The 57,671-nt window shown below is 53.3% G+C and carries 51 protein-coding genes and 2 pseudogenes (2 of these 53 only partly in view); 21 read left to right on the top strand and 32 right to left on the bottom strand.

Translation table 11 applies throughout. The features are described from left to right. The 4 genes and pseudogenes from CIK87_RS13540 to ruvB form a co-directional block, all read right to left on the bottom strand. Window positions 1-985, bottom strand: the 5' portion of a protein-coding gene (locus tag CIK87_RS13540; protein WP_173823506.1) for an alpha-amylase family glycosyl hydrolase. 752 nt of this gene lie to the left of the window's left edge; 985 of the gene's 1,737 nt are visible here — the first part of the coding sequence; the start codon lies at window positions 983-985; its stop codon lies off the left edge, out of view. A 51-nt stretch (window positions 986-1,036) separates the two neighbouring features. Beyond that, window positions 1,037-1,456, bottom strand: a pseudogene (gene ybeY, locus CIK87_RS14520) (rRNA maturation RNase YbeY); the annotation flags it as partial. Next, a complete protein-coding gene (gene coaD / locus CIK87_RS13535; RefSeq protein ID WP_022311210.1) occupies window positions 1,453-1,899 on the bottom strand; it encodes a pantetheine-phosphate adenylyltransferase in 447 nt (148 codons plus the stop codon). The gene coaD and the pseudogene ybeY, both read right to left, overlap by 4 nt. Beyond that, complete coding sequence (gene ruvB / locus CIK87_RS13530) at window positions 1,896-2,933, bottom strand: Holliday junction branch migration DNA helicase RuvB (RefSeq protein WP_022311211.1); 1,038 nt, start codon at window positions 2,931-2,933, stop codon at window positions 1,896-1,898. Before ruvB ends, coaD begins: the two co-directional genes overlap by 4 nt. Before the next feature lie 275 nt (window positions 2,934-3,208). On the opposite strand from ruvB, the gene CIK87_RS13525 reads away from it, so the two are divergent. Further along, on the top strand, window positions 3,209-3,469 hold the full coding sequence (locus tag CIK87_RS13525; protein ID WP_094387601.1) for a hypothetical protein: 261 nt from the start codon (window positions 3,209-3,211) through the stop codon (window positions 3,467-3,469). Window positions 3,470-3,663: 194 nt separating this feature from the next. Here the strand turns inward: CIK87_RS13525 and CIK87_RS13520 are convergent, their stop codons facing one another. The 17 genes and pseudogenes from CIK87_RS13520 to CIK87_RS13430 form a co-directional block, all read right to left on the bottom strand. Further along, window positions 3,664-4,116: a SprT-like domain-containing protein gene (locus CIK87_RS13520; RefSeq protein WP_094387600.1), complete on the bottom strand. Its 453-nt coding sequence runs from the start codon at window positions 4,114-4,116 to the stop codon at window positions 3,664-3,666. A 171-nt stretch (window positions 4,117-4,287) separates the two neighbouring features. Beyond that, on the bottom strand, window positions 4,288-4,821 hold the full coding sequence (locus CIK87_RS13515) for a hypothetical protein (protein ID WP_144008237.1): 534 nt from the start codon (window positions 4,819-4,821) through the stop codon (window positions 4,288-4,290). A gap of 13 nt (window positions 4,822-4,834) precedes the next feature. Continuing rightward, entirely contained in the window at window positions 4,835-5,272 is a 438-nt protein-coding gene (locus CIK87_RS13510) for a SprT-like domain-containing protein (RefSeq protein WP_094387598.1), read from the bottom strand. 94 nt (window positions 5,273-5,366) lie between these two features. Beyond that, entirely contained in the window at window positions 5,367-5,810 is a 444-nt protein-coding gene (locus tag CIK87_RS13505) for a DUF4160 domain-containing protein (protein ID WP_094387597.1), read from the bottom strand. Between the two features lie 187 nt (window positions 5,811-5,997). Continuing rightward, window positions 5,998-7,077: a hypothetical protein gene (locus tag CIK87_RS13500; RefSeq protein WP_094387596.1), complete on the bottom strand. Its 1,080-nt coding sequence runs from the start codon at window positions 7,075-7,077 to the stop codon at window positions 5,998-6,000. Window positions 7,078-7,365: 288 nt separating this feature from the next. Continuing rightward, window positions 7,366-7,626: pseudogene (locus CIK87_RS13495) on the bottom strand (hypothetical protein); the annotation flags it as partial. Between the two features lie 1,919 nt (window positions 7,627-9,545). Next, entirely contained in the window at window positions 9,546-10,499 is a 954-nt protein-coding gene (locus CIK87_RS13480) for an N-acetyltransferase (RefSeq protein ID WP_254046405.1), read from the bottom strand. 62 nt (window positions 10,500-10,561) lie between these two features. After that, window positions 10,562-11,797: an SAM-dependent methyltransferase gene (locus CIK87_RS13475; RefSeq protein WP_371327127.1), complete on the bottom strand. Its 1,236-nt coding sequence runs from the start codon at window positions 11,795-11,797 to the stop codon at window positions 10,562-10,564. A 234-nt stretch (window positions 11,798-12,031) separates the two neighbouring features. After that, window positions 12,032-12,529 (bottom strand): DUF3990 domain-containing protein, encoded by a 498-nt coding sequence (locus CIK87_RS13470; protein WP_256388311.1) that lies wholly within the window; start codon window positions 12,527-12,529, stop codon window positions 12,032-12,034. Next, window positions 12,523-12,741 carry a DUF3791 domain-containing protein gene (locus CIK87_RS13465; RefSeq protein WP_094387593.1) on the bottom strand — a complete coding sequence of 73 codons (219 nt, stop codon included), beginning with the start codon at window positions 12,739-12,741 and terminating at the stop codon, window positions 12,523-12,525. The genes CIK87_RS13470 and CIK87_RS13465 overlap by 7 nt, the downstream gene beginning before the upstream one ends. Before the next feature lie 4 nt (window positions 12,742-12,745). Then, window positions 12,746-12,985: a hypothetical protein gene (locus tag CIK87_RS13460; RefSeq protein WP_254046566.1), complete on the bottom strand. Its 240-nt coding sequence runs from the start codon at window positions 12,983-12,985 to the stop codon at window positions 12,746-12,748. Window positions 12,986-13,441: 456 nt separating this feature from the next. Beyond that, window positions 13,442-13,642 carry a hypothetical protein gene (locus tag CIK87_RS13455; protein WP_094387592.1) on the bottom strand — a complete coding sequence of 67 codons (201 nt, stop codon included), beginning with the start codon at window positions 13,640-13,642 and terminating at the stop codon, window positions 13,442-13,444. Between the two features lie 24 nt (window positions 13,643-13,666). Next, window positions 13,667-15,640, bottom strand: coding sequence for an Ig-like domain-containing protein (locus CIK87_RS13450; protein WP_144008235.1), 1,974 nt, complete (start codon window positions 15,638-15,640; stop codon window positions 13,667-13,669). Window positions 15,641-15,714: 74 nt separating this feature from the next. Beyond that, complete coding sequence (locus CIK87_RS14440) at window positions 15,715-15,852, bottom strand: hypothetical protein (protein ID WP_158216260.1); 138 nt, start codon at window positions 15,850-15,852, stop codon at window positions 15,715-15,717. Window positions 15,853-16,770: 918 nt separating this feature from the next. Next, on the bottom strand, window positions 16,771-17,529 hold the full coding sequence (locus tag CIK87_RS13440; protein ID WP_094387589.1) for a succinate dehydrogenase/fumarate reductase iron-sulfur subunit: 759 nt from the start codon (window positions 17,527-17,529) through the stop codon (window positions 16,771-16,773). Between the two features lie 5 nt (window positions 17,530-17,534). Next, window positions 17,535-19,517 (bottom strand): fumarate reductase/succinate dehydrogenase flavoprotein subunit, encoded by a 1,983-nt coding sequence (locus CIK87_RS13435; RefSeq protein WP_094387588.1) that lies wholly within the window; start codon window positions 19,515-19,517, stop codon window positions 17,535-17,537. A gap of 49 nt (window positions 19,518-19,566) precedes the next feature. Then, window positions 19,567-20,244, bottom strand: a complete 678-nt coding sequence (locus tag CIK87_RS13430; RefSeq protein WP_094387587.1) for a succinate dehydrogenase/fumarate reductase cytochrome b subunit — start codon at window positions 20,242-20,244, stop codon at window positions 19,567-19,569. Window positions 20,245-20,465: 221 nt separating this feature from the next. Here CIK87_RS13430 and mnmG point away from each other — a divergent pair, with 221 nt between their 5' ends. The 8 genes from mnmG to deoC all read left to right on the top strand — a co-directional run bounded on the left by mnmG (window position 20,466) and on the right by deoC (window position 27,692). Beyond that, window positions 20,466-22,337 (top strand): tRNA uridine-5-carboxymethylaminomethyl(34) synthesis enzyme MnmG, encoded by a 1,872-nt coding sequence (mnmG, locus tag CIK87_RS13425; RefSeq protein WP_094387586.1) that lies wholly within the window; start codon window positions 20,466-20,468, stop codon window positions 22,335-22,337. Between the two features lie 43 nt (window positions 22,338-22,380). Next, the gene (locus CIK87_RS13420; RefSeq protein WP_094387585.1) at window positions 22,381-22,911 is read left to right on the top strand and encodes an adenine phosphoribosyltransferase; all 531 of its coding nucleotides are present in this window, start codon (window positions 22,381-22,383) and stop codon (window positions 22,909-22,911) included. 179 nt (window positions 22,912-23,090) lie between these two features. Beyond that, window positions 23,091-24,926, top strand: coding sequence for an excinuclease ABC subunit UvrC (gene uvrC, locus CIK87_RS13415; protein WP_094387584.1), 1,836 nt, complete (start codon window positions 23,091-23,093; stop codon window positions 24,924-24,926). A gap of 486 nt (window positions 24,927-25,412) precedes the next feature. Beyond that, window positions 25,413-25,865, top strand: coding sequence for a D-aminoacyl-tRNA deacylase (dtd, locus tag CIK87_RS13410; protein WP_094387583.1), 453 nt, complete (start codon window positions 25,413-25,415; stop codon window positions 25,863-25,865). A gap of 9 nt (window positions 25,866-25,874) precedes the next feature. Continuing rightward, window positions 25,875-26,168: a hypothetical protein gene (locus CIK87_RS13405; RefSeq protein WP_094387582.1), complete on the top strand. Its 294-nt coding sequence runs from the start codon at window positions 25,875-25,877 to the stop codon at window positions 26,166-26,168. Window positions 26,169-26,198: 30 nt separating this feature from the next. After that, window positions 26,199-26,441, top strand: coding sequence for a hypothetical protein (locus CIK87_RS13400; RefSeq protein WP_094387581.1), 243 nt, complete (start codon window positions 26,199-26,201; stop codon window positions 26,439-26,441). A gap of 2 nt (window positions 26,442-26,443) precedes the next feature. Continuing rightward, the gene (locus CIK87_RS13395; RefSeq protein ID WP_094387580.1) at window positions 26,444-26,764 is read left to right on the top strand and encodes a nucleotide pyrophosphohydrolase; all 321 of its coding nucleotides are present in this window, start codon (window positions 26,444-26,446) and stop codon (window positions 26,762-26,764) included. Between the two features lie 31 nt (window positions 26,765-26,795). Continuing rightward, a complete protein-coding gene (deoC, locus tag CIK87_RS13390) occupies window positions 26,796-27,692 on the top strand; it encodes a deoxyribose-phosphate aldolase (protein ID WP_094387579.1) in 897 nt (298 codons plus the stop codon). A 345-nt stretch (window positions 27,693-28,037) separates the two neighbouring features. On the opposite strand, the gene CIK87_RS13385 is transcribed toward deoC, so the two are convergent. After that, a complete protein-coding gene (locus CIK87_RS13385) occupies window positions 28,038-29,015 on the bottom strand; it encodes a polyprenyl synthetase family protein (protein ID WP_094387578.1) in 978 nt (325 codons plus the stop codon). Window positions 29,016-29,106: 91 nt separating this feature from the next. Between CIK87_RS13385 and polA the strand changes: the two genes are divergently transcribed. Beyond that, entirely contained in the window at window positions 29,107-31,869 is a 2,763-nt protein-coding gene (gene polA / locus CIK87_RS13380; RefSeq protein WP_094387577.1) for a DNA polymerase I, read from the top strand. 56 nt (window positions 31,870-31,925) lie between these two features. Further along, window positions 31,926-33,164, top strand: a complete 1,239-nt coding sequence (locus tag CIK87_RS13375; protein ID WP_144008234.1) for a sel1 repeat family protein — start codon at window positions 31,926-31,928, stop codon at window positions 33,162-33,164. Window positions 33,165-33,312: 148 nt separating this feature from the next. On the opposite strand, the gene CIK87_RS14435 is transcribed toward CIK87_RS13375, so the two are convergent. Further along, on the bottom strand, window positions 33,313-33,468 hold the full coding sequence (locus CIK87_RS14435; RefSeq protein ID WP_158214793.1) for a hypothetical protein: 156 nt from the start codon (window positions 33,466-33,468) through the stop codon (window positions 33,313-33,315). 148 nt (window positions 33,469-33,616) lie between these two features. Here CIK87_RS14435 and CIK87_RS13370 point away from each other — a divergent pair, with 148 nt between their 5' ends. From CIK87_RS13370 to CIK87_RS13350, 5 genes are all read left to right on the top strand, one after another. Further along, on the top strand, window positions 33,617-34,348 hold the full coding sequence (locus CIK87_RS13370) for a hypothetical protein (RefSeq protein WP_144008233.1): 732 nt from the start codon (window positions 33,617-33,619) through the stop codon (window positions 34,346-34,348). An 85-nt stretch (window positions 34,349-34,433) separates the two neighbouring features. After that, window positions 34,434-35,531 carry a hypothetical protein gene (locus CIK87_RS13365; protein ID WP_094387574.1) on the top strand — a complete coding sequence of 366 codons (1,098 nt, stop codon included), beginning with the start codon at window positions 34,434-34,436 and terminating at the stop codon, window positions 35,529-35,531. Between the two features lie 301 nt (window positions 35,532-35,832). Next, on the top strand, window positions 35,833-36,939 hold the full coding sequence (gene ychF / locus CIK87_RS13360) for a redox-regulated ATPase YchF (protein ID WP_022311234.1): 1,107 nt from the start codon (window positions 35,833-35,835) through the stop codon (window positions 36,937-36,939). An 11-nt stretch (window positions 36,940-36,950) separates the two neighbouring features. Beyond that, the gene (lgt, locus tag CIK87_RS13355; RefSeq protein WP_094387573.1) at window positions 36,951-37,832 is read left to right on the top strand and encodes a prolipoprotein diacylglyceryl transferase; all 882 of its coding nucleotides are present in this window, start codon (window positions 36,951-36,953) and stop codon (window positions 37,830-37,832) included. Window positions 37,833-38,083: 251 nt separating this feature from the next. Beyond that, window positions 38,084-39,796: a formylglycine-generating enzyme family protein gene (locus CIK87_RS13350; RefSeq protein ID WP_094387572.1), complete on the top strand. Its 1,713-nt coding sequence runs from the start codon at window positions 38,084-38,086 to the stop codon at window positions 39,794-39,796. Window positions 39,797-39,977: 181 nt separating this feature from the next. Here CIK87_RS13350 and CIK87_RS13345 read toward each other — a convergent pair whose 3' ends face one another. The 5 genes from CIK87_RS13345 to CIK87_RS13325 form a co-directional block, all read right to left on the bottom strand. After that, complete coding sequence (locus CIK87_RS13345) at window positions 39,978-40,697, bottom strand: hypothetical protein (RefSeq protein WP_022310961.1); 720 nt, start codon at window positions 40,695-40,697, stop codon at window positions 39,978-39,980. Window positions 40,698-41,279: 582 nt separating this feature from the next. After that, window positions 41,280-43,943, bottom strand: a complete 2,664-nt coding sequence (mutS, locus tag CIK87_RS13340) for a DNA mismatch repair protein MutS (protein ID WP_094387570.1) — start codon at window positions 43,941-43,943, stop codon at window positions 41,280-41,282. Window positions 43,944-43,948: 5 nt separating this feature from the next. Continuing rightward, window positions 43,949-44,758: a DUF3108 domain-containing protein gene (locus CIK87_RS13335; RefSeq protein WP_094387569.1), complete on the bottom strand. Its 810-nt coding sequence runs from the start codon at window positions 44,756-44,758 to the stop codon at window positions 43,949-43,951. 7 nt (window positions 44,759-44,765) lie between these two features. After that, window positions 44,766-46,730, bottom strand: a complete 1,965-nt coding sequence (locus CIK87_RS13330; RefSeq protein WP_094387568.1) for an Ig-like domain-containing protein — start codon at window positions 46,728-46,730, stop codon at window positions 44,766-44,768. Next, window positions 46,720-48,255 (bottom strand): GH3 auxin-responsive promoter family protein, encoded by a 1,536-nt coding sequence (locus CIK87_RS13325; protein WP_094387567.1) that lies wholly within the window; start codon window positions 48,253-48,255, stop codon window positions 46,720-46,722. Before CIK87_RS13325 ends, CIK87_RS13330 begins: the two co-directional genes overlap by 11 nt. A gap of 305 nt (window positions 48,256-48,560) precedes the next feature. Between CIK87_RS13325 and CIK87_RS13320 the strand changes: the two genes are divergently transcribed. Beyond that, entirely contained in the window at window positions 48,561-48,782 is a 222-nt protein-coding gene (locus tag CIK87_RS13320) for a hypothetical protein (RefSeq protein WP_094387566.1), read from the top strand. Window positions 48,783-48,875: 93 nt separating this feature from the next. Here CIK87_RS13320 and rnc read toward each other — a convergent pair whose 3' ends face one another. From rnc to CIK87_RS13305, 3 genes are read right to left on the bottom strand one after another with little or no spacing between them, the layout of a single operon-like run. Further along, window positions 48,876-49,901, bottom strand: coding sequence for a ribonuclease III (gene rnc, locus CIK87_RS13315; protein WP_094387565.1), 1,026 nt, complete (start codon window positions 49,899-49,901; stop codon window positions 48,876-48,878). Next, window positions 49,891-51,153 carry a beta-ketoacyl-ACP synthase II gene (gene fabF, locus CIK87_RS13310; RefSeq protein WP_094387564.1) on the bottom strand — a complete coding sequence of 421 codons (1,263 nt, stop codon included), beginning with the start codon at window positions 51,151-51,153 and terminating at the stop codon, window positions 49,891-49,893. Before fabF ends, rnc begins: the two co-directional genes overlap by 11 nt. Further along, window positions 51,154-51,390 carry an acyl carrier protein gene (locus CIK87_RS13305; protein WP_022310954.1) on the bottom strand — a complete coding sequence of 79 codons (237 nt, stop codon included), beginning with the start codon at window positions 51,388-51,390 and terminating at the stop codon, window positions 51,154-51,156. It lies immediately after the preceding gene. A 192-nt stretch (window positions 51,391-51,582) separates the two neighbouring features. On the opposite strand from CIK87_RS13305, the gene CIK87_RS13300 reads away from it, so the two are divergent. From CIK87_RS13300 to CIK87_RS13285, 4 genes are all read left to right on the top strand, one after another. Further along, window positions 51,583-51,924 (top strand): hypothetical protein, encoded by a 342-nt coding sequence (locus CIK87_RS13300; RefSeq protein WP_094387563.1) that lies wholly within the window; start codon window positions 51,583-51,585, stop codon window positions 51,922-51,924. 267 nt (window positions 51,925-52,191) lie between these two features. After that, entirely contained in the window at window positions 52,192-52,800 is a 609-nt protein-coding gene (locus CIK87_RS13295; protein WP_094387562.1) for a DUF4254 domain-containing protein, read from the top strand. Then, window positions 52,797-53,846, top strand: coding sequence for a glycosyltransferase family 9 protein (locus tag CIK87_RS13290; protein ID WP_094387561.1), 1,050 nt, complete (start codon window positions 52,797-52,799; stop codon window positions 53,844-53,846). The genes CIK87_RS13295 and CIK87_RS13290 overlap by 4 nt, the downstream gene beginning before the upstream one ends. Window positions 53,847-54,799: 953 nt before the next feature. Further along, window positions 54,800-57,457 (top strand): ATP-binding protein, encoded by a 2,658-nt coding sequence (locus CIK87_RS13285; RefSeq protein WP_158216259.1) that lies wholly within the window; start codon window positions 54,800-54,802, stop codon window positions 57,455-57,457. A 79-nt stretch (window positions 57,458-57,536) separates the two neighbouring features. Here the strand turns inward: CIK87_RS13285 and CIK87_RS13280 are convergent, their stop codons facing one another. After that, window positions 57,537-57,671 carry the 3' end of a histidine-type phosphatase gene (locus CIK87_RS13280; protein ID WP_094387559.1) on the bottom strand. 1,161 nt of this gene lie beyond the right edge of the window, so the window shows 135 of its 1,296 coding nt (coding positions 1,162-1,296); its start codon lies off the right edge, out of view; the stop codon is at window positions 57,537-57,539.

The raw sequence follows: 57,671 nt of genomic DNA, 5'->3' as shown, positions 1-57,671 counted from the left end.
GGCTGCCGGCAGGGGTGTCGCGGTCGAAGAAGAGAGAGGGGTAACCGGGGCGGTTGAAGTGCATGAAGAAGTCGACATCGAAGCCAGCGGGGATGGACATGGCGGGGTTGGCCCACTCGGCGATGAGGGCGCAATGGGGGTAGTGGCTGTCGCGCCACTGCCGCATCTCCTGCCACAACTGGCGGATGGCAGAGCGGTCGGGGTCGTTCTTGACGAGCGACGACGCCATGTCGACACGGAACCCGTCGATTCCCTTGTCAAACCAGAACGCCATGATGTTGCGCAGCTCGCGGCGCACAGCCTGCGGACCGGGCGCGGTGACGGCCTGCTCCCAGGGTCGGGAGGGGTCGGGATGGGCGTAGCCATAGTTGAGGGCGGGCTGGCACTCAAAGTAATTCTTCATATAGTAGCGGGCACGGGGATAGGGGCTCTCGACATAGTGGCCACGGGTGTCGCTGGCGGGATGGGCAGAAGCATGGCGGAGGCGTATCTGCTCGCGCTCGGCGGCAGAGATGGAGTCGGGCCAGATGTAGTAATCGCTGTAGCGGCTGTTGGGGTCGGCGGTGGCCGACTCGACAAACCACCGGCAGCGGTCGGAGGTGTGGCCGGCTACCAGGTCAAGGCACACGCGCAGGCCGCGCTTGTGGGCTTCGTCGATGAGACGCACCATGTCGCTGTTGGTACCGAATCGGGGGTCTATACGGTAAAAGTCGATGATGTCGTAGCCACCATCAAACCACCCGGACTCATAGACAGGATTGAGCCAAAGGGCATTGACGCCAAGAGACTGGATGTAATCGAGGCGGGAGATGATGCCGGGCAGGTCGCCGATGCCGTTGCCGTCGCTATCCTGGAAGGAAGAAGGGTATATCTGATAGAAAATGGCGCGTGAAAGCCATTCGGGGCCCTTGGCGGATGGCTGGGCCTGGACGCCGGAGGCTGCAAGAAATGCCGCCAGCAGGATGGGGAGAAACTGTCGTTTCATGGAAGAAGGATAAAGCAAGCCAGAGCGGGGCTGGGAGCCTCTGCCCTGACGCTGCATGTCGCTGAGCAGGGCGAGGGCACGGTTTTCGGCGGCTTCCATCAGCTCGCGCTCACCGGGACCCTTGTCATTGATGCCACAGAGGTGCAGAATGCCGTGGATGATGACGCGGTGGAGTTCGTCGTCGTAGGTCTTTCCGAAGAGTTCGGCATTGGAGCGCACGGTATCGAGGCTGATGACAATGTCGCCATTGATGACGTCGTCTTCATCGTAGTCGAAAGTGATGACATCGGTATAATAGTTGTGACCGAGGTACTCGTTGTTGACCTCGAGTATCTTCTCGTCGTCAACAAACATATATCCTACCTCGCCCACACGACGTCCGTGGCTGGCAGCTACGGCCCTGATCCAGGCATTGGTGGCGCGCTTCTTTATGGCGGGCATGCGCACGCCCTCTACATTGTATGTAATCATTGCTTATGGGGAATAAAAGAGTCTGTGGGATAACCGAAATGCTCGAGTTCGCGCACGGCGCTCGACGAGATGCTGTCCATACCGGGCTCGGCATAGAGCAGGAGGGTCTCGATGTGGCCGATGCGGCGGTTGAGGTCGGCCTGCTGGCGCTCATACTCGAAGTCGGCGACAGAGCGCACGCCGCGGAGGATGCACGAGGCGCCCACGCTATGGGCGAGCTCGACGGTGAGACCGGTGTAGGTGACTACCTCGACACGGGGGTCGTCGGCATAGAGGCGCTCGATGGCCTCGCGACGCTCCTGGGCGCTGAGCCGGGTCTGCTTGCGCTCATTGACGCCCACACCGATGACGATGCGGTCGAAGAGGGGCAGGGCGCGCGTCACCACTGAGTGATGGCCGATGGTGAAGGGGTCGAAAGTGCCTGTGAATAGTGCTGTCTTCATTGTCCGAACAAGTCTTGCATGAGGGGTTCGCCACCCAGAGGGTTGCGGCCCAGATGCTGGTAAGCTAATGGAGTGGCTACGCGGCCACGAGGGGTACGCTTGATGAATCCCTCCATGATGAGGAAGGGCTCGTAGACCTCCTCGACGGTGCCCATGTCTTCGCCGATGGCGGTGGCAATGGTGGAGAGTCCCACGGGTCCGCCGCGGAACTTGTCGATGATGGTGAGGAGTATCTTGTTGTCAATCTCGTCGAGACCATACTGGTCGATATTGAGCGCACTGAGGGCAAAGCGGGTAATCTCGGTGGTGATGCGTCCGTTGCCCTTGACCTGGGCGAAGTCGCGCACACGCCGCAGCAGGGCGTTGGCGATACGGGGCGTTCCGCGCGAGCGTCGGCTGATCTCCAGGGCGGCATCGTCATCGATGGGCACACGCAGGATGCCTGCCGAGCGGCTGATGATGCGCTTCAGGGTCTCGGGGTCGTAATACTCCAGGTGGGCGTTGATGCCAAAGCGGGCTCGCAGCGGGGCGGTGAGCATGCCGCTGCGGGTGGTGGCTCCCACGAGGGTGAAGGGATTGAGGTCTATCTGTATGGAGCGGGCTGAGGGGCCCTTGTCTATCATGATGTCGATGCGGTAGTCTTCCATCGCCGAGTACAGATACTCCTCGACCACGGGCGAAAGGCGGTGAATCTCGTCGATAAAGAGCACATCGTTGGGTTCGAGAGAGGTGAGTATGCCGGCAAGGTCGCCTGGCTTGTCGAGCACGGGGCCGCTGGTAATCTTGAATCCCACTCCCAACTCGTTGGCGATGATGTTGCTCAGCGTGGTCTTACCCAGTCCGGGCGGGCCGTGCAAGAGGGTGTGGTCGAGGGGCTCGCCGCGGTACTTGGCTGCCTCGACAAAAACTTCAAGGTTCTCGACTACCTTCTTCTGGCCAGAGAAATCGCCGAAGCGAAGTGGTCGGAGCGCGTTCTCGAACTCCTTCTCAGAAGAAGACATCGACTCCTCCCGTATATCAAAATCGTCTCTCAATGTATAGTCTTATTTTAATAATTAATAATGTATGGTGCAAAGTTAGTGCAAGTCGAGCGAAATACAAAATAAACTCGTTTATTTTTATTGCCGAGACGCAGCCTAACTTCACGGCGACAGCCGTAAAGTGCGCAAGTCGAGCGAAATACAAAATAAACTCGTTTATTTTAGGCAATGATATATCTGTTGGCACAAATAATCTATAGAATGCAGTCAGAAGTGGCTGCATTTTTCTGTTATTGTTGATATTTATATAGAAAAATACAAGTAAACATATGAACAAGAAACTTATAAGATTAACTGAATCTGAGTTACACAGGATAATAGAAGAGTCAGCAACTAACATCCTTACGGAAAATGAAATGGAAGAAGGATGGCTTGGCGATAAATGGAATCAGACCAAAAGTGCGGTAGGTACTGCATTTAACCCAAATCGGTCATTAGAAAAACAGATTTGCATATGCTTGATCCATAAATATTTACTAACTTTACCACGAAAAAAGCAAGAAAGAATTGGAATACTCAAGGTGATTTAAACGGAATAACCAATTTACAACAGCAATTGACCCAAATGCTTGATGCTCACCAAACAAACCCACAAACTACTGTGGCACAACTTGTTGGCGGCAAGTATAACAATAATAGATTCGGAACTATGACAGGTATGGCAGCTAATCGCAGAGGGCAAATCAAAAAGCGTGGTGGTTCTGCCTATTAACCTACCAATCTATTAACCATGTAAGGACTCTATCCCATAACTTGGGGTAGAGTTTTTTTTATTTATGTAACCAAAATCACCATGAATCCGAATATTTAATCCATGTTCTTTTCTAAGGCGTTTGCGATGCGCTCTAAAACGCCTACCGTGACCAAGAACGCCATCAAACATTTTACCCTCAATTGTTGTTATGTACATATGAATCATTTCGTGGACCAACAACTCTCTAAGGTTATCTTCTGTCCATATTGTATTTCGTGCAACGCCAATACTACTTATTATACCTTTTGGCGATGGTTGGCCTATATATTTACCATAGTTGTTTTGATTGGGTGACATCCAATAAAACTTACATTTGCCCAACTTTCCGTCAAAATACATAACATTGTATTTGTCAAACCTTTCTTTTAAGTCTGCTTTTGTAAGTTCAACACCATCTAAATTCAATGTATATTTTTTACCCATTTATCTGCTATTTAGTTCTTCAATATCTATCCAATTTTATGCGAACATACATAAAAATTCTATTAATAACAAGTTCTACGTGATATTTTTATTGCCGAGACGCAGCCTAACTTCACGGTGACAGCCGTAAAGTGGGCAAGTCGAGCGAAATACAAAATAAACTCGTTTATTTTATAATTTAGTTATATAGGCGTTTATAGTATTCAAATCACCTTGAGCCATAATATAAACCATGTTGGGTACTTCATTTATTAGATTAGTAATTACTTGCCCATAAACTTCATTGTTAGTTGAGATTCGCTCTTCAACGAACTTGAAATATATTGTCATATTTACGGTTTCAGGGTCTTTACCTATTTCAGATTCATCAACCCAAACTTCGTTCAACGCCTTAATTCTTGCTTCTAATGAGTCGTTCTTTTTCAACTTCATCTTTGCTACATGGGTAATATGAGCACTCAACTCATTTTTCCAACGCCAAACAAGTTCTTGTTTATCTCCTGATAGTTTAGCATAATTTACCAAACACCAGTTTATTGTAATTTGTGATGTTAAATCATCCGCTTTCCGTTTGAATTCTTGTCTTGGATAAACCATCTCGGCGGTTAACTTGGCAATATATTCTCTACTCTCAAGACAAGTCATATGTTGCTCTATTCTTGTATTAAGGGATAGAATCTTTGCTTTTTTTTCTTGATAATCCATAATCATACACTAACTATAAACCTATAAACCTACGGAACCTTGTAAAAAGACTTGGAACCGTAGGTTTCTTGTTTCCCACATGGCATACCTTCGGACCATATAGGTCTATTGTTATACCAAATTCCCTTTTGAGTCTTCTGCACTGTCTCTTGAACCTCCAGCCATGCTTGAAAATAATGCTTTCATGCTTCTCTATCGTAGTTATATAGTGATGTATCATCTCGTGAATCACTGTTTCAGTGAATGCTTCTTCAGTCCATTTGACGTTTGAGGCAATCCAGATGTTACCGACATACTTTCCCTTGTACATTAGACGGCCATACATGCCAAACGTCCTTGGCATCCTAAAGGTGTGGAACTTGCATGGCTCAAGTATTCCATTGAAATACTTCCTATTGCATTCATCAAATTTTGAGGCAATCAATTCTTTTGTTATCTTCAAATAACCCATATTCTATAATTTATTAAAAGCATTCTTATTCTAATTAGGCAATGATATATCTGTTGGCACAAAAACATCTGTTATACACATAGGAGTAGTTCACTTATTCATCGTGAAGCTGTTCCCATTGAAGCATTGCATTTTCTTGATTTGTAAGTTTTGGTTGTACGAAGCATTTTGTAGCCAACCATTCCTTTACATGTTGTTCCATATAATCAAAGATTGAGCCATTTTTACCTATTCCTTCTATTTGAAGCATATTACCATCTTCTATTTTATAGCTAACGTTCCACCCATCACATATAATGTGAAAATGAGGTGGAGTATGGTCATCACTCCAAATTTTTAGTTCCCAAGTATTATAAGGAAATAAACATCTACCTGTTTCTTTCTTATTAATTCTTGCCATCTCGTTAATCATAGAATCAGTGGCATTCAATGTAGACGGCTTTTCTAAAGTAGCAGTCAATGTTTCTTCTTTTATAAAGTCATTAATTGCAATAGTTACACTTTCTTTTATAATGTTCTCCAAATTAATCTTCTTCATAATAAACCATTTAAAATAAATACCGAAAAAACAAATTCTACGTGATATTTACTATAGGTAATAATATATATTATTTGTGCCAACAACTATATCATTGCTTATTTTTATTGCAGAGACGCAGCCTAACTTCACGGCGATAGCCGTAAAGTGCGCAAGCCGAGCGAAATACAAAATAAACTCGTTTATTTTATTTCAACATTGCTGCCACTTCATCATTGCTGATACCTGTCGTCTTGGCAATTTGCAGAGTGTCCATTCCTTTAGAATAGAGCAACTTCACTACATTCTTTAGCTGTTCGCTCTTCTGCTGCAACTGTTCGCTCTTCTGCTGCAGCTGTTCGCTCTTCTGTTGCAGCTGTTCACTCTTCTGTTGCAGCTGTTCGCTCTTCTGTTGCAGCTGTTCGCTCTTCTGTTGCAGCTGTTCGCTCTTCTGTTGCAGCTGTTCACTCTTCTGCTGCAGCTGTTCGTCTTTCTGCTTCAGTTCTTTTTCGCGTTTCATTATTGCCGTGTCACGGTCTTCTATCGCCTTGTAATATTCGTCCTCCACGTTCATGTCCTGACGCATTTCGGAGTCGGCGGCAGCGGCAGTAAGACGATGGAGCATATACATCATGTCGGCATCATCCTCATATTTGTTCTCGTCGATGTTGAGAACCTGTTTGTCCTCCGCATCTTTCCTCGACTGGTCGAATACGCTGAGCACTTTTTCAAGGCGGTTGTTCACGCGCCCCTTCAGTCTCGGTATCTGCACTATTATACTGTTGTGTGTAAGGCTCTCCACAAACGGCTCCTCCTTTCCGTCCTTGACCACCTTTCCGTTGTAGTCGTATACATCGTGGTTGACGTATACCACAGGCTCCTTGATGTCGCCCACACGATGTCCGAGCAGATAGACCGCCACCATGGGGTAGGCGAAACCTTTGGGCGAGTCGCTGCGTATGTTCAGTTTGTTGCTGTACTGCGCACCAAGATACTGGCGGAAACGCAGTGTCTCCGTGTCGAGCCATGTCTTCTGCAGTTCTATTAGTATGACGCGGTCTTTATATTCGTTGCTCTCGGTGTCCTTCTCTCTTACGGTGGCAGCAAAGTCAATGCGAAACATTGAGAGTGTGTCGCGTGTGGTGTTGACATACTCGTGCGGTCGCATCTCCACCTTCACCACTTCCTTCTTCAGCAATGCCGATAGGATGGTTTTTGATATGCGTTCGTCCGACATTATATATTTGAACACGGAGTCGTAGATCGGGTTGGCAACATGTAGTATCATAAGCGTTGAGCATTTTCTGTTAAATACATCTGCAAACTTACACATTTTATGTGAATTACAACACTTCTCGTCCGTTTTTTTTTGATATTTCCTTTGTCTCCTTGTCTTCTGCGGATCATATAGCTTGGACATCAGTACTATTGGTCTATATAGATATTATCACTCGAAATGTCGGATGAGCCGTTTATTCTTATTGCCGAGACGTAGCCCAACTTCACGGCAAAAGCCGTGGGGACAACAGGCATAGCGTCTACGAGTAACTTCATAACTCTACGCTCTTACATAGTCACCACAGAAGTAGATACTCATGAGAGAACGGACGATTTCGCTGTACTGATAACCGAACGTTTTCGTTAAGCCAGATGAGCAGAGCTAAGTTTACTTAAGCTCTGCCATGGCGAGAAAACGTGCCATGAAATGGAACAATCTACACCTTAGACCGAGGCTTGAGTCGATTACAGATGACAATGTGGAGTCAAAATTGCTCCATGATGAAAACATTCCTCCAAAAAGAATGAGTTTCTCAGATTTAATTTGTATTTTTACCATGTCTATCGTCAGATTCTCTTGTTTATTTTTGCAACACTAAAATAAGTGAAGTCTTTGACATGGCAAAATCCTGGGGCGCTCGGCTCTGCCGCTTGGCTTGTCTGAGAACTTTTTGTTGCTCAGGTACTTAAAGAGTTTAATTTGTAATAGTGTTGCGGAATTAAGGATAAGTTTGCATATGCGACCAGTATCCATCAAAAACTAACAGTAACCAAACACCATAAATAACAATTCAACATAACACAATCAAATTAATCACAATATGAAACAGCTGTTTTTGACATTTGCAGCGGCTCTGCTTCTGCTGCCCGCCACGCTGTGGGCCGACACCGCCAAAAAGAAAATAAAATCGGTGGAGATAACGATAGACGCCCCTACTCCAGGAATGGACTTAGAGAAAGCCGAAAAACTCGCCCTGAAAGCGGTGAACACCGCCTACGGCGACCTGTTCAAGAGCGGTGTCATCACAATGCGCGACATCTCATGGGATGGCGAGTTCGGCGAGAACAAGGAGGGCATCCCCACACTGAAGGCTGGATACCCCTACATAGCCACAATTGAGATAGTGATAGACCCAGACGGAGATTACCAGACCGAATGGGTAAAGAGAGACGGTTCCAACGTTCTGTCGACCGAAAACTTCAAGGCCACGGTGAACGGGATACCGGCACGCGTGCTCACAAGCGCCCCTTACTTCCCCATTATGGAGGTGAAATTCACCATACCTGGCGGCAAGGCCGGACCGCAGGAGAAAGATGACCATTCCTCCGACTACGACGTGCTGAAGAAGGAATACCGCTCCACCCTGCCCTACATATCGCGCAAAGAGGCCGACGAAGTATATCCACACTACCACCCGCTGGATGTGCTCGTAGTCGACAAGATCGATCAGCTCTACGAATTCATGCATGAGAAATACATCTCGTCGAGCGGACATGCATACAAAAATCACAACACCCTGCTGATGACCAAGTTGATAATCGACGTAAGCAACGGGGCGGAAAACTACAACATCTCAGAATTCGCAAATACACTCGGTGCCCCATTCTCCACCACATTCAATCTGAAAGAGGTGTGGCTTAGCCCCAAGGTGGATGCCGTGAAATACGTAAAAGACCTCAACGAGGCCACCGTCGAGCGGCTGTCAAAATGGGGACGCAATTATATGGAACAGAGCACAAAGCTCTACACCGCCAAGGGCACATTGTTCATCCCCGAGAACGCAGGCAAGGCTGTGCTCGACTGTCTGGCTCTCGACGCCACCGAGCCGACATACACCATACGCACATACCGCGGCGATGTGTTTGAGGCACAGAAGGCTGGCGTGGCAGCCACCAAACTTCTCACCTGCACCAAGCATGTGTTCACAGCCAAGATAGAGGCTGCCGACCGCGTGTGCCAGTACAACACATGCAAGCAACCGTTCAAATGGTACTACTCATGCAAGGTTTGCGGCAAGTGCGAACGAAACAAAGCGCACACCTTCAGCGCCAGACCGGCAGCCGAAGTACTGGAATGGCACGACATGAACGAGAACATAGCCAACGACCAGGCATACATCGGCGTAAACGCAGCCGGTGAGCACCTCTACTGGAAGAGCTGCATCTATTGCGGCATCTCACACAGCTATCACATGAGACACCTCACACCCAGAGACCAGAAAATGATGGGTATGGAAGGCTCTTTCGAAGATTTCAAAGTCTCAACGCTCGAAAGTATGAAGAGCGAGGAAGATATATGCCTGCTGGAGACGGAGCTGCCGAGCGACCAGATGTTCATACTGCCACGCAAGTCGGAAGCCAAGATGAGCGTGTGGGCGCAGGACGGCGTAAACCGCGCCCTGTGCGACAACCTCATCGACGACGCCGTGCTCGGCAACGACTACACCAAACCCGTGACCCGCAAACAGCTTCGCTCCATCATGACACTGCTCGTGAAGGAGATGTCTGGAAAGGACGCATCAGCCAGTGCCATCGGACTCGACGACGCCTCACTGCCACAGAGCGGCCGCGGTGGCACTTCTGCAGGGCGCGCGAGAGCGAAGGGATGGTGATGCCCATGCCTGCCAGGCGGTTGTCGGCATTGCCATCCTCGATGACGGTGATAAGACTGAGGTCGGCCAGAGGGAAGTACATGTTGACGTACTGGTCTATCTGCCTGTCGGTGAGCTCGGAGAAACCGTAGAGGTCCTTATAGGTGGCGTTGACCAGGTCAAAGAGCTTACGGCCATAGCCTCCCTCGAACACGTCTTTCTTAGTAAGTTTGCGCACGTGCAGATTGTAGCGCTGCTCTATCATCCGGGCTATCTTGGTGTACTTCTCGGGTATGGTTTCGGGCACTTCCAGGTAGTACTCCACGTAGTCGTTGTCCTTACTCCAGCCTCCCAGGCGCTCCATGTGCTCGGGGTAGTAGGGGTAGTTATAGATGGTGGGCATGGTGCCCAACTTGTCAAAGCCGAAGGTAAGCATGCCCTCGGGATCCATGTCGGTAAAGCCTAAGGGGCCCACCACGCTGTACATGCCCTTGGCCCGCCCGTAGTCCTCTACGGCCTGGAGCAGCGCCCTGGACACCTCGATGTCGTCTACGAAGTCTATCCAGCCGAAGCGTACATCGCGGCGGTTCCACTTCTCATTGGCGCGGTGATTGATAATGGCGGCCACGCGACCGGCCAACTTACCGTCGCGGTAGGCCAGATAGTATTCGGCCTCGCAGAAGTCAAAGGCAGCATTGCGCTCAGGGCTCAACGTGTTCAGTTCGTCGCTATAAAGATTGGGCACATCGTATGCGTTGCCTTCATATAAATCGTAATGGAACTCAATAAAGGCTTTGAGGTCTTTCTTGGTTTCCACACGCTTGATACGTATGTCTGACATATTAACAAAAAAACTCTTTAAGAGTGCAAAAATAGCAAATAAAACGGAGACAACGGCAGAAATCAGCGGATTTTTTCACAGATAAGCACTACGTGACCTCCGTCCGAAAGGGTTGTGCCAAAGATATATACGGGGCCACCATCGCGCAGGCCGAGGCGACGGCGGAGCTGGTCGGCCGACAGGGGAAAATTGCGCACGGAGACGTTGGCACGTTCTATGCCGCCAAGGGCGCGGCGCTGCTGCTTGCGGTTGAGGGTGCTGACGGCCACGACGCGGAAACAGCGGCCCGAGCGGAAATCGCCGGGGGCGTCGCCCACGAACAGGTGCGAGTTGGGGGCCACCATCCGCAGGCCATAGCGGCGGCAGAGGGGGCCAAAGCATCCGCCCTTCATCACCGAAGCAGAGGGTTCGTAGAGGTAGGCACCAGGGGCGACGGCACCGGTCAGGATAGCGGGGGACTCAGTGGCCTCAGCGGCGCTGAAAGTTTCGACCAGGGGCTCCGCGCTCCGCGTCGTGAAGTCTACACATCGCACCAAGGGGGCCGCCTGGCCTGGGGGCATCGGTTGGGCCTCAGCCTCAGCACTCGACTGGCCCGACAGCAGGAGCAACAGCTCCTTGCACTCATTGTCGACCGACACGATGTGTACCTCGCGCACGCCACGGAGCTGGCGCACGGCCTCGTGCCAGTCGAGCATGGGCGACAGCTTGACGAGCACCCTGTCGGCCTTGGCCAACAACTCATCGCACAGCGCCGTCACGTCGGGACTGCAATCGGCTATGGCATAGGTGCGCGCACCACTCTGGCTGCGCCGGGCTGGGTCTATGTATATCAGTGACACGTGGCCCATGGTGTGCAGATAGTTGGTGGCATCGGCACACACCACGTTAGCGCTGCGGTGCAGCACGCCCAGGTTGTGGCGCACGGTGTCGCACAGCTCGCTGTTGGCCTCTACGTAGGTGGCATAGGCATAACCCTTAGAGATGGCCATGAAGTCTATGCCAAAGCCGCCCGTGAGGTCTGCCATGGACTCATGGGCGCCCGTGGCACACACCGCAGCTTTCCACGCGGCCGTCTGCTCGCTCGAGCACTGCTCCATAGACAGGTGGGGAGGATACACTATACCCTCCGTCATGGCCAGCGTGGGCAGTTTCTTCATCGCCGTCTGCCGGCCACGTATCTGGTTAAGTGCCCAGGGCATGTCTACCGTGCCCAGACGGTCGCCCATAAGCGCTAAGGCCCGCACATCGTCCGAGGCGTGCTCGCGTACAAACCGTATTGTATCTTCGTTCTTCATCATAGTCATTCACTGCCTTATCCTCGCCCGCTTCCGCATCACCGGAAGACACCTCACGCCCATAGAAACCATCTTTAGCGAGCCCGGAGCCATCATTAGAGGGCTAAAGGTCGGTCTTTAGAAACGTAAAGATTAGCCATAGCAAAAGATGAGACAGACCAAAGCAGATAGCGGGATGATTTTGACGGATAGCAGAGCCACAAGGAGCGTAAAGATTACATCCTGGCACATCGCGATTTATGGGGTCTGCACCACTCCGAAATGCTGCAAGCAAGCTATTGACCGCTCGGTGCCAAAATAGTACTGCTTATTGAGCTTGCGATACGTCAACTGCCTAACAAGTTCGTTCATTGTGATGATGCCTTCAAGGTATCTATCCAGTTGGAACGCTACTCCATCATCGGCCACAGGTCCTATAACCACATCATAGCTATGATGAATATCTGGCTGACGAATATCACGGTTCAGCAAAATAAACTCGGCCCAAGCAGCAGTAGGTTTATCAAATTTCAACACATTGAGAGTCCCATCATTGAGTACCTGCTCTTCTATACCAAACGACGTAACAATGGCACGACCCTTTCCTACGATGCTAACTCTTCTTCGGGCCATATTAGCTGCCTGCTCGTAAATGTCCGTAAGATAAAATCCCTGCCCAAAGTCCTTATGGGGTTTGCAACAGGCAAGTTCTATCTTGTCAATGGCCATATTTGACCCATGATAGAGCGTCAGCATGGCAGCCCTCCTCCATAGCGACGACACACGGAAGCAAGGTCTTTTACGGCATCGTCAAGAGAGAGCTGGTGTTCAGCCTCGTAGTTGTCCACGAGGAAGTCAATGCCCTTGTGGCGCCTAAGATAGGCATAAGCCTGCTTGTCCGAGAGGTGGTAATGATGGGCAAACTTGCCTATACAATAAAGGATATAAGTCACCTTGTATGCTTCCATAACTTTAACTTATTTGTCCGTATTTCAGTTCGGCCTTCAACAACTCGTAGTTATAGGCTGCACTCTGATAATAGAGTCCTGTATCCATATCGAGCAACTTAGAGTACCAGTCTGAGTTGTACACATCATCAAGAGCAGCCGTAAGTGTAAGTCCGTAGTCGGCCATCAGCCAGACCACGATGTCCTTGATACGACAGTTTATCATAAACTGTATCTGTCCCTGCGCCAGTTGGGTGTTAGCCATATATAGTTATCTATGTAGAACCAGAATTTTCTGACCTGTAAAGCCGTAACGGACACAGCCAAGCAGATATAACATATCCGTATAAACCCATCTGGTAATAGACCCAGAACCTGCTACGGACTTATGGTACTTACGGGCATCCGAGTAAGGCTGCCACGGCTCATGGTTTCCTGCCTGTCCGGTTATCTTAGTCAGTCATAAAATCCCTGCATCTATCTGTTACTGTCGCAAAGTTAACTTTTATTTAGCAATAAAACAAGCAAAAAGCATATTTTTATGGAGATACAGCCTGTGGGAGCCATCGTCCTAAAGCCCAGAGCAGTGCTCCTACATCGGAACGGCCAGGGCTGTTTCCTATAAAAAACGCGCTGCAAGGCCAGGAACCACTCCCACACCTTACAGCGCGTCTGCCATATATCGGGCCACCCACTAAGGGTAGCTCATGTTACCTTATATTTACTTTTCCACGTACCCGTTGGTCTCGTCAATGTTTTCCCACAGGTTGAAACGGGGAGCACGGGCATCGCCCTGGTCTGCTTCGGATTCATCACCATAAGTACCCGACATACCATTACCAGAGAGAGAACCAGCCAGGATGGCATCATTTGCTATTATTATTTGCTCAGTCTGTGGGGTGATATATGATTTCTTGTTCATAGTCGTAATATCTTTTAGATTATGTTATTTCTTAATTACCTTCTTACCATTCTGGATATATATACCAGCCTTGAGACCTTCGAGGCTATAGCCTACGCACTGCCCATTCAGGTTATACACGCGGCCATCGACCTTGACCGTGTCTATGTTCAGGTCGTCTATACCCGTAGTGGTTCCGTCAATAACAGCCCTAAGTGCCTGGGTATCGGTGCTTGCCGGTACAAGGAAGAAAGCACGGAAGGCATTCATCCTTGTTTCAGCCTTAGCCTTGTAGAACTTGTTGGCCGCGCCAAGGAAAAGCGCATTTTCTTTTCCCGCTGTAGCCCGTTTGCTGACATCTGCAGGAGAATAGATGCCTACAAACTCTACATCGCCTTTTTCGGAAAAGCCAAAATCCGTTTCATCCTTCACGGCAATGGTCGTTACACCTGTGAATGTATAGGTGTTATCCTCGGCTACATTGCCAACCTTTATAAGACAAGGCACACCTGCTGTTATACCCGTAGCTTGGGCAAAGGTCAAAGTGTTGCCACTGACAGACTCTAATGTACGCAGCTCCACATCATCGCCAAACGCAGCTTTGGTCTGTTCATCGGTAAGAGAGAACGGCAGGCAAAGGGTATTCCATCCTCCATCTGCATAGAGTGTACGCTTCAAGGTTACATTAGCATTTTCTGCGGCCTCTACAACATTGTCCTTAGCCTCGTCAAGTGTAACATCAGCAGCAGCTATCTCCTTAACCATCACCTCATCGAGGAAGAAACGGTTATTGTCTTTATTATCGTTATTCTTAAATGTTAACGTAAAGGACTTTGTACCTGAAATAACAATTTCAAATTTCTCCCATTGCCCTTTACCAGGATTTAAAGAGATAGTTTTAGCAGTATTATTCCCATAAGTCAAAGTTCCATCAGAAATAGTAACGATAACAGGTGTAGATTCTTTTTGAGTATTCCACAAACCTGCCTTAAATGTTAATACAGCACTACCACTTATTGCTATTGATGGAGTAGTAACACTTGCAGCTTCTTTTCCAACTCTTATACAACCAGCGCCCAAGAGAACAGTTCCAGTTTTAGTCCAAGCATTATCTAATTTATTTTTGTCCCATAGACCTGCAGCAGCATTACCTGACCATCCACCATTTCCGTCACACTTATCAAACGACTCATAGAAAGCATAGTCACCCTTATATTCTATAGTATAGCTAATCTTGTTAGAGTTGGCATAACCGCCTGTTCCGATAAACTGAGCAGTGATAACCGTCTTACCATATTTGCTACCCATGGTTACAGCACCAGTGCTTTCATCTACGGTAGCCACATCTGTATTGCTGCTACTATATTGGATGGCGCCTGTAGCCCCCTCGGTAGTACACGTAGCCTTATAGCCCTCAAAAGTCTCACCGTTTTTCACGGTAACTGTAGCGTTCTCTATCCCTTCAGCAAAAGCAATAGTAGTAGCTGTCTTACCAGAATCTTGTTTCTTGTAGATTTGTACAATATATGTTTTACTAGTAGAGGAAGCATAACAAGAGAAACAGTATGGGTTTATATTCAGTTTGATGAACGAAGTAAATTTACCAAAACAAATTGTAGAATTTCCAGCAGACGTAAACGAGATAGAGGCTTGGGTATTTGTGTTAGAAGCATCATCAGTTGACTGTAGCGTGTTTTTGGCAGGTTGATAAAGATATTTTCCATCAGAAGTAACAAGTTGCCATTTCTCATTTACTTTCTTCAAAGTAAGTTCTTCAATACCATCTACAAAAGAGAAGACGCCATTAGTAATAGAAATGCCAACTGCAGCTCGATTGTTTGTATTTTGAGCACCCATAGCTTTAGCATACTGTTTACATCCTATCACTATCACATCCCCAGCCTTAAGCTCGTCAACGGATGTTACTAACTTGTAGGTATCACCTACAGCTGCCTTTACCCCCCCCGTGCAGATTATTGCAAGGAGAGCCAGCATTAATAATCGTAAATGTTTTGTCATAAAATTAATTATTTAATAGTTTATAATTCCAGATGTTTATTAGAGTTTGCGATATATATGTTAGCACTATATGGTTAATAGGCAGTGGGAACGGTGACAGTCCTCAGGGCCATAGTTGGTTGATGGGGTAAGAAGATGATGAGCGCCACGGGCCCCGAGCATACAGCGATGGGCAAAGCGATGGTCATTTCTTCAGATATTTTAGACTTCATTTGCAAAATTACAGCGGTAATGTTACAAAAAGGCAACACAAACGTTAAAAATGCGTCCAACAATAGTTAAATAACACTAAAGACAAACGCCGGGACGGCTCCGACCGGCAAACTAACGGCCAACCACGGGAAAAGTAAAAAAGTAAGTGGCCCCCAAGCCTCTAATGGGGGATATGAAAAGGCAAGTACTACCAGAGTGGACACCATGAGAGAAGAAAAGACCGGTCTCCACGTTTCTAATGACGGCTCCCAGCTCGCTAATGACGGCTCCGGGAAACGTAAAGGTCGGTTTCTACGATTAGTATGATTACTATCCCTAACATTAGGGAAGTAACCTGTCCAGCGCTTTTTACCCTTTTACCTTTTTACCTTTTTACTTTTCATCCGGTAACGGCTATTAATACACCTATGCGTATCAGGATAAGGACAATTACCACTCGGACGAGCACGGGAGTAAAGCTCTACTCTTCAGCAGCCCACGCAAGTTTTGCGACGATTATCTGCGCTATTCTCCGCATATTCACCCCGTTTTTGCGGAGAATAAGGGGTGCGGAGGGGGATAAGGGCCTGGACAGAGAGGACATGGCGGGGCCACGGACAAGGGATCCGAAGGTGACGGGAGCCATCATTCCCTCATAAAAGTGTACCGAGGACTTGATTATTCCCTCATAAAAGTGTATATTTGCAGCAATTATTCCCTCATAAAAGTGTACCTGTATGAAGAGAGAGATTTATAACCAACTAAAACAGTGGCAGTTATAAATCATGGAAAAGCCTTATGCAGAAAGCAAGTTATAAGGGGGCGGACGAGGGAGGCCACTGCTAAACCCGCGATGACGACAGACTAAAAAAGAGCCCTGCAAGGCTACTCGGTGAGGGTGCTTGCAGGGCTCTTTAGCAGTATGCTGTGACGACGTGTTAGTCGCTGAGCTTGGCGCTGATAAACTCGCGGTTAAGGCGAGCTATGTTAGCGATAGTCTCGTTCTTAGGACACACGGCCTCGCAGGCGCGGGTGTTGGTACAGTTACCAAATCCGAGTTCATCCATCTTGGCTATCATGGCCTTGGCACGCTTGGCAGCCTCCGGACGGCCCTGGGGCAGCAGTGCGAGCTGACTTACCTTAGAGCTGACGAAGAGCATGGCCGAGCCGTTCTTGCAGGCAGCCACACAGGCACCGCAGCCGATACAGGTAGCGCAGTCCATGGCCTCGTCGGCAGCCTCCTTAGAGATAAGGATGGCGTTGGCATCCTGGGCCTGACCTGTGCGGACAGAGGTGTAGCCACCAGCCTGGATAATCTTGTCAAAGGCACCACGGTCTACCATACAGTCCTTGATAACAGGGAAACCGGCCGAGCGCCAGGGCTCTACGGTGATGACGTCGCCATCGTTGAAGCGACGCATGTAGAGCTGACAGGTGGTAGCGCCACGCTCGGTCTTGCCGTGGGGCACACCGTTAATGTAGAGTGAGCACATACCGCAGATACCCTCGCGGCAGTCGTGATCGAAAACGAAAGGCTCCTGACCAGCCTCGATAAGCTCCTCGTTGAGGATGTCGAGCATCTCAAGGAACGAGGTATCGTCGGGGATGTTCTTCATCTCGTGTGTATCGAAATGGCCCTTGTCTTTGGGTCCGTTCTGCTTCCAATACTTTAGTGTGAATGATATATTCTTAGCCATGATTATTAATTCTTATAGTTACGTGTTTGAACCTTAATTGCCTCGTACTCCAGAGGCTCCTTGATGAGCTCAGGGGCCTTGGTGTCGTCGCCCTGGTATTCCCAGCAGCCTACATAGAAGAAGTGCTCGTCATCGCGCTTAGCCTCGCCCTCCTCGGTCTGGTGCTCCTCGCGGAAGTGGCCACCGCAGCTCTCCTCGCGGTGCAGGGCATCGTAGGCGATAAGCTCGCCCATGAGGATGAAGTCGCGCAGATGGATGGCCTTGTCGAGCTCGACGTTAAGCCCTTCCTTGGTGCCAGGGATGAAGAGGTTGGTATTGAACTCGTCGCGGATGCCTTTGAGCAGCTGCAGACCTTTCTCAAGGCCCTCCTTGGTGCGGCCCATGCCCACATGCTCCCACATAATGTGGCCCAGCTCCTTGTGGATAGAGTCGACAGAACGCTTGCCATGGATGTTCATCAGGCGGTCAATCTCAGCCTGAACGCCTTTCTCAGCTTCAGCAAACTCGGGCAGGTCGGTAGAGAGACGGGGCCAGAGATCCTGGTTGGCCAGGTAGTTCTGGATGGTGTAAGGCAGTACGAAGTAACCGTCAGCCAGACCCTGCATAAGGGCAGAAGCGCCCAAACGGTTGGCACCGTGGTCAGAGAAGTTGCACTCGCCGATGGCAAAGAGGCCGGGAACTGTGGTCTGCAGCTCGTAGTCAACCCAGATACCACCCATGGTGTAGTGGATAGCGGGGAAGATCATCATAGGATTGTAGTACTTCACACCGTCAATCTCGCGGGCCACTTCACCAGGATTAACGTCTGTAATCTCCTCGTACATGTCGAAGAGGTTGCCGTAACGCTGGAGGATAACGTCAATACCGAGGCGGTTGATAGACTCAGAGAAGTCGAGGAACACGGCCAGGCCAGTGTTGTTAACGCCATAGCCCTTGTCGCAGCGCTCCTTGGCTGCACGTGAGGCCACGTCGCGCGGAACGAGGTTACCGAAGGCAGGATAGCGACGCTCCAAGTAATAGTCGCGGTCTTCCTCGGGTATATCAGAACCCTTGATCTCGCCAGCCTGCAGCTTCTTGGCGTCTTCGAGCTTCTTGGGCACCCAGATACGGCCGTCGTTACGCAGCGACTCAGACATCAGGGTCAGCTTGCTCTGCTTGTCACCGTGAACGGGGATACAGGTGGGGTGAATCTGTACGTAGCAGGGGTTAGCAAAGTATGCGCCCTTGCGGTAGCACTGAACGGCAGCGGTACAGTTGCAACCCATAGCATTGGTAGAGAGGAAGTAGGTGTTGCCATAACCACCGGTGGCGATAACCACAGCATTGGCAGAGAAGCGCTCGAGCTCGCCGCTCACCAGGTTCTTGGCGATGATACCACGGGCGTGGCCGTCAACGATTACCACATCCTCCATCTCGTAGCGGGTGTAGAGCTTCACCTTGCCAGCCTGAACCATGCGGCTCAGAGAAGAGTAGGCACCGAGCAGCAGCTGCTGGCCGGTCTGACCCTTGGCATAGAAGGTACGTGAAACCTGGGCACCACCAAAAGAGCGGTTGGCAAGCATACCACCATACTCGCGGGCGAAAGGCACACCCTGGGCTACACACTGGTCGATGATATTGTTAGACACCTCAGCCAGACGGTATACGTTGGCCTCGCGGGCACGATAGTCACCACCCTTTACGGTGTCGTAGAAAAGACGATATACTGAGTCGCCGTCGTTCTGATAGTTCTTGGCGGCATTGATACCACCCTGGGCGGCGATAGAGTGAGCACGACGGGGAGAGTCCTGGATGCAGAAGTTGAGCACGTTGAATCCCATCTCACCGAGTGAGGCGGCAGCACTGGCACCAGCCAGACCTGTACCTACGACGATGACATCGAGCTTGAGTTTGTTCTTGGGGTTAACCAGGCGCTGATGAGCCTTGTAATTGGTCCATTTCTCAGCTACTGGACCCTCGGGTATTCTTGAATTTAAAGTCTTAGCCATAATTACTATTACTTTTTCGATTGTTACATGAATTAATTACTTAGGCGATTCAGCAGAGGCTGGGGGCACAATTGAAGGCAAAAGCCAGAACCACTACTACAAAGGCGAGCATGAGCAGACTGGTGTAAACCACGCTGATGCACTGCCAACGCTTGAACCATACCTTGCCACTTACGCCGAGTGTCTGCATAGAACTCCAGAAACCGTGAGCGAGGTGGAACCACAGAGCGGCAAGCCACACGAGATACAGCACTACATAGACAGGTTTCTCGAAGGTGTCCTGGATGAAGGCGAAGCCGTCAGAGGGCAGATGGCCAACAGCCATACCGGTAAGCTCGGCAAACATCATGTTGTACCAGAAGTTGAAGAGGTGGAGCAGCAGACCCAGCAGGATGATGATACCCAGCACGAGCATGTTCTGCGAAGCCCACTCTACCTTCTCGGGCTTGACGGTTACCTCGTAGCGTGAAGCGCCACGCGCACGACGGTTCTGTGCGGTGAGGATAAACGCGTACACGATGTGACACACTGCGAGAGCAGCCAGACCAAGAGTAGCCACGAGGGCATACCAGTTGGCACCAAGCAACTCACAAATCATGTTGTAGGCTTTACCCGAAAATAGGGCTACAACGTTCATACAGCAATGGAACGTCAGAAAAAGGATAAGCGCAATGCCAGTTACAGACATCACTACCTTTCTACCAATAGATGAATTGATTAACCACATAAATGATTGTAATTTAATTATTTAATTGTTAGTAATGTTATATCATGACAATACTACCGAGAGCCACTATCATAGACCCTAAAATGACTGCTCGCACATTATTATAAGGTATGATAGAGGCTCAGCGGATGCAAAAATACTATATTTTTATTATAATTCAAAGCAAAACCATCAAAAAATTGGATTTAATTTCTTACTTTTGCGGAAAATATTACAACATAATGAAATTTGATTATGATGTGATAGTAATCGGAGGCGGACACGCAGGCTGCGAAGCCGCTGCCGCAGCTGCCCGGATGGGCGCTCGGACGTGCCTGATTACTATGGACATGAACAAGATTGGACAGATGAGCTGTAACCCGGCCATCGGTGGCATAGCTAAAGGACAGATAGTCAGGGAGATTGATGCTCTCGGCGGTCAGACCGGAATCGTCACCGACGCCACTGCCATACAGTTCAGAATGCTCAATCAGGGAAAAGGCCCAGCCGTTTGGTCGCCAAGGGCGCAATGCGACAGGGGAAAGTTCATCTGGAAATGGCGCGAAATACTTGACCACACCGACAATCTGGATATCTGGCAGGACCAGGCAGACACACTCATCGTCAAAGACGGTGTGGCTGTGGGAGTTACCACAATCTGGGGAGTAACATTCCATGCCCGCGCGGTGGTGGTGACGGCAGGCACATTCCTCAACGGACTCATGCACATCGGCAGGCATAAGGTGCCGGGTGGCAGATGCGCCGAGCCGGCTGTCCTGAACTTCAGCGAGAGCATAGCCAGCCACGGCATACGCGTAGGACGTATGAAGACGGGCACACCCGTACGCATCGACCGACGAAGTGTACACTTCGAAGACACAGAGGAGCAACCCGGCGAACAGGGATTTCATCAGTTCAGTTATATGGCTCCTCTCCGCACACTGCAGCAACTGCCTTGTTGGACCTGTTATACCAACAAGCAATCTCACGACATACTCCGCAGCGGACTGGCAGACTCGCCGCTCTTCAACGGGCAGATACAGAGCACCGGACCGCGCTACTGCCCGTCGATAGAGACCAAACTCGTCACCTTTCCAGACAAGGAGCAGCACCCGCTGTTTCTCGAGCCCGAAGGGGAGAATACCAATGAGATGTATCTCAATGGCTTCTCGTCGAGCATGCCTATCGACATACAGCTGCAGGCACTCCACGCCATCCCCGCACTGCGCGACGCGCGCTTCTATCGCCCGGGCTACGCCATCGAGTACGACTACTTCGACCCCACCCAGCTCGACCACTCGCTGGAGTCCAAGGTCGTCAGCGGGCTCTTCCTCGCCGGACAGGTCAATGGCACCACGGGCTACGAAGAGGCTGCAGGACAGGGTCTCGTGGCGGGCATCAACGCTGCCATCAAGTGTGGCGGAGGCCAGCCGTTTGTCATGGCGCGCGACGAGAGTTATATAGGTGTGCTCATCGACGACCTCACCACCAAGGGGGTCGACGAGCCTTACCGCATGTTTACCTCGCGCGCAGAATACCGTATACTTCTGCGACAGGATGATGCCGACGCCCGACTCACTGAGCGTGCCTATCACCTCGGAGTGGCATCGCGCGAGCGCTACGACTGGTGGTTGCAGAAGCGCGAGGGCATAGAGCGCATCATCGACTTCTGCGCCAGCACCAGCGTCAAGCCCGCCGACATCAACCCGTGGCTCGAGAGCATCGGCACTACCCCACTCCGCATGGGATGCAAGGTCGCCGACCTCGTCAGCCGTCCCCAGGTGAGCATCCGGCAGATGGCCGACGCCGTGCCCCAACTCCGCGCACTGATAGAGGGTCTGCCCAACCGCAAGGAGGAAACCAGCGAGGCAGCAGAAATCAAAATCAAGTATAAGGGCTACATCGAGCGCGAACGCATCATTGCCGACAAGATGCACCGACTGGAGAATATCAAGATTAGGGGTCGCTTCAAGTACAGCGAGCTCCACGAAATCTCGACCGAGGGTCGCCAGAAGCTCGAGAAGATTAACCCCGAGACCCTGGCACAGGCAAGCCGCATCCCTGGAGTGTCACCCAGCGATATCAATGTGCTGCTGGTACTTATGGGAAGATAGTTTCACGTGAAACAAGGATAAATCTATAAATATTATAATTGCAATGAACAACGAAGTATTAATGAAGAATTTACGCTGCATTCCCGACTGGCCAATCAAGGGCGTAAATTTCAGAGATGTAACCACGCTCTTCAAGAGCGCCGAATGTCTTAGGATTATTACCAATGAAATGGTGGACCTATACAAGGACAAGGGCATTACCAAGATTGTGGGTATCGAGAGCCGAGGTTTTGTGATGTCGTCGGCAGTGGCACTCCAGCTCAACGCAGGTATCGTGCTCTGCCGCAAGCCGGGCAAGCTGCCCTGCGAGACCGTACAGGAGAGCTACGCCAAGGAGTATGGCATCGACACCATCGAAATCCACAAGGACGCCATCAACGAGAACGATGTGGTGTTGCTCCACGACGACCTGCTCGCCACCGGCGGAACCATGAAGGCTGCCTGTGACCTGGTCAAGAAGTTCAACCCCAAAAAGGTGTATTGCAACTTCATCATCGAACTTGTCAATGAGGACCTCAATGGCCGGGATGCTTTCGACGACGATATCGAAGTGACATCTCTCATACAGGTTTAATATTTTAGCGAGAGCGGCCTTTAGGCTTTGCGTCATTCCTGCGCCCCACTCCACCATCCTGACAACTGTCGGAACCATCGGTGGCGGGCATGAAACAATGACGGTAAAGATTAAAGGCCGCTTAAAGTTTCACGTGAAACTTTAAGCGGCTATTTCATTTGTTTCCAATAGGTTTAAGCATGAAGAAAGAGAAAGAGGAACTATTGGCAAGACTCAAAAACATTGTCCTCAATATGCCGGAGAAACCGGGCAGTTATCAGTTCTATGACAAGGACCACACCATCATTTACGTGGGAAAAGCCAAGAGGCTGAAGAGCCGTGTTTCGTCTTACTTCCATACCGAGGTCGATAGGTTCAAGACCAAGGTGCTGGTGTCCAAAATCTGCGACATCACCTACACCGTGGTCAACACCGAAGAAGACGCGCTGCTGCTCGAAAACAGCCTGATCAAGCGCTACAACCCGCGCTATAATGTGCTGCTCAAAGACGGCAAGACCTACCCCAGCATCTGTATCACCAAGGAGTATCTGCCTCGAATTTTCAAGACGCGTAACATCAACCGCAAGGGCGGACAATACTTTGGTCCCTACAGCCACATCAGTAGCATGTACAACATTCTCGACCTAATCGGCAAAATTTACAAGCCGCGCAAGTGCCATTTCCCTATTTCCGCCGAAGGCATCGCTGCCGGTAAGTACAAGCCTTGCCTCGAATACCACATTCATAATTGTGGTGCGCCGTGTTGTGGTCGTCAGAGCTACGATGATTATATGGAATGTATCCGTCAGGCACGCGAAATTCTCAAGGGCAATACGCGCGAGTTGAGCGAGTTGCTGTATCAGCAGATGCAGCAGCTGTCTGCAGCGCTCAAGTTCGAGGAGGCCGAGCAGGTCAAGCAGCGCTATATGCTGCTCCAGGGCTTCGTGAGCCGCAGCGAGGTAGTGAGCCACACCATTACCGATGTCGATGTTTTCAGCATTATTGACGACGAGGCGTCGCGGAATGCATATATCAACTATATTCACGTGAAAAACGGCACCATCAACCAGAGTTTCACCTTTGAATATAAGCGTAAGCTCGATGAAACGTGCGAAGAACTGCTCATTGACGCCATTCCCGAGATTCGCGAGCGTTTTCAAAGCACGGCACGCGAAGTAATAGTGCCGTTCGAACTGTCGTGGCAGCTCAGCAACGTCACCTTCACCGTGCCGAAACGGGGCGACAAGCGCCATCTGCTGGAGTTGTCTGAAATGAACAGCCGTCAGTACAAGTTCGACAGGCTCAAACAAGCTGAAAAGCTCAACCCTGAGCAGAAGCAGACGCGCCTGATGAAGGAGCTGCAGGCCAAGCTGAAGCTGCCCAAGCTCCCCTACCACATCGAGTGTTTCGACAACTCCAATATCTCTGGCACCGACGCCGTGGCGGGTTGCGTGGTGTTCAAGGGCATGCGCCCTGCCAAGAAGGAATACCGCAAATACAACATCAAGACCGTCGTCGGACCCGACGATTATGCGTCTATGCAGGAGGTAGTGCGACGCCGCTATCAGCGCATGACCGATGAGCATCAGCCGTTGCCCGACCTGATTATCACCGATGGCGGCAAGGGCCAGATGGATGTCGTATCGGCTGTGGTCAATGGCGAAATGGGACTCAATATTGCCGTGGCTGGACTCGCCAAGGACGACCGCCACCGCACCAATGAACTGCTCTTCGGCGACCCCATTTGCACGGTGGCGCTCGATGTCAAGAGCGAGCTGTTCCATGCCCTCACGCGCATCCAGGACGAGGTTCACCGCTACGCCATCACCTTCCACCGCGACAAGCGGTCCAAGCACGCACTCCACTCTCAGCTCGACGACATCCGAGGCATAGGCCCCAAGACGCGCGAGGCGCTCCTGAAGCAGTTCAAGACGGTCAAGGCCATCCGCGAGGCTTCGCTCCCAACCCTCTCTGCCTCAGTGGGTAACGCCAAAGCCAAGGTGATTTACGACCATTTCCACCCCGCGAGCGAGTAGCTCTCTCCCACTCCTCTCGCTAACCCATTGACGATCAGCGCAGTAGCCTTCACCACTGCGCTGATAGTCTTTTTATGTCCCGCCGTCAGTGACAGCATCAGCGGTACTGTATTACATATAACAACAGCCCACCACGACCACCTTTCCGACCTTCACAGCAATCATAGCGATTACATCGCCAGCCATGCAGTTTACATCAAAACCATGCAGTTTACATAGGAAACCATGCTGTTCGCGTCTACAATCATGGAGGGTACCTTTACAAAGCTGGAGGGTACCTCTGCGAAGCTGGAGAGCCCCTCTGCGAGGCTGGAGGGTATCTCCACACCCACGGCAGCCCAAAACGCCGCTACAGAGGCTCTCAGAGGGCTCTGAATGGCTGTTGCAGACGATATTTCGACCCTCTCGAGCAAAAATAAAACAAATGATGGGTTAAATTATGGCAAATTTAGTATATTTGCAGATTATAGCATAACGATAGTCACTATGAGAATTGTCATACAGCGCGTTTCGCGCGCATCGGTCACCATAGACAGCGAGGTCAAATCATCCATCGGCAAAGGCTACCTTATCCTTGTAGGCATAGAAGGCGCCGACACGCACGAGGATGCCGACTGGCTGGTACACAAGGTTATAGGTCTGCGCGTCTTTGAGGACGAACAGGGAGTCATGAACCGTGATATCCTGTCGGTACAGGGCGAGATACTCGTGGTATCACAGTTCACGCTCTTCGCGAGTTACAAGAAGGGCAACCGCCCGGCATGGTTCCGAGCCGCTACGCACGACGTATCGGTGCCCCTGTACAACTACTTCTGCACCCGAATGAGCGAGGCGCTCGGCAAGCAGGTAGGCACGGGCGAGTTTGGCGCCGACATGAAGGTAGAACTGGTCAACGACGGCCCTGTGACCATCTGTATGGACACCAAGAACAAAGAGTAAACTATAGCAATGAACAACATGAATATCAAGACTATCGCAAAAATTGTGGCGCTTGCCATCATACTGGTCAGCAAGACTCTGGAGCGCCTGCTCCACCTCTCGGCAGCAGCCATAGCGTGCGTAGGCGGTGCCATTATGTTCGGCATATTGCTCCAGACGCTCATCCAGATTCTCCGCACCGGCATCACTACGGGCGTGTGGCACAAGGGCATGCTCGCCTACTATGCGGTGATTACCTCCATCTTCGCCTTCTTGACCGTGATGCTCGCCATGCGGGTTATGATAGACGGCGTAACCGTCTGAACCACAGCAGCCTTCAACTAAGTGAAAGATATGAACGAAATCAAGGAAACTGCCATCTGGCTCATCAACATCCTGGGCATGCTCGCCATCATGGTGGGCGGAATCTTGATGAAGAGCGCCACGTGGCTCATCATAGGCGGCATCATGTGTACCATCTACTACACCATCACCGCCCTGCGCAACTGGAAGGACAAGCGCCGAAGCGCTGTGGTCTACCTCATCATGGCCCTGACGCTCTTGGGCATAATCGCAGCTTACCTCCTAACCCACTGATTATGACTATACAGGAAGCACAACAACGAGTAGACGAATGGATAAGGCAGTATGGAGTGCGCTACTTCTCTGAGCTCACCAATATGGCTTGCCTCACCGAAGAGGTGGGCGAACTGGCACGCGTCATGGCGCGCACCTATGGCGACCAGAGCTTCAAGGCGGGCGAAAAGCCCAACCTGGGCGAAGAGATGGCCGATGTGCTGTGGGTGCTCATCTGCCTTGCCAACCAGACGGGCATAGACCTCACCGTCGAGCTCGAAAAGAGCTTTGAAAAGAAGACCCGCCGCGACGCCACGCGCCATATCAACAACAGCAAACTGTAACTTTAGGACAATCATTAATAACCCAAACAATATGACAGACATTAAGAACGTTGACAAGTATCAGCAGGCGCTGAACAAGTACAACCTCAACATCACCGATGCTGAAGTTGCCGAAGAAGTAAAGAAAATCGTAGAAAAAGCAGCTGAGAACAATACCGACGAGGTTCACCGCTTCCTTCTGGGCAGCATCGAGCTGACCTCGCTCCGTACCACCGACACCGAAGAAGAGATTCTGGCTATGGTAGAGCGTGTTAACAACTTTGCCAAGGACTACAAGGAACTGCCCCACGTGGCTGCCATATGCACCTATCCCTGCTTCGCCAAACTGGTGAGCGAGAGCCTGGAGGTAGACGGTGTAGAGATAACCAACGTATGTGCCTCTTTCCCCTCTTCTCAGACCTTCATCGAGGTCAAGATTGCCGAGACTGCGCTCGCAGTCAAGGATGGCGCCACCGAGATTGACATCGTGCAGTCGGTGGGCAAGTATCTGTCGGGCGACTATGAGACTGTGGCCGATGAAATCAGCGAAATCAAGGATATTTGCGGCGAAGTGCCACTCAAGGTAATCCTCGAGACAGGCGACCTACCATCGATGGCCGACGTGAAGCGTGCTTCTATCATCGCCATGTATGCCGGTGCCGACTATATCAAGACATCTACAGGCAAGGAGAAGGTTTCTGCCACTCCCGAGGCTGTCTACGTGATGTGCCAGGCCATCAAGGAGTACTACGACGAGACCGGCATCCAGATTGGCTTGAAGCCCGCAGGCGGTATCAATACCGTGATGGACGCTGTGACCTACTACACCATCGTCAAGGAGGTCTTGGGCGAGAAGTGGCTCACCAACAAGTGGTTCCGCTTGGGCACCAGCCGTCTTACCAACCTGCTTATCAGCACAATCGAAGGCAAAGAGGTAAAATACTTCTAACCCCACAGCCTTCCCCACGAGGGATGGCATAACGCCTAAGGGCGATGCAGACCGCGCAGTCTGCATCGCCCTTTTTGCATCCACCTCCGCGCGCGTTTCCCGTTCATCCAGACTCATTTCGACCATCCCGACAACTCGGCGGAGGTCACGTTGGCGATAATTTCATGGTGCGAAACGCTGAGTGCATGGCGCGAAACGGTGTTTTCATGGCTTGCATTACATATATCACGCCCCGCATCCTCGGTTTCGCGCCCCGCAATACGGCCGAAAACAATCAGTGCATCATATTACACGTTGATGGCTAAATGATGCACTGACGAGGGGAAAATCGCGATGAATTGGGGATTATTTGTTGCGCTTGATGACGTAGTCGAGATAAGCTCTAAGTGCCTGGCGTATATCGTCCTGATGGATATACGTATCGATGAAGTGGCAGGCTTCATCGTGAAACTCCCACATGCGGCGCTCGGCATATTCTATACCGCCGTTGGCCTTGGTATAGGCGACAAGTTTGCCGATTTCATCGGTGCTGATGCAGCGGTCTTTCACCTTGTAAGCCAGCTCTCTGATTTCGGCGGGCGCATCGTGGTTCACAGCGTAGATGGCGGGCAGCGTGAGCTTGCCTTCAGCCATGTCGTTGCCGGTGGGTTTGCCTATGTCGGCACTGTCGTAATAGTCGAAGATGTCGTCGCGTATCTGGAAGACGATACCAAGGTTCTGGCCGAAGCGGGCAGCAGCCTCAATCTCCTCGTCGGTGGCTCCCGACGCCAGCGCACCAATGGAGGCACACGCCTCGAAGAGTGCAGCGGTCTTACCTTTTATTATATTATAGTAGACGTCCTCCGAGATGTCACGGTTGGATATGTTGGAAAGCTGCAGGATTTCACCGTCTGAGAGTGTACGCCCCAACTGCGCCAGATAACGGATAATGCGCTCACGATGAGTGTAAGAGACATGGAGCAGAGCGGTAGAGAGAATGTAGTCGCCCACAAGCACACTCACCTTGTTGTCATAGATGGCGTTGACAGAAGCCTGGCCGCGTCTTTCGGCGCTTTCATCGACCACATCGTCGTGCACCAGCGACGCTGTGTGCAGCAACTCCAGTCCTATGGCTGCATGCTGGGTTACCTCGGTTACGGCTCCGAAACTTTTGGCTATCAGCAGGATGAGAATGGGTCGCATACGCTTGCCGCCGCGCTGGCGGATATGGTTCAGGGCTTGCGCCAGCATGCCATCCTCGTGGTCGAGCGAGCGGTTGAACATCTCGATGAAATCGGCCAATTCTGCAGATATCGGCGCCTTGATAACTGTTTGATAATCCATGACTATGAGTATTTTGTTGCAAAATTACAGATATTTTCTGTCATTATCTAATTTATTTTCGTAATTTTACACACCTAAAGCAATTAGAACTATGGACAGACTCTTTCTATTGGACGCCTATGCACTTATATATAGGTCGTACTACGCATTCCTCAAAAACCCACGCATCAACTCCAAGGGACTCAATACATCAGCAATAATGGGGTTCGTCAATACCCTCAACGAGGTGATAACCAAGGAGCAGCCCACATACATGGCTGTGGCTTTCGACCACGGCAAGACCTTCCGTCACGAGGCTTTTCCCGCCTACAAGGCACAGCGCGAGGAGACGCCCGAGGACATCCGGGCGAGCGTGCCCATCATCAAGGACATCCTCGAGGCTTACCATATACCCGTGCTCCAGGCCGACGGCTTCGAGGCCGACGATGTGATAGGCACCCTTGCCACCGCTGCCGGACGCGAGGGCATCGAGACCTACATGCTTACCCCCGACAAAGACTACGGACAGCTCGTGGGTGGCAATGTCTATATCTACCGACCCCGTCATGGTGGCGGTTACGACACGCTGGGCGAAAGCGAGGTGACAGAGAAGTATGGTATAGCGACCACCGCACAGGTCATCGACCTGCTGGCGCTTATGGGCGACTCGGCCGACAACTTCCCCGGATGTCCGGGAGTGGGCGAGAAGACTGCCGCGAAACTCATCACACAGTTTGGGAGTATCGACAACATGCTCGCACATACCGACGAAATCAAAGGCAAGTTGAGAGAGAAAGTTGAAGGTGCCGTCGACGACATACGCATGAGCCGGTTCCTGGCGACCATAAGGACCGACGTGCCCATAGCGCTCGATTTGGAAAAAATGAAGATGACCTCGCCCGACGAGGAGCGACTCGAGAAAATCTTCCAGGAACTCGAGTTCAGAGCCCTGACCGACAAAATTATTAAAAAAGTTAAAAATACGCCGAAAAACGACGATTTGCAGCTCGATTTGTTTGGCGAATTTGCGGCCGAGAGCCAAGGCGAGCCAAAAAATGCGAGTATTTTGGGCCTCAAAGAGACCCCCCACGATTACCAACTTATTGAATCAGAAGAAGAAGCACGAAAAATACGTGATTATTTCTTGACAAAAGAAATCTTGAGTTTTGATACAGAAACGACATCGACCAACGCCATCGACGCCGAATTGGTCGGTCTGAGCTTCGCGGTCGAAGAATTCAAGGCCGTCTATGTCGCCGTGCCCGCAGAGAGGGAAGCGGCGCAGCGCATGGTCGACATTTTCCGTCCGCTCTACGAAGACGAGCACATCATGAAGGTAGGACAGAACGTCAAGTACGACTACGAGGTGTTGCGTCGTTATGGGATAGAGGTGCGCGGACCCATGTTCGACACCATGCTCGCCCACTACATCGTGCAGCCCGAGCTTCACCACAACATGGACTACATGGCCGAGACGCTTCTGGGCTACCAGACGATACACATCGACCAACTCATCGGACCTCGAGGTAAAGGTCAGCGGTCTATGCGTGACCTCCAGCCCCAGGAAGTATATGAGTATGCTGCCGAAGATGCCGACGTGACGCTCAGACTGAAGAACGTGCTCGAGCAGAAGCTCAAGGAGGTCGACGGCGAACGCCTCTTCTACGACATCGAGATGCCACTGGTGCCCGTACTGGCCGAGATGGAGCTCACCGGAGTATGCTTGGACACCGCCGCACTGGCAGAGACAGGCAAGAACTTCAACCGCCGGCTCGCCGAATACGAACAGAAGATATATTCCGAGGCTGGCGAGACATTCAATATATCCAGTCCCAAGCAGGTGGGAGATATTCTCTTTGGCAAGATGAAGATTGTAGACAAGCCAAAGAAGACCAAGACGGGCCAGTATGTCACCTCGGAAGAGGTGCTGACCCAGTTGCGCAGCCGCGCGCCCATCGTCGACGACATACTGAGTTACAGAGGGTTGAAGAAGTTGCTCGGCACCTATGTCGAGGCACTTCCCCGACTCATCAACCCCCGCACGAGCCACATCCACACCTGCTTCAACCAGGCCATCACCGCCACGGGGCGCCTCAGTTCGTCTGACCCCAACCTGCAGAATATCCCCATCCGCGACGACGACGGCAAGGAGATACGCAAGAGCTTCGTGCCCGAGCCGGGATGCCTCTTCTTCTCTGCCGACTACTCGCAGATAGAGCTCCGCATCATGGCCCATCTCTCGCAGGACGAACACATGCTCGACGCCTTCCGCAGCGGCATCGACATCCATGCCGCCACAGCCGCCAAGATATGGCACGTGCCGGTCGAAGAGGTCACGCCCGAGCAGCGCAAGAAAGCCAAGCAAGCCAACTTCGGCATCATCTATGGCATCAGCACCTACGGACTGGCGCAGCGTATGAATATCAGCAACTCAGAGGCGCGCCAGCTCATCGACGACTATTTCGCCACCTTCCCACGCGTCAAGGCATACATGGACGAGGCCATCGCCACCTGCCGCGAGAAGGGCTACGCCGAGACCATCTACCACCGCCGACGCTATCTGCCCGATATAGCATCGCGCAACGCCACCGTGAGAGGCTTCGCCGAACGCAACGCCATCAACGCGCCCATCCAGGGCTCGGAGGCCGACATCATCAAGGTGGCAATGATACACATATTCAAGCGGTTCGCCACCGAAGGACTGCGCTCGAGGATGATACTGCAGGTACACGATGAACTCAACTTCAGCGTCTATCCCGAGGAGCGCGAGCAGGTAGAGCGTATCGTCATCGAGGAGATGGAAAACGCCTGCCGACTCAGCATCCCGCTTACCGCCGATGCAGGCTGGGGCGCCAACTGGCTCGAAGCCCATTGACGCCACCGCCGCCACGGCGACAGAGATACGACAAAACAACTTGAATATTAATGTGTATGACAGCCCTAACCAGACAACTTTTCAGGGAGTTCAGGGTGCAGGAAGCATTCTGGACCACCGCAGAAACCGTGGCCTACGACAGCGAAGCGCAGATGCTCTTCCTGCTGGTGCTCCGCCAGAACAACAACGTGCCGCTGCTCTTCGATGATGTGAAGAAAATCGAGATGATGGCCTGGCAGGGAAACCCATACATGATGTACGCCTATGCCAGGCTGCACGATGTGCTCCAATACGACAACCACTCCGACAGCATCAAGCACGATTTCTACAAGCTCGCTGCCAGCCACGGTATCGGCGACGCCTATGCCCAACTCGCCTACATGCACAAGGACGGCGACCTGGGAGAGTGCGACTACGATGCCTACAATGACCTGATGCAGAAGGCATTGGACAACCACAGCGAGAAAGCCATGCAGCAGCACATCCGCGACATCATCTATGGCACCAACGGCAGCCCACGCGATGCGCTAAAAGGCTATGAACTCGCCGAAAATCATGTCCATCAGCAGGACTTTCATGACCCCGAATACTATATGCTCATGGGCAACGCCGACAGGGAATTGGGCCGCATCGGCAACGCCGTGACCAACTATGAACTGGCCACCGAACATGGTGGCAGCGCAGCCTTCTTCTGGTGGGCTGTCACCGACTGCTGCGACCGCGACGGCATCGTCGTCGACCGCGATGGCTTCGCCGAAATCATGCAGAAAGGCAGGGCTGTCGATGCTCGCGACTGCTACCTCATGTACACCATGCTCACCGACGACGCCACCTACGATGCCCTCGACCCCGACGCCCAGCGCGAACTCAGCGCCTGTCTCAGCGACGACCTCCAGGCAGGATGGTGCCTCGGCGACTGCGTATGCCCCTATTACCTCGGCTTCTACTACGAGGAAGGGCTCTATGGCTTCGCCCAAGACTATCAGCAGGCTTGGCTCTGGTATGGCCGCGCCGCCCGTCTGCGCAGTCCCTACGGTTATGCAGCCCTTACCCGCATGATACTGGACGACTCCACCGCGCCCGCTGGCTGCGGCGAGAGCTTCGCCTACGAGTATGCCTACAAGGGGCTTATGCTTGGCTGTAGCGACCTGCTCCAGACAGTAATCAGAGGTTACAGACAGGGCTTCCTCGACCACCACAAGGCTAAGATTGAGGAAATCTGGCTGCCCCAATACGATGAATGGCTGAGACACGTAGCCGATGACGACGATTATCCCTGCGATAGCGAGGCCTGAGAGGCTGCTTGAGCGACCCGCTGCCACGGTCAGAGCACCAGAGCGAGTTGCCCCCACTCCACCCTTCCTCCCTACACAATGCCAAAAGGCTTCAGCAAGAGACTGCCCGTTCCCTTGCTGAAGCCTTTTGGCCATCCGCTGCCTCCTATTATATCTCCGCGATACGCAAACCGAAGTCGGCGGCACTGCCCTCTTCGCCAAAGACCTTCGGCATCATTCGGCTGCGCATATTGGTAACATTCTGCCTGGTCGTAACCAGCAGTACGGCAGCCTCTGAGGGCTGGAAATGCAGCCGAGGATACATAGGCTGAGACGCGCCACTTCTTGCGCGACCATAGGCTTGGCTGAATGCTTTTATAGACCAAGCTACAACAATAATTTCGTTTTTCTTTGGAAGATTAATGAATATGCGCTACATTTGCAAACAGTACATCATTAATATCCGCATCAATATGAAACTCAGGAAGAATATCTTGGTCTTGGTGGCATGTATCGCCACGCTTGCCATGTGCGCCTCGTGCGACAAAGATGACAATGACTCATCTGCCAACATCTTTACCCAACGCATTTATCTCGACTTCGTCACCCCCGAGGGCAACAATCTGCTCGATGCCAACGCGTTTGCCGACTACAGCAAGGGCTATAAGACCGCACAGGACTACTTCTGCGACGACCGCATCAGCATCCTGTGCAGACGGAAGAGCGACGGCAAGACTGCCGACTTCATAGACAAGGGCAACCCCACCCTGCCCTACTCCAATTTCAGGGTAAGCCACCCCGCGCTGAACCTGGTCCAGGACATGAGCCACTACAACCCGACCCAAGGCAACGGCAATAAGGGCGACGCCAACCTGCAGGGCTACATCAACTGGAAGGTTGGAACCACAATAAGTCTGCTTATAGACGACTTCGACGCCAACGTGGGAAAGAAGAATTATACTGAATGCTACGAGATAAGCATCGCCAGCCGAGCCATCTATGGCGACGACCAGCTGCACCAGCTGCGCCTCTACTGCCAGGTGAGCAACAGCCGCCCCGTCATCACCCGCGTAGAGTACGATGATGACCCCGACAATCTGTTGGACCACGACCCCTACTACCGCATTGCCCAACAGATAGGTTATACCCAGTTTACCAACAACCGTGCCTATTTCTACATTCCTATCACCGTAAGACGCGGATAGAGTACGCCACCCCTGCATCCTCTCCCGCATAGAGCCCCACAGCCTGACCCACACCCTCACTCTCCCAATCCTAAACCCAGTAGATATGAAAGCCTTCAGAATTCTGTCACTGCTCTTCTTCCTGAGTCTGACTACCCTCGTCATGGCGCAGAAGTATGAGGTCGACTGTCTCGTCGGCCCCGAAATCAAAGCCACCCCAGTCGAAAAGCCCACCGAGTACGACGGCTCACGCACAGTGCTTTACATCGCCAACGGCACCCTCGTCGATGTCGTAGGGCGCACAGTTACCGGCCCCGATGGCCGCACCGCCTCCCATCTTGGAGATGTGGGCGACTCTGTAGATGTAAGACAGATTAAAGGCATCATCCATTACGACGGCAGGAGATACTTTGTGGAAGCCCGCTGGCTGAAGTTCGCTGACGAAAACCCGCCCTCGGCGACCGACAGATTTGCTTCCGACAACTTCCGCCCGCGCCTACAGCTCACCTCCTGGCTGGCTATGCCCCGCTTGGATGTCCACTCTGCCTCCACGCGGATGCTCTACAGCCGATGGCTACCCTTCATGGCATTGCTGCTCATGTTCCTGGCGGTATGGATGACCCTCCGCACCCGCTTTCTGGTGCTTTCGGCGCTGCCCTTCTTCGCCGCCGTGGGCATAGTCATCTATATGGCGCTGATGATAGACTGGGATGCGCTGTGGTGGTGCAACCCCGACTATGTAGGCATAGAAAATGCCATCGTCGGCATCATCCCCGTGGCGCTGTTTATGGCGTTGGCGCTCATGTATCTCTTGTGTGTGACTATTTTTATCAAAGCCCCGCTGCTGATATGGCCCCTCGTGATAGGCTATATACTGCAGTGGCCCGCCATGTTGGTGTCTGCCCACTTCACGGGCGGCATCTGGCCCGCCCTATTGGTATGCTATGGCATCCCCGTGCTTATCAATGGTTTGCGCCTACGCCTCTATGGTGTCGTCATGACCCTCGTCACGCTGGTCGCCATCCACACCTTTGTAGTGGCATTGGCCACGGTGGTCCAGGTTTCGCTGTGGATTATGATGGCCATGGCCCTCGCCTCGCCGCTGATAGCTTTCCTCCTGTCGACCATCATCGGCAAATACCAGCACACGAAAAATGGAAGATGGGTGCTGCGCAATGGAAAGTGGGTATATGTATATGACTGATACGCTGAAGACCGCCGCGCGCTGTGGGATTACTGATGGGGTAGCAGAAGTCACCCCATTGGCCTCGCATAGCAAACCTACCCATATTTCAGCTTACACTTGTAGAGCATAGGCTGCACCTCAACAATGCGAAACGAAAAAACATGCGTTTTTTCTTTGCATTGTCTGCGGTTTGCACTACCACTACGGCTACGCCGTGAAGGTAGGCGGCACCTCAAGATTAAAAATAAATAAATTTATTTTGTAATCTCTTCGGTTTGCACTACCTTTGTACTCTGGAAATAAACGTTTATAATAAGATATGTCATTAAAATGTGGTATCGTAGGCCTTCCTAATGTGGGAAAATCTACGCTGTTCAATTGCCTGTCGAGTGCCAAAGCGCAGGCAGCCAATTTCCCTTTCTGTACGATAGAACCTAACTTAGGCGTCATTACCGTCCCCGACGACCGACTCACCCGTCTGGCAGAGATAGTACACCCCGGCCGCATTGTGCCCGCCACCTGCGAGATTGTAGATATAGCCGGTCTGGTAAAGGGTGCCTCCAAGGGCGAGGGACTGGGCAACAAGTTTTTGGGCAACATCCGTGAGTGCGACGCCATCATCCATGTCATCCGCTGTTTCGACGACGACAATGTGGTGCGCGAGGGCGGTGCTCCCGTCAATCCCGTGCAGGACAAGGAGATTATCGACACCGAGCTGCAGCTCAAAGACCTCGACACCATCGAGGCCCAGCTCGCCAAGAACCAAAAGATAGCAGCCATAGGCAACAACAAGGACGCCAAGGTGCTGGTGACCGTGCTCGAAGCCTACAAGGAGGCGCTGGAGCAGGGCCGCAACGCCCGCTCGGTGACCTTTGAGAGCAAGGAGGAGCAGCAGGCCGCCCACGACCTGTTTCTGCTTACCACCAAGCCCGTGCTCTATGTGTGCAACGTAGACGAGGCCAGCGCCAAGGAGGGCAACCAGTACTCACGCCAGATAGAAGAGATAGCCGCTTCAGAGGGCGCCGAGGCCATGGTGATAGCCGCCAAGACCGAGGAAGACATCGCGTCGCTCGAGACCTATGACGACAAGAAGATGTTTCTCGACGAGCTGGGACTGGAGGAGAGCGGCGTAAACCGTCTCATCAAGAAGGCCTACAGTCTGCTCAACCTCGAGACATTCATCACCGCCGGAGAGATGGAGGTCAAGGCATGGACCTATCACAAGGGTTGGAAGGCACCCCAGTGTGCCGGCGTGATACACACCGACTTTGAAAAGGGATTCATCCGTGCCGAGGTCATCAAGTACGACGACTACATCCAGTATGGCTCTGAGGCTGCCGTACGCGAAGCCGGCAAGCTGGGCATCGAGGGCAAGGAGTATGTGGTCCAGGACGGCGACATCATGCACTTCCGGTTCAACGTATAACGCATCAAGCTATGACAAGTCTGCTCAACTTTATCCTCTGGAACCCCGATACGACAGCGCTGCATCTCGGGCCGTTTGATGTGCGCTGGTACGGACTGTGCTGGCTTACCGGACTGGCCCTCGCCTACTTCCTCGTGAGATGGCTCTACCACGACCAGCGCGTCAAGGACGAGTATTTTGACCCACTCTTCCTCTATTGCTTTGTGGGTATCATCATGGGAGCTCGTCTTGGTCACTGTATCTTCTACGAACCCCACTATTTCCTTTCCTCTTGGCAGCACGTGATAGAGATGTTGCTGCCCATCAAGTTTGTCGATGGCGCTCCCCTCGCCCATGGCGGCATGCTCTACAGCCTCACCGGCGGCACCGTCATCTTCACGGGCTACGAGGGACTGGCTTCCCACGGAGGCACGCTGGGACTGATGCTGGCGCTGTGGTGCTACTACCGTCGCACCCACATGAACCTGTGGCAGGTGCTCGACGACATAGCCATAGCCACCCCCATCACCGCCTGCTTCATACGCCTGGGCAACCTGATGAACTCAGAGATAGTCGGCAAGGTTACCGATGTGCCCTGGGCGTTCATCTTTGAGCGCGTAGACCAGATGCCCCGCCACCCCGGACAGCTCTATGAGGCCATCGCCTACTTCCTCTTCTTCTTTGTGGGATGGCATTTCTACAAGAAGCACAAAGAGTGGGCAGGCACGGGCTTCTTCTTCGGACTCTGTCTGACGCTTATCTTCTGCTTCCGCTTTGTGATAGAGTATACCAAGGACGTGCAGGAGGCTTTCGAGCACGACATGCTGTTCAATATGGGCCAACTGCTCTCTGTGCCATTCATCATCATAGGCATCGTGTGCATGCGCCGCGCTCTGCGCAAGGCACGGCAGTAAGCCGGCAGCCATCAGCCCACTGATATAAGTACCCCGTCGCCGCGGTTATCTTGTTAACAGGATAGCCGCGGCGATTTTCATTTTCATCGTGATGGAAGTAAATGACTCTCACCATGTCAGAAAAAACGGAAAAAAGGCTGTCGGTATTCAAAAAAGATGTACCTTTGTAGAAGATAGGCTGCACCTCAGCCATTAAGCAGGCTTATGGCGCCAGGTTTGGACCATCTATATTACTATAACTTAAAACACGTATGAAACAATGTATTCTCATCATGCTGGCACTGGCATGGACCATCAGTATGGATGCGCAGGGCATTATCCGACAGCAGACTCAGGTGAAGAAGCCAAAGGACAAGACTGAGCATACCGCCAAGGCTAAAGCCAAGACAGCCCCCAAGCCCAAGAAACGGGTAGAGCGAAAGGTGGAACCTAAGCCCGAGCCCAAGGAGCCTGTTGAAGTAAAAAACCAGGTGACAAAGAGGGAAGACCCGCCCCCAGTGGAGATGACTCCCACCCAGGTAATAGAGAAGCTGATAGCCGACATGGTGTATATCCCTGGCGGAACGTTCACTATGTACGACCGCAACTTCTATCCTGGTTATACCGGCAAATGTCCGGCAGCCTATAGCGCCACGGTGGCCGGTTACTATCTGTGTCGGTACGAGGTGACGCAGCAGTTGTGGCAGGCCGTGATGGGCTCCAATCCCTCGCAGCATACTGTGGGCAATCGGCCCGTAGAGGGTTTTTATTGGGACGAGGCCCAGCTGTTCATCTATCGCCTCAACCAGATAACTGGACTCAAGTTCCGTTTGCCTACCGAGGAGGAATGGCAGTGGGCTTACGATGAGGGCAAATCGCCACGCCGTTATAAGTACAGTGGCAGCGATGACGCCAAGGAGGTAGGGTGGATCTACTGGAACAGCGACCTCCGTGCGCACGCGGTAGGTATGCTCAAGCCCAATGCCCTGGGTCTCTACGACATGACGGGCAACGTAAGTGAACTCTGTGCAAATCAGGGTGGTGCAGAGTATCTGGATGCTAAATCGCAGAAGGACTACCGCGTGGACCGTGGCTGTTTCTACGACATTACTGACCTGGGCAGTTACGAGCGTACAGGCTTCTACATCGGGGACAATACCAGACGTCCTACCGGAACGGGCATCCGCCTGGCTCTAAGTCAGTTGCCTAAGCCTGTCAGCATCCATCTGGACACTGCCCCACAGCCATCGTCCCGCAGCGAGTTGATAGCTAAGTTGGTCAGCGACATGATACAGGTGCCCGCAGGTACCTTTACTATGGGTTTTGTCTTTCCCGAACTGCGCCAGTACTATATACCGCCCGAGGAGATGGCTCCCCACCAGGTAACGTTAGACAGTTACTATCTGTGTAAGTACGAAGTAACCCAGGCATTGTGGCAAGCCGTAATGGGCGTGAACCCTTCGGAGAACCAAGACGATGCCAGCCAGCCTGTAACTAATGTCGGCTGTAGCGACATCAAGCTGTTTATCAGTAAGCTCAATGCCCTTAGCGGTCAGCAGTTCCGTTTGCCCACCGAGGCAGAGTGGGAGTATGCGTGTATAGGTGGTCGGGGCGAACCTGTAGAGCGTTATAGCGGACACGAACTGGTTGACGGCTCTGCCAAGGTGGTTGCCTGGTGGGGCGACAACCTGCGCCATCCACAGGCTGTGGGTCAGCTCATTCCCAATGTACTGGGCCTGTACGACATGACGGGCAATGTTGATGAGATATGCAGTGATATATGGCGCACATCGCACAGCAAGAAGGCTCAAGTTAATCCACAGGGCCCTAATCCATCGCCCTGCGTCAGCAATAAGCCCGACCATAGGCATGTAGTACGTGGCGGAAACTTCAGGTGTCTCAGATGGTATAATGGCCGTGACTATTGCGCTCAGGCCAATAATCTGACAGGATTGCGGCTGGCTGCCTCGCATATACAGCGATGACGGGCCGCGCAATATATGCCAAAAATCCCATACCTTACTTCCAAGGTATGGGATTTTGGCGTATATGGGGGAGCCGATAGTTACTTCCCCTTGAGTATCTTCTTGATTTCGTTGAGCTTGTTGAGCGCCTCGACGGGCGTGAGGTTGTTGATGTCGAGCCCCCGTGGCTCGTCGCAGCAGCCTATCTGCCAAGACAGAGAGCGACGCTTACGTTTATCTGCTCGCGGTGTTTGGCTCCGAGAGGGTCGGTAAAGTCCAGAGTAGCGTTAACGGCATAGTAAGGAGACTTGCCATCCTTGCCCCACTCCAGCTGAGCGGCGGGGGCGGTTCCGCCAGCATAGACGCGAGGACTCTTGACCTCTACAGGCATGCCCTGCACGCTGTAGGGCACCAGTTCGTAAGCCACAGAGCGGTAACCACCCGTCTGGCGGTCGCGCTGCAGGGTGGCACGCAGCAGCAGATGGACATCATAGCCGTCGGCCGACGAACAGAGCAGATATTCCACCGTGCGGGTGCCCTTTTCCGTCTTGTCGCTCCACGTAGTGAGCGTCTTCGTGACGAGGGTCGTCCACCCCACGCGAGGCACCACGCCATCGTGGCGGTCCATAGCCTCGCGTATATATTTGCGTGCCTGGCCCATCACCTTCTCCACCATCTGGGGCGTCACCTTATAGCCCTTGAGCATCGAGTAGTCTACCATGCAGAGGCGGTTGAGCGCCACAAGCGTGTCATACTGCGCCGGCGTCACCTTGTTGAGCAGCCACCGTGGGGGCATCTTGCCCTTGGCTACAGTCGACTCCACTCTGGGAGTCACCTTTTTCTTACACTGCTGCGCCGCAGCATCGTTTGCCCACGCCATAGCGGCAATGGCAAACAGCAAACACAAAATCGACTTTTTCATTGTTGTTTCAGTTTTAAGGGTGAATATTAGGATAACCTTTCCAATGACTTCCATGCCCCGCGCTTCATGGTCTGCGGGGCGCGCCATGACAGACGGCGCCGGCGTAAGGGCTTTGGCCCGCGTGCTGACCACCGCTGGCGGCTCGTGCCTTATGTCACGTGCTCTCGTATCATTTGTTACGAGCGCTCGTATCAATAGGCACGTGGCCTCGTATCATACGTCACGAGCCAGCCGAGTCCATCTCCGTCTCGGCATCGGTAACGACTAACCCGATGAAGATGATGACATTTGCAAAGTAAGTGGTTAACAGCGACACCACCAAACCAATTAAGTGAAATAGAGTTAACGGGAACGTAAAAGGTAGTTAACCAGAAGCCGACAGACATGGTCTCCAGCCGCGCCAAGACGCCCTCGGGCGCAGCAGAGGCCATTCCCATGCCCACAGAGATGGATAGCAGAGTGGTGGATATAGAGAGAAGGGATGGGGCGATGGTGGGCAGAGCTGCGGAGACAGCGAGCCATCGGGAGAGGGGCAGAAAAAAGGCAGCGCCTGTAAGCACTGCCTTTCTGGATGGGGCAAATCTACTTGCCCTTGAGTATCTTCTTGATTTCGTTGAGCTTGTTGAGCGCCTCGACGGGCGTAAGGTTGTTGATGTCGAGCCCCAGTATCTCGTCGCGGATTTGCGAGAGCACCGGGTCGTCGAGCTGGAAGAAGCTGAGCTGCATGCCCTCGCGGTCGTCGCCTATGTTCTTGATGGCGGCGGCATCGGCGTTGCCCACGCTTGCCCCGTCGGCTTCGAGCTGCTTGAGGATAACCTTGGCGCGGCGCACGATGCTCTTGGGCATACCGGCTATCTCTGCCACATGGATACCGAAGGAGTGCTCGCTGCCACCGGGCACGAGCTTGCGCAGGAAGATAACCTTGTCGCCAACCTCCTTGACGCTTACATTGTAGTTGCGTATGGCGGGGAGCTGGCGCTCCATCTCGTTGAGCTCATGATAGTGGGTGGCAAAGAGCGTGCGGGGGCGTCCCTTGGCATTCTGGTTGAGGTACTCGACGATGGCCCAGGCTATGCTGATGCCGTCGTAGGTAGAGGTGCCACGTCCCAGTTCGTCGAAGAGCACCAGCGAGCGCTCGGTGACATTGTTGAGTATGTTGGCAGCCTCGGTCATTTCGACCATAAAAGTGGACTCGCCGAGCGAAATATTGTCTGACGCACCCACTCGGGTGAAAATTTTGTCCACCAAGCCTATTTTCGCGCTCTCTGCGGGCACGTAGCATCCCACCTGGGCCAACAGTACTATGAGGGCGGTTTGACGCAGCAGAGCGCTTTTTCCGGCCATATTGGGTCCGGTGATGATGATTATCTGCTGCTTGTCGTCGTCGAGATAGATATCGTTGGGCACGAAGCGCTCGCCCACGGGCAATTGCTGCTCAATCACGGGGTGTCGGCCCTGGCGTATGTCGAGCTCCACGCTGTCGTCGACCACCGGGCGCACGTAGTGATTGTCTTCGGCCACCTTGGCAAAGCCCATGAGGCAGTCGAGCTGGGCGATGAGGTTGGCGTTAATCTGTATCTGGGGGATGAACTCCTGCATGGCCGAGATGAGCTCGGCGAAGAGCTGTTGCTCGAGGGCGAGAATCTTCTCATCGGCGCCCAGAATTTTCTCTTCGTACTCCTTGAGCTCCTGGGTAATGTAGCGCTCTGCCTGTGCCAGCGTCTGCTTGCGCACCCACTCGGCAGGCACGCGGTCCTTGAAGGTATTGCGCACCTCGAGGTAGTAGCCGAACACATTGTTGTAACCCACCTTGAGCGAGGTGATGCCCGTCTGCTCAATCTCGCGCTCCTGAATCTGCATGAGATACTCCTTGCCGTTGTGCGATATGTTGCGCAGGTCGTCGAGCTCGGCGCTGTAGCCAGTGGCTATCACGTCGCCCTTGGCCACGAGCTGTGGCGGGTCGGGCTGTATCTCGCTCTCTATGCGCTGTCGCAGGCTCTCGCAGAGATTGAGCTGCTCGCCGATGCGCTGCAGGGTGACATTGTCGGAGTGGGAGCAGGCGTCCTTGATGGGCTCTATCGCCACGAGGGCGTGCCTGAGCTGGACGACCTCGCGGGGCGACACGCGGCCCACTGCCACCTTGGAGACGATGCGCTCGAGGTCGCCTATGCGATGGAGCTGGTCGTTGACCAGCATGCGGAAGTCGGGGGAACGGAAGAAGCAGTCGACCATGTCGAGCCGCTTGCGTATGGGGTCGATATTGCGGAGCGGGAAGACCAGCCAGCGACGCAGCATGCGGCTGCCCATAGGGGTGACGGTGCGGTCGATGACATCGAGCAGCGAACGCCCGTCTTCCTGCATGGGCTGGAGCAGTTCGAGCGAGCGTATGGTGAAGCCGTCGAGGCGCACATACTTCTCTTCCTCGAGGCGGGCCAGAGAGGTGATGTGGCCGATATGGGTGTGCTGGGTAATCTCGAGATACTGCATGATGGCTCCGGCGGCTATGACGCCGTTGTGGAGATGGTCTACGCCAAATCCCTTGAGCGACTTGGTGGCAAAATGGCCCAGGAGTTTCTGTCGGGCAGTCTGCTCGGTAAACACCCAGTCGTCGAGCTCGAAGACGCAGTAGCGGTTGCCAAACCGCGTCTCGAAGTCGGTCTTGCGGGCGCGGTCGTAGAGCACCTCCTTGGGCTGGAAGTTGCCCAAGAGCTTCTCTACATAGTCATAATTGCCCTCGCCGGTAAGGAACTCGCCGGTAGAGATATCGAGAAAGCTGACTCCACATGATGTCTTGCCGAAGTGGACTGCAGCCAGGAAGTTGTTTTCGCGATAGTTGAGCACGTTGTCGCCCATCGCCACACCTGGGGTGACGAGCTCAGTGATGCCACGCTTCACCATCTTGTCCATCTCGGTGAGTCCCTTCTTTCCCTTGAGCTGTTCACGCTTCTTCTTGGGGTCTTCGAGCTGGTCGCAGATGGCCACGCGCTTGCCGGCTCGGATGAGTTTGGGCAGATAGGTATCGAGGGCATGATGGGGGAAGCCTGCCATCTCCATGCTGCCTGCCTGGCCGCCGTTGTTGCGGCGCGTGAGGGTGATGCCCAGTATGCGCGAGGCGGTGACGGCGTCTTCGCAGTAGGTCTCGTAGAAGTCGCCGCAGCGGAAGAGCATCAGCGCCTCAGGGTGCTTGGCCTTGAGGGAGAAGAACTGCTTCATCATCGGGGTGAGCCCCTTGTCGTCTTTTGCCATAGCGGTTATCTTACGGCTGAGGTGACCGGATTGCGCAGTCCCTTCATGCTCACGAGGAACGCCTTGGCTGCACCGAACTTGAGAAACATGTCGAGGCGCACGGGGATGTGGTTCTTGTCATCGGAAACATAGAAGTCTACGATGCGCTTGTACTTGCCGTCTTCCTTCTCGAGGTAAGAGAGCTTGAGACAGCGGTATTTGATACCATTGTCGGCCTTGATTTTGACCTTGCCCGAATAGCGCAGACGCGCGGGGCTGATGTTCTTGCCGTCGGCAATGGGGAAATCTATCTCGTGGCCAGACTTCCAGCCCTCGGGATTGAACGAGCGGGCACGCAGGAAGATATTGAGCATGTCGTAGACACAGTGGGAGACGGTGCGGTGGGCCCATAGGTGCTCGCCACTGCTGGTGAGCTGGTGCTGGCGCAGCTTGACCTTGCCGTCGTGGTAGGAGTAGAAGACCTCATCGACGCCGTAGCGCTTGCCCTCGCGGGCTCCCTTGCGGAAGTAGAGGGGCTCCATGTCGAGCGAACTGTAGCAGAGAAGCGTGTCGCGGAGCACAAACATCTGGTCGACACGGTTGTTGCCACGCGTAGTGAGGCTGGCACGATAGGCGGGGTGGCCGTTGTAGCGGCTCTGGACGGTAGACATCGAGGCGTTGCCGGCCTTGACCCATACAAACTGCCAGTTATAATAGAGATTGTAGGTGAGAAACTCACCCGACTTGAAGGCGTCGTTGTGGAAGGCACACTGGGCATGGGCTGCTACAGCCATGACCATCATCAGTGATGCCATAAGGATTCTATACTTTTTCATATCGTTATCACATATTGGGATTATAGGGTATGCCCATATTCTTGGCACGCTGGGCATTGCGTCCTACAATTTTGCGGCGGGTCTCGCTGCGCTGCTTGATGAGCTTGGCGGGCTTCTGGCGATAGAGCTCGCGCGCAGTGGGGTTCCAGGCTTGGGTGATGTCCCACTTGGCCTTGCAGACTATCTCTTCGGGATAGTAGTAGACCTCGTCGGGCTGCTGGAGGGTGGCGTAGTCGCCGGTGTCCCAGCGCCCGTTGGCGTTGGCATCGACTATCATGCGCAGATAGTAGGTATCGGGCTTCACATAGAAGAACTCGGCGGTGCCGGTGGTGGTGGTGACCTCCTTGACGGGAGCGTCCTGCATGTTGAGGAGCTGGCAGATGACGCTGCGGCCCTCCATGCCTGCGATGTTGACGAAGAGCGAGCCGTAGTCGTCGAGCGAATGGACCTTGAAGCCTATCTTCTTGGACGTGGAGACACGCCCGTAGATGTCGGTGAAGGCGATGCTGTCGACCTCGAGGCTGTACTCGCGGTCGGGGCGCCACTCGCCCACTATCTCGTAGGTACGGGGCTCGCCCTGAACCTCTCTGAGCATGAAGCGCGACTGATACCAGGCGGTGTCGACCTTGGCGTAGAGATGGATGAGGCTGGTATCGATGCGGGCTACAGGCGCGGCGAGGGTGAAGCGGATGTTACGGTCGGGGTCGGTCTGCGATACGCTTTCATACTTGACCTCGAGGGCCTCGGGGGGCATCACCTCGAGATAGGGCTTGCCCCGCTTCTTGGCCTTGTCCTGCACCTTCTGCCAGTCGTCGCGCTTCTTCTGCTTGTCCTTGATGCGCTGGGCATAGGGGGTCTTGGCGAGCAGCTCGAGGGTATCGGTCTGGAGGGTGAGCACGCCGGTGGTGTCGGTCATCTGGTACTGAAGCTCCATGCGCAGGGTGTCCTGATTGACGAGAGCCGTGTCGCGTAGCCAGTAGGTGATGGTGTCGCGGCGCTCGCTGGCCTCGGTTATGAGCGAGTGGGTGGCATCGAAATTGAGGCCACGCACGCGGGGCAGCAGGCTGTCGCCGTAGCTGAAGAAGAGGGTGAAACGGTCGGCCTGGGTACGGTCGGTCTTGACCAGATAGCGGTCGGTAAGGGTGGTGGTGAAGGCCCGGAGCACCAGGTCGTCGGGGAGGAAATGGGTGTAGCCGACCTGGATGATGGAGTCGATGTGGAGCGAGTCGCGCCAGATGGTATCCTGGCGGATGTCCTGCTTGAAGGTGGGCACCACAACTGCGGTGGCGAAGGCCATCTTCTCGCTCTTCTGGTTGTAAAGGAAGTTGCCGTCGGCGTCTTCGAGGGCGTAAACACGGTAGCTGCCGGGGGCTACACCCTTGACGACAAAGCGTCCGGTGGCGTCGGTGCGGGCCACGCGCGCCATAGGCAGCGTGGTGAAGGCGCTGTCGGCCAGGTTGGCATAGAGGCCCACGAGGATGCCCTTGACGGGCTCGAGGTTCTGGGCATCGACCACATAGCCAGCGACCTCCATGGTGTCGATGGCCTCGCCGGTGGAGAAGCTGTAGGTGTAGTTGCCCAGAGGATTGTTCTCGGTAATGTCGGTGATGGCATCAGAGAAGTCTACGGTGTAGGTGACATTGGGCTGGAGCGTGTCGCGGAGCTGTACCATGATGCGCTTGCCCTGGCTCTTGATGTCGGGCTGCTCCATCTGGGGCGGCGAGACGATGACCTTCTCCTGTGCGTTCTCTATCTGGATATACTCGTCGAAGTTGATGTATATCTTCTTGCTGCTGACATTGACCGACTTGTCGGCTGGGCTGGCAGAGAGTATGCGGGGCGGGGTCTCGTCGTACCATCCGCCGTCGGGCTGGCCCATGCGGGCACACGCCGCCATGACCGTCAGAAGCACTATGGCGACAACCGCGGCAAAGGCGCAGCGGCTGACAGGCGTAAACCTCTTATTTATCATTGTCGTTTGACTTGTTGTTACCGTTAAGTTGGAGCAGTTCGTCGAGATTTTTGCGGCTGTTGCTCAGACGGGGCACCTTGTGCTGTCCGCCCAGCTTGCCTTTGGCCTTGAGCCAGTCGTTGAAGAGTCCCTGGCGCGCCTCGATGACCTCGAGATGCTGGAGGGTGATGTCGTGGAAGCGCTTGGCCTCATAGTCGCTGTTGAGCTGCTGCAGACGCTCGTCGAGGGCATGGGCGAAATGGTCGAGGCTGTCGGGCTGACGGCTGAACTCGATGAGCCACTGGTGGCGGCACTTGGCACGGGCGTCCATATAGACTGGGGCGGCGGTATACTCGCTCACCTGAGCGCCAGTCTGCTCGCAGGCATACTGGAGGCCCTTCTCGGCATTGTCCATGATGAGCTCCTCGCCGAAGGCATTGATGAAATACTTGGTGCGGCCGGTGATGACAAACTTGTAAGGGCGTGTCGAGGTAAACTGGACGGTATCGCCGATGAGATAACGCCACAGTCCGCAGGAGGTGGAGATAAGCATGGCGTAGTTGCGGCCTACCTCTACCCCACTCAATGGCAGGACGGTGGGGCGGTCGGTGCCAAACTCGTCCATGGGGATAAACTCGTAGTAGACGCCGTAGTCGAGCATGAGCAGCATCGATGGGTCGGAGGGGTCGTTCTGGATGCCAAAAAATCCCTCACTGGCGTTGTAGGTCTCCATATAGTGCATGCCGGGCGATGTGATAATCTGCTCGTACTGCTTGCGGTAAGGGGTAAAAGCTATGCCGCCATGGAAAAAGACCTCAAGGTTGGGCCAGACTTCGTTGATGTGCTGCTTGCCGGTGAACTCGAGCACGCGCACCAGCACAGACATCATCCAGCTGGGCACGCCCGAAAGGTTGGTGACGTTCTTGTGCATCGTCTCGCGGGCGATGAGGTCGCGCTTCACCTCGAAGTCGGACAGCAGCGCCGTCTTCTTCTGGGGCACTCGCACGAGGTTGACCAGAGGATTGATATTCTCAATCAGTATGGCGGAGAGGTCGCCCACGAGCGAGCCGCTGAGATTGTAGTTGGGTGAGTGGCTGCCTCCGAGTATCAGGCCCTTGCCGTCGAAGAGGCGGGAGTTGGGGTTGTTCTGAAGATACATGGCCACGACGTCGGTGCCGCCCTGATAATGGACGTTCTTGAGTCCGTCGGCAGAGACGGGGATGAACTTGCTCTTGTCGTTGGTGGTTCCGGATGACTTGGCATACCACTTGACGGTACCGGGCCACAGCACGTTCTTCTCACCATGACGCATACGGTCTATATCGCCTTTCAGCTCTTCGTAAGTATTGACGGGAATATTGGCGGCAAAATCTGTATAAGTTCTTATCTCATCGAAGTGATGGCTGGCGCCATATTCGGTATTCTTTCCCTTGGAGATAAGATATCTGAGTACACGTTCCTGCAGCTCGTCAGGAGTGGTAAAATGCTTCTCAAGACTCTTCTGTCGCGGCAAAAAAGCCATGCTTGCTATACGGGTTAAACTCATGTGTATGTAATTGCCAATTAATCATACAAAGTTAACCGATTTCTTTCACATAGCACAATTATTTACCATTTTTAATATAAAATAAACGTGGGGAAGTGAACAGGACAAGTGCCGTGAGTATCATGAAGAGAGACTGGATAGTCTATGGGCTGCTCGCACTTTTATGAGGGACTTTGGAGCGCATCACCTCACTTTTATGAGGGACTTTTGCGCATACCGCCACACTTTTATGAGGGACTTTTGCGCATACCGCCACACTTTTATGAGGGACTTTTATGGCTATTGCTACATTTTTATGAGGGACTTTGGGCGTGGGAGTCACCTCCATCTACGCCAATAGCCCCAGGACAGCGACGATTATCGTCTGTCCTGGGGCTATTGTCATTGGCTTCTGCCTGGGGGTGGCTGTCATCCTTTTTCTGGCAATCGGCTACTGCACCGAGATGTCAATCTACAGCTTCGAGATGACAGGCTACTGCATCGGGATGGCTGGCTACTGTCTCATGGAGATTAGCATCCCCTCGTGAGTAATTGATTTCAACCTTATGGTAATCAACTCTCCTCTATAAGTAATCGTTGTCCACCCTGTGACTGATGGCAGAAGTGGAGCGGGCACTCCCCTACTCTCCTCCGAAGGCTTCGGCTTCGGCGGCGGCTATTATCTCCTCGCGGCTCATGGCTCGCGCAGAGATGTCGCTCAAGTCAAACTCGTCGGAGTCATCGGCAGCTTCCTTGGCGGGTTGTTCCTTGGAAACGGCTGGCTTTCTGGACTTTCGCTGACGAGGCTCGGCGGGGGCCGACTCGACGGCGATGATGAAATCCTGCTTCTCGGCGGTGTCGGGCACAGTCTCTACAGGCTCCTCTTCCATCTTGGTGCGATTGGTCTTGGCCGCAAAGATTTGGTCGATAAACTGAGGCTCGCGGCGCAGCTTCTCGAGCGTGAGCTTGGAGGCGAGCTGCTGGCTCTCCTTCTTGCTGTAGCCCTGGCCGTTGCATCCGTTGACGCCCTCGATAACCACGCGGTAGTCAAACATAGGGCTGCCGTTGCTGTCGACCTTCTGGCTGAGCAGTTCGAAACTTACGTTGACCCTGTTCTTCTGACTCCATTCGAGGAGCTTGCTCTTGAAGTTCACCTCTTTATAAGCCAGCTTGTCGATGTTAATCATCTTGCCAAGGATACGCTGTTGCATGAAGTCCATACATCCCTTGTAACCCTTGTCGAGATAGATGGCACCGACGAGTGCTTCAAAAGCGTTGCCGCCCAGATAGCTGTTGTGCGAGGCACTATGACCGTTGGAGAGGATGAGCTGGTCTATGCCCATTTCTTGCGACAGCTTGTTGAGGGTGTCACGCTGAACGAGTTTGGAACGGGTATTGGTAAGAAATCCCTCGCGCTTGCCGGGGAAATGATGGTACACGATGTCGCCCACAATGGCATCGAGAATGGCATCGCCGAGAAACTCGAGCCGCTCGTTGTTGACGGGCTTGCCCTTGCTGTTGCGGTGCATGATGCTCTTGTGCATGAGCGCCATCTTGTAGTTGTCGATATGGCGGGGATAAAAGCCGAGAATGGCGTATAAAGACGAATAAAGCTCCTTGTCCTTGCGGAAAGAGAGCTTTATTCGGTCAATTAAATTATTCAGCATATTTCTTGAAGATAACACAAGCGTTGTGGCCGCCAAATCCGAACGTATTGCTCAGAGCAGCACGTACCTCACGCTTCTGTGCCTTGTTGAACGTAAAGTTCAGCGAATAATCGAGTTCAGGATCTTCGTCGCCCTCCTCGTGATTGATGGTAGGAGGCACGATGTCGTTCATGACACTCAGTACACATGCCATAGCCTCTACAGCACCGGCAGCACCCAGCAAGTGACCCGTCATCGACTTGGTCGATGAGATGTTGAGCTTGAAGGCAGCATCGCCGAACACTTCCTTGATGGCTTTGGCTTCAGAGATATCTCCCACGTGGGTCGATGTACCATGTACATTGATGTAGTCAATATCCTCGGGCTTCAGACCCGCATCTTCAAGAGCGGCTTCCATAACGAGCTTGGCGCCCAGTCCCTCGGGGTGCGATGCGGTGATATGATATGCGTCGGCGCTTTCGCCCTCGCCTACCATCTCAGCATATATCTTGGCACCACGGGCCTTGGCATGCTCCAGCTCCTCGAGTATGAGACAGCCGGCGCCCTCGCCCATCACAAATCCATCACGGCTGGCGCTGAACGGACGCGAAGCGTGCTCAGGGTCGTCGTTGCGGGTAGACAGCGCCTTCATGGCGTTGAAACCGCCTACACCGCAAGCGCAGATGGCGCTCTCGGCGCCGCCGCTTACTATCATGTCGGCCTTACCCAGACGGATAAGGTTGAACGCATCAGCCAACGCATTGGTCGAAGAAGCGCACGCTGATGTTGTGGTGTAGTTGGGACCGTGGAAACCGAAGTGGATAGAGATATGTCCTGATGCGATATCGGCTATCATCTTGGGGATGAAGAAAGGATTGAACTTAGGTCCATTCTCAGGGTGCTTACCATAGTAAGTCACCTCTTCTTCAAAAGTCTTGATACCACCGATACCCACACCAAATACTACTCCGATGCGGTTCTTGTTGGCAGTCTCAAGGTCAAGACCACAGTCCTTTACACCCTGCATGGCGGCGATAAGTGCCAGCTGGGTGTAACGGTCGAGCTTGCGGGCCTCCTTGCGGTCAATCCAATCATTGACGTTAAGGTTCTTTACCTCGCAAGCAAACTGGGTTTTGAACAGAGACGCGTCAAACTGTGTAATAGGTGCGGCGCCGCTTTTACCCTCGACCATGGCAGCCCATGTCTCTTCGGGGGAGTTGCCCAATGGGGTAACGGCACCAAGACCTGTTACTACTACTCTCTTAAGCTCCATTTATTTTGCGTTCTCCTCGATGTACTTGATGGCGTCGCCTACAGTCTGGATGGTCTCAGCCTTGTCGTCGGGGATATTGATACCGAACTCCTTTTCAAATTCCATAATCAACTCAACGGTATCCAGAGAGTCGGCACCCAGGTCGTTGGTGAAGCTTGCTTCTGGAGTTACATTCTCTTCCTCAACACCGAGTTTGTCAACGATAATCTCTTTAACTTTGCTTTCAATTTCTGACATAATTGTAAAATTTAAATTGTTAAAAATACGTATTATTAAAAATTCTGGCTGCAAAGGAACACATTTTTTATCATTCTGGCAAATTTTTTCGTATAAAAACGACATTCGCATGCACACTACCCCTATGTTTGTGCAATAAAATGGCTATTCTTTTGATAATTAACCACCTTTTGATGACACAAATCGCGCAAAATGAATTTGTTAAAAACGCGGGGAGATGACCTCCAGAAGAACGCAGACAAGTTCCAAAACGGCAACTTTCATCTTCATTACCAAGCCATAGCCCTTTATAACCAATATCTAAGGCCTTCGCGTGGGGCGGAAGCACCCCTACCCCAACCGGCCTTACCCTGGGCGGCAGACTATTACACCTTATATATATTATATAGGTGGATGGATGGAATATTTATGGCTGTGGAAATAATATATAGGTGCATGGATGAAATATATATGGCTATGGAAATAATATATAGGTGCATGGATAGAATATATATGGCTGTGGAAATAATATATAGGTGCATGGATAGAATATAAAGGCAGACGGACATAGTAGATGGGCTGTCGGGCAGCGCATCATGGGTGGACAGACGGCAGATATCCATTGACACATAAAGCATATATAGCGATGCTTATGCCGTGATGGGCGCCAGCGTTGTGGCGGGGGCTTGGGCAAAAACGGGGGAAAAATATAAAAAGTCGGGGGTTTGCTTGGCGCTGTCTTCATTTTACATTATCTTTGCAAAATTAAGGTTTACGCCCCTAAACAACGATACAAGTATAATAACATAAACAACTAAAAACATGGCATCATTTACTGAGCAGTGCAATCACATCTTCAATCAAGCGATTGGTGATTACCACATTAAGAACGATGTAGATACACCCATTAATAACCCTTACGACCGCGAGTCTATCGACAACCGGCTCTATCTGAAGTGCTGGATAGACACAGTACAGTGGCATCTGGAAGACATTATCCGTGACCCCCACATTGACCCGATGGAAGCCCTGCAGCTGAAGCGCCGCATTGACCGCAGCAACCAGGACCGCACGGACCTGGTAGAGCAGATTGACTCTTATTTCCGTCAGCAGTACTCCGACGTGACCATAGCCCCCGACGCTACCATCAACACCGAGAGCCCCGCATGGGCCATCGACCGTCTGAGCATCCTCGCCCTCAAGATTTACCATATGCGCGAGCAGGCCGAGCGTACCGACGCCGACGCCGAGCACCGCGCCAAGTGTCAGGCCAAGCTCAACGTGCTGCTCGAGCAGCAGGTAGACCTCGGCACTGCCATCAACCAGCTGCTCGACGACATCGCCGCCGGCCGCAAGTATATGAAGGTATATCGCCAGATGAAGATGTACAACGACCCATCAACCAATCCGATACTCTACGGCAAGAAGTGAAGACCGACCACATACTCATCATACGTCTCTCAGCGATGGGCGACGTGGCGATGACCGTGCCTATAGTCTATTCGCTCGCCACCCAGTACCCTCACACCCACATCACGGTGCTGAGCCGACCTTTCGCGCGCGCCTTCTTTGACGACCTCGCGCCCAATGTCGGGTTCATGGAAGCCTCGACCGAAGAGCTGCACAATCTGCATGGCCTCAACGGCCTCTACCGCCGACTTGTAGCCAAGCACTTCACCGCTGTCGCCGATTTCCACGACGTCTTGCGCACCAAGTATCTGCGTCTGCGCTTCTGCATGGGGCGTTTCCACGTGGCGCATATAGACAAGCACCGCCGCGGCAAGCGTCTGCTCACTCAGCAGGAGGGGAAACAGCGCGTGCAGCAGCCCACATCATTCCAGAACTACGCCGATGTGCTCGCCGAGTTGGGCTATCCCATCAAGCCCGACTTCACCTCCATCTATCCCGACGGCAAAGCGCCGGCGGCAGACCGTTCAGAGAGGGTAGGCGACAAGCCCGAGAACCAGCGCTGGATAGGCATAGCGCCCTTTGCAGCCCATCAGGGCAAGGTATATCCACTGGGACAGATGAAGCAGGTGGTCGCCCTGCTCACCGAGCAGCACCCCGACTACCGCATATTCCTCTTCGGAGGCGGAAAGACGGAGACCGAACAGCTCAACCACATCGCCGAGCAGACTCCCGGCTGCACCGTGGCATCGGCCGTGGTCAAGGGACTCCGCCAGGAGCTCGCGCTGATGAGCATGCTCGATGTGATGGTTTCGATGGACTCTGCCAACATGCACCTGGCTTCGCTCGTAGCCACCCCCGTGGTGAGCGTCTGGGGCGCCACCCATCCCTACGCCGGCTTCATGGGCTGGAGGCAGAGCGAGGACAACGCCGTGCAGCTCGACATGGACTGCCGTCCGTGCAGCATCTACGGCAACAAGCCCTGCATACACGGCAACTATCCCTGCATGAAGCAGATAGAGCCCGAAGCCATCGTGGCGCGCATCGTGGCGACCGCAGAGCGCCGGTAGAGCTACTGTAGACTCAAGCAACAAGACATAAGACAAGCCCCTGCATCCATCCGACACGGCATGCAGGGGCTTGCTGCGTCTGGGTGTCTCGCCGGACAACACCTTATTATATATACGCGCGCCCGTAACGGGCAGGGTGGGGTGGGAGTGACGCCCGGCAAGTAGGTAGGGTCGGTCGGCAAAGCCGGAGAGACGCTCAGGCAAGCGGAGAAGGTCGACCCGCAAAGCGGGAGTGACGCTCGGCGTGTAGGCAGAGCAGCTGCTGCAGCCGGAGAGACGCCTGGCAAGCGGAGAGAGGGCATCGGGCGGCTCGTAACGGAAGTCACGTGACCACGTTTCTTATGTCACGAGGCTGCGTACCATAAGGCACGAGCTCACGTATCGTATGTTACGAGCCAGCCAAGACGCCCTCGGTGCGAGCAAAAGGGAATTTCCATGCTGTTGGGGTGATGCTCGGTGCGAACAGAAGGGTAGACCCATGCGCTCAAAGGGTAGCTCTATGCTCTATCAAGGCACCCTCGGTGCGAGCAGAAGGGTAGACCCAAGCGAGCAAAGGGTAGCTAAACTCCCCCAACCTTGATGGGCAAAAAAATCAGGCCCCCTTGCCTTCGGTCGAAGGTAAAGAGGGCCTTTGCGTCATCTGATGGATTTTGTATAGGGTTATCTCACGATTGCCTGCAAAAATTTACGGATGTTGAAACCACATAAGGAAAGAGATTATCAATTACCTCTATGACCACTGTCATTACTCTGCTGCAAAGGTCGACAATTATTCACCAAACCACTGGTATATTTCGGACAATAAGTGGTATGTATCGGACATTTATAATAAATCTGCACCTTTTCGGTGTCTATTTGCGAAAAATCTAACGAAATGCTTGGTCATTTCACGAATTTTTCCGAATATTGCAGCAAGGAAGAGAATACTGTCATCTGATAACTCCATGACCTATATGCTACACACACTGACCAGACTGCTATGGGCCACGACACTCGCCTTTATCCTGACTTGCTGCCAACACGGCAGCCCGAGCGAGAGCGAGACCCAAAGTATACGCGACAGCCTTGCCACGCTGCGCCAGCAGGGCAAGAAGGAGCGCGACGCCAGCCGCTACGACGAGGCTCTCAGACTCCACATACGCGGACTCGACATGGCCCGCGCCGTGGGCGACAGCAGCGAGTGGATACAGGCACTCAACAACATTGCCACCGACTACCGCCGCATGGGCATGCTCGACGTGGCGCAGAGCTACCACTACCAGGCGCTCAGCCTCTGCGACGAGTCGTCCGACACTACCTACCAGATGCGCAAGAACCGCGTGAAGGCGCTCAACGGACTGGGCAACATCTACCTCTCTATCTACAGCTACGACGACGCCGACAGCGTGTTCCGCCAGGCGCTCGAGGGCGAGCACCAGCTGGGCAGTGCCACGGGCCAGGCCATCAACTATGCCAATCTGGGCTCCATCTACAGTGCCCGCGGCGATGACGAGAAGGCGCTGGACTACTACCGCCAGTCCATGTTCTACAACAAGAAGGACAGCAATCTGCTGGGCATGGCTCTCTGCCACCTCTACTTCGGCAATATCTATGAGAGACGCCAGCAGTACGACCTCGCGCTGCGCGAATACGAACAGTCAGACCGCATGATGACCGACCTGAAAGACCTCTGGCACGCTCTCGAACCGCGTCTGGCACTGGCTTCGGTCTATTATCACACCCACGAGGACGCCAAGGCACTGGCGCTGCTCGACAGGGCCGACGCCACGGCTCGCCAAATCAACTCGTGGGAGCATATCGTCGAGGTACACCATCTCTACTTCCAGCTCATGCAGCGCCAGGGCCGCTACCACGAGGCGCTCGACCACCATCTCATCGCCACCGCCTATCAGGACAGCATCCTGGACAACGAGAAGCTGGACCGCATACACAATATCGGCATCAACATCGAGCGCACGCGACAGCAGGAGATGGTAGACATGGCGCAGAACGAACTGCAGACCGAGAAGCGCATACGCCAGCAGAGCGCATGGCTCTTCGGGCTAACGGTGATACTGCTCCTGGCGGTCATCAGCGCACTGCTCTACGTGCAGCGCATGCGCCACCGCAGCATGGAGATGATGAGAGAGGCCAGCAGGCTGCGCGAAGACTTCTTTACCAACATTACCCATGAGTTCCGGACGCCTCTGACGGTGATACTCGGACTGAGCCGCAAAATCAGGGAAAACACGGAGGTGCCACAGTCGGTCAGCGACAAGGCGTCGACCATAGAGCGGCAGGGCAACCGCCTGCTCACGCTCGTCACCCAACTGCTGGACATCAGCAAGGTCAAGTCGGTAATCGGCGAACCCAACTGGCAGCACGGCAACATCTGCGCCCAGGTCGCCATGCTGCTCGAGACCTATATAGACTATGCCGCCAACCGCGGCGTGACGCTCAAGTATCACTACGACAAGGCCATCGAGATGGACTTTGTGCCCGATTACGTGAACAAGGTGATGAGCAACCTGGTGTCGAATGCACTGAAATTCACACCCAACGGGGGCACTATCAGCGTCAATCTCTATCAGCGCGGCGACCGGCTGCACATCGACGTGAGCGACACGGGTCATGGCATCAGCAGCGACAAGCTCGCCCATATCTTCGAGCCGTTCTACACCACCGGCGACATGGGCGAAACCAAGGGAACGGGCATAGGACTGGCGCTGACACAAGAGATAATATCCCATCTCAACGGTACCATCACCGCCGAGAGCCAGGTGGGCAAAGGTACCACGTTCCACATCGTCATGCCGATACAGAACCGCTCTGCCGACCCGGTGACCGAGACCGAGATAGGCAACTCGGGCAAGCCCATCATCGTGGTGGCCGAAGACAATGCCGATGTGGCCGACCTGCTCTGCACCCAGCTCGAGCCCTTCTATGAAGTGGTGGCTGCGCGCGACGGCGTCGAGGCGCTCAAGCGCGCCGGAGAGATAATTCCCGACCTCGTAATCACCGACGTGATGATGCCCAACATGGACGGCATGGCCCTCGCGCGCGCCATACGCGCCAACGACCTCACCGCCCACATACCCATCATCATGGTGACTGCCCGCGTGACCGAACAAGACCGTATCGAGGGTATCAAGGCAGGTGCCGACGCCTATCTGGTCAAGCCCTTCAACACCGAAGAGCTGCTCAGCCGCGTGGCCAAGCTGCTCGAACAGCGTATCATGCTCAGAGACAAGTATGCGCAGACCATCACCCAGGCTCCCGTGAGCGACGACGCCATCGAAGACCACTTCCTCGCCCGCGTGGAGCAGGTCATAGTGGCCCATATCAACAAGGGCGAAGACATCACCGTGACCATGGTGGCCGACGACCTCAACATCACCGCCCGACAGCTGCACCGCAAGGTGACGGGGCTCATCAACCAGTCGCCGGCGGCACTCATACGCATCACGCGCATCAACTGCGCCAAGACCATCATGGCTGCCAAGCCCGAGATGCCGCTCAAGAGCGTGGCGCTGGCATGCGGCTTCACCGACTACTCACACTTTGCCAAGGTGTTCCGCACGGTGACGGGCGTAAGTCCCACGGCGTGGACCGCCGAGCCAAAGGCGCAGTAGGCCGGGGCCATAGACAGCAATCGCCGCCATGTCAGCAGAGACATGGCGGCGATTGGCATTATCGGGGTGGGGGCGGGGGTTACTTCTGGAGTGGCTGCGGCTTGTAGGAAGCGAGCTTGTCGAGATAGTAGCGGCGCACATCGCTCCAGTGGTAATAAGGTGCGCAGTCGGTAGAGATAGGCAGGCGCGCCTCGTCTTCATTGAGCAGTATCTT

Origin of the sequence: Prevotella sp. P5-64, from assembly GCF_002251285.1 — a bacterium.
Classification (GTDB): Bacteria; Bacteroidota; Bacteroidia; order Bacteroidales; family Bacteroidaceae; genus Prevotella.
Note: the sequence above shows the minus strand (reverse complement) of the source record. Positions and strands in the feature narration are given on the sequence as shown.

Coding starts and splice junctions, on each gene's coding strand:
- CIK87_RS13510 (WP_094387598.1), bottom strand. CDS start 5,272: ATGGGTTATTTGAAGATAACAAAAGAATTGATTGCCTCAAAATTTGAT.
- ychF (WP_022311234.1), top strand. CDS start 35,833: ATGTCATTAAAATGTGGTATCGTAGGCCTTCCTAATGTGGGAAAATCT.
- mutS (WP_094387570.1), bottom strand. CDS start 43,943: ATGGCAAAAGACGACAAGGGGCTCACCCCGATGATGAAGCAGTTCTTC.
- CIK87_RS13300 (WP_094387563.1), top strand. CDS start 51,583: ATGAATTTGTTAAAAACGCGGGGAGATGACCTCCAGAAGAACGCAGAC.
- CIK87_RS13455 (WP_094387592.1), bottom strand. CDS start 13,642: ATGAACAAGAAATCATATATCACCCCACAGACTGAGCAAATAATAATA.
- CIK87_RS13500 (WP_094387596.1), bottom strand. CDS start 7,077: ATGATACTACATGTTGCCAACCCGATCTACGACTCCGTGTTCAAATAT.
- CIK87_RS13440 (WP_094387589.1), bottom strand. CDS start 17,529: ATGGCTAAGAATATATCATTCACACTAAAGTATTGGAAGCAGAACGGA.
- CIK87_RS13435 (WP_094387588.1), bottom strand. CDS start 19,517: ATGGCTAAGACTTTAAATTCAAGAATACCCGAGGGTCCAGTAGCTGAG.
- CIK87_RS13375 (WP_144008234.1), top strand. CDS start 31,926: ATGACAGCCCTAACCAGACAACTTTTCAGGGAGTTCAGGGTGCAGGAA.
- CIK87_RS13515 (WP_144008237.1), bottom strand. CDS start 4,821: ATGGATTATCAAGAAAAAAAAGCAAAGATTCTATCCCTTAATACAAGA.
- CIK87_RS13460 (WP_254046566.1), bottom strand. CDS start 12,985: ATGGCTAACACCCAACTGGCGCAGGGACAGATACAGTTTATGATAAAC.
- CIK87_RS13465 (WP_094387593.1), bottom strand. CDS start 12,741: ATGGAAGCATACAAGGTGACTTATATCCTTTATTGTATAGGCAAGTTT.
- CIK87_RS13325 (WP_094387567.1), bottom strand. CDS start 48,255: ATGAGTTTAACCCGTATAGCAAGCATGGCTTTTTTGCCGCGACAGAAG.
- CIK87_RS13480 (WP_254046405.1), bottom strand. CDS start 10,499: ATGTCAGACATACGTATCAAGCGTGTGGAAACCAAGAAAGACCTCAAA.
- CIK87_RS13525 (WP_094387601.1), top strand. CDS start 3,209: ATGAACAAGAAACTTATAAGATTAACTGAATCTGAGTTACACAGGATA.
- CIK87_RS13350 (WP_094387572.1), top strand. CDS start 38,084: ATGAAACAATGTATTCTCATCATGCTGGCACTGGCATGGACCATCAGT.
- deoC (WP_094387579.1), top strand. CDS start 26,796: ATGACAGACATTAAGAACGTTGACAAGTATCAGCAGGCGCTGAACAAG.
- CIK87_RS13305 (WP_022310954.1), bottom strand. CDS start 51,390: ATGTCAGAAATTGAAAGCAAAGTTAAAGAGATTATCGTTGACAAACTC.
- CIK87_RS13345 (WP_022310961.1), bottom strand. CDS start 40,697: ATGAAAAAGTCGATTTTGTGTTTGCTGTTTGCCATTGCCGCTATGGCG.
- dtd (WP_094387583.1), top strand. CDS start 25,413: ATGAGAATTGTCATACAGCGCGTTTCGCGCGCATCGGTCACCATAGAC.
- polA (WP_094387577.1), top strand. CDS start 29,107: ATGGACAGACTCTTTCTATTGGACGCCTATGCACTTATATATAGGTCG.
- CIK87_RS14435 (WP_158214793.1), bottom strand. CDS start 33,468: ATGTATCCTCGGCTGCATTTCCAGCCCTCAGAGGCTGCCGTACTGCTG.
- CIK87_RS13400 (WP_094387581.1), top strand. CDS start 26,199: ATGAACGAAATCAAGGAAACTGCCATCTGGCTCATCAACATCCTGGGC.
- CIK87_RS13520 (WP_094387600.1), bottom strand. CDS start 4,116: ATGGGTAAAAAATATACATTGAATTTAGATGGTGTTGAACTTACAAAA.
- CIK87_RS13330 (WP_094387568.1), bottom strand. CDS start 46,730: ATGATAAATAAGAGGTTTACGCCTGTCAGCCGCTGCGCCTTTGCCGCG.
- CIK87_RS13365 (WP_094387574.1), top strand. CDS start 34,434: ATGAAAGCCTTCAGAATTCTGTCACTGCTCTTCTTCCTGAGTCTGACT.
- fabF (WP_094387564.1), bottom strand. CDS start 51,153: ATGGAGCTTAAGAGAGTAGTAGTAACAGGTCTTGGTGCCGTTACCCCA.
- CIK87_RS13370 (WP_144008233.1), top strand. CDS start 33,617: ATGAAACTCAGGAAGAATATCTTGGTCTTGGTGGCATGTATCGCCACG.
- coaD (WP_022311210.1), bottom strand. CDS start 1,899: ATGAAGACAGCACTATTCACAGGCACTTTCGACCCCTTCACCATCGGC.
- mnmG (WP_094387586.1), top strand. CDS start 20,466: ATGAAATTTGATTATGATGTGATAGTAATCGGAGGCGGACACGCAGGC.
- uvrC (WP_094387584.1), top strand. CDS start 23,091: ATGAAGAAAGAGAAAGAGGAACTATTGGCAAGACTCAAAAACATTGTC.
- CIK87_RS13385 (WP_094387578.1), bottom strand. CDS start 29,015: ATGGATTATCAAACAGTTATCAAGGCGCCGATATCTGCAGAATTGGCC.
- rnc (WP_094387565.1), bottom strand. CDS start 49,901: ATGCTGAATAATTTAATTGACCGAATAAAGCTCTCTTTCCGCAAGGAC.
- CIK87_RS13420 (WP_094387585.1), top strand. CDS start 22,381: ATGAACAACGAAGTATTAATGAAGAATTTACGCTGCATTCCCGACTGG.
- CIK87_RS13285 (WP_158216259.1), top strand. CDS start 54,800: ATGCTACACACACTGACCAGACTGCTATGGGCCACGACACTCGCCTTT.
- CIK87_RS13295 (WP_094387562.1), top strand. CDS start 52,192: ATGGCATCATTTACTGAGCAGTGCAATCACATCTTCAATCAAGCGATT.
- CIK87_RS13395 (WP_094387580.1), top strand. CDS start 26,444: ATGACTATACAGGAAGCACAACAACGAGTAGACGAATGGATAAGGCAG.
- CIK87_RS13470 (WP_256388311.1), bottom strand. CDS start 12,529: ATGCTGACGCTCTATCATGGGTCAAATATGGCCATTGACAAGATAGAA.
- CIK87_RS13450 (WP_144008235.1), bottom strand. CDS start 15,640: ATGACAAAACATTTACGATTATTAATGCTGGCTCTCCTTGCAATAATC.
- lgt (WP_094387573.1), top strand. CDS start 36,951: ATGACAAGTCTGCTCAACTTTATCCTCTGGAACCCCGATACGACAGCG.
- CIK87_RS13475 (WP_371327127.1), bottom strand. CDS start 11,797: ATGATGAAGAACGAAGATACAATACGGTTTGTACGCGAGCACGCCTCG.
- CIK87_RS13335 (WP_094387569.1), bottom strand. CDS start 44,758: ATGAAAAAGTATAGAATCCTTATGGCATCACTGATGATGGTCATGGCT.
- CIK87_RS13430 (WP_094387587.1), bottom strand. CDS start 20,244: ATGTGGTTAATCAATTCATCTATTGGTAGAAAGGTAGTGATGTCTGTA.
- CIK87_RS13405 (WP_094387582.1), top strand. CDS start 25,875: ATGAACAACATGAATATCAAGACTATCGCAAAAATTGTGGCGCTTGCC.
- CIK87_RS14440 (WP_158216260.1), bottom strand. CDS start 15,852: ATGAAGTCTAAAATATCTGAAGAAATGACCATCGCTTTGCCCATCGCT.
- CIK87_RS13505 (WP_094387597.1), bottom strand. CDS start 5,810: ATGAAGAAGATTAATTTGGAGAACATTATAAAAGAAAGTGTAACTATT.